The sequence below is a fragment of the Mucilaginibacter sp. genome, assembly GCF_036568825.1.
GTDB lineage: Bacteria > Bacteroidota > Bacteroidia > Sphingobacteriales > Sphingobacteriaceae > Mucilaginibacter.
Genome location: NZ_DATCRU010000107.1, coordinates 1 through 57671, shown reverse-complemented (window position 1 = coordinate 57671; position 57671 = coordinate 1). Strand labels below are relative to the sequence as shown.

The window sequence follows — 57671 nt, the reverse complement described above, 5'->3', positions numbered from 1 at the left end:
AGTTGAGATCAGTATAAATTTTGGGATAAAGCACCGGGATATTGGTTGATAATGCTGCATTATTAATGTTCTGCACCCCACCAGTTTGAGGGAAGCCTATTCCTTTTGTAGCCTGTTGCTGTATCTCCGTCTGCTGTTGCGAAAATCCGCCCAACAAATTCAGATGATTTTTACCAAAAGAGTGCTGGTAAGTAAACAGATTCTCATTCAGCCAGGTAGCATGTTTGTTTTCGCCGAGAAGCAATTTACCCCCGTCAGTCTGGGCATCCACAGTCAATGGTGAAAAGTATTGGTTGTCGTTTACATTATCGTAATCAATGGACCAGGTACTTCTGAATTTAAAATCCTTTGTGATCTTATATTCGCCATAAACTGATCCGATAAAACGGTCGGTATAAGTATGGGCATTGATCTCTTTGGCCGATTTTACCGGGTTATCCGACAGCCAGTAAGCCTGGTAATTGTTAAAGTCAGCATAAACACCCGGCGATGAATATACGGGCATCAACGGGGACGCGCCTAAAGCGTTCGTCACAACACCGGTATAGGTGTTATCATTAAAGCTGCGTTTATTATCAGAGTGCGAAGCGCTGATATTGGTACCGAAACTAATTCTATCCGTTGCCTGATTATCGATATTGGTTCGGAAATTATAGCGCTTGTAGTAGTTAGTGATAATGATACCGTCCTGGTCGAAGTAACCGCCGCCAACAAAAAATTTGGTCTTTTCATCACCGCCTCGCGCCGATAGCTCGTAGCTTACAACAGGCGCAGTCCTGAATATCTGGTTCTCCCAATTGGTATTAATGCCGCTTGCCAGGTCATAATATGGCGCAGCAGGATTTGGTATCGGGTTGCCGTCAGCATCAAGGATACCTACACTTTGCAGATCATCTAGCGAAAAATGCGGATTGGGGTTATTGTTAGCAATATCATTATGATAAACCCAGATATCATTTTTAATAGCCGTATTGGTTAGGTTATAAAACTGCTGGGAGTTCAGGAAAGGTATTTCTTTCTCAATAGATTGCGACCCATAATTTACATTGAAATCAAAAACTGTTTTGCCCGCTTTACCTCTTTTAGTGGTGATCAGTACTACGCCGTTAGCAGCGCGAGAACCGTAAATGGCTTTGGATGCATCCTTCAACACTTCAATAGATTCAATATCATCAGGATTGATATCAGAGATCGAACTGATATTCTGCCCGCTTCCTACGGATTGCCCCGAAAGATCATAGGAAGTTCCCAATGATGAATTGCTTTCACTTTCCATCGGCACACCATCCACCACATATAAAGGATTTTGCGCTCCGCGGATACTTACAAGCAAGCCTGCTCCCGGAGTTCCAGAGGGTTGCGTTACGTTGATTCCGGATAGTTTACCCTCTATGCTTGCAGCCAGGTTAGATACGGGCTGATCTTTAAAATCTTTGTTTTTAATGGAAGATATGGCCCCGGTAACTTCGCTTTTCTTTTGTGTGCCATAGCCTACTACCACTACTTCTTTCAATTCCGCTTTTGATTCTTCCAGAACGATTGTGATGCTGGTTTCTCCTTTGATCTCAATTTCCTTTTTTTCATACCCGGCTGATGATATCTGAAGCACATTTGCAGAGCCACTAAGTCTAAGAGAAAAAGTACCGTCGTTTGCAGTAGCGACTCCCTGGTTCGTGCCTTTGATAAGGATGGAAACCCCGGGAATTGGAAGCCCCTGATTGTCCTTAACAATACCTTTTAATAAATGATCCTGTGCGAAAGCCGGGAGAGATGATATGGAACAGAGCCCAATAGTTAAAAGCAGTAGTAAACGTAGAGTTTTCTTCATTTATGAGCTTTTACGGAAGTTTTAATTAAAAAATAAACCTAATGTTAACCATTTATTCCGAAAACCCCAAAGGCTTTGATAATCAGCACAAAAAAATGCATTATGAACTTTCGTCCATAATGCATTTTCGTTCAACATTTTTTGCCTCGATTATTTCACCCAACCTTCTTCAAAGCCTGATTCCTTTTCTGTTTTGCTTGCCCCCATATCGATATTCCATGCCGATGTCACAAAGTAAGGCTCAGCATGCGCAGCATCTTTATCAGCATATTTACAATGGATCACCCTGGTTTCACCGGGAGCCAATTCCAGGTAATTATCGCTGAAGATCACCGGCAGGATATCGTCCCCACCCTTACCTTTCAGGGCACGCAAATGTACCTGGAAGGCCACCGTTTTACCGGTATTAGTGATGGTAACTGCGTGCCTGGTGGTATCAGCGCCTTTTTCGGTTTGATAAGAAACTTTTAATGGGGTTTTGCCGATATTTTTCAGGGCAGAAAAATCAGTATATGATGTTTCAGGTGTCATATACCATTTTGATTTCTTCCAGTTCAATACATCCGGTTTGGTAGATAGCCAGTACCAGTTGATGTCTTTTATTTTCCCGGCAGCATCTTTTAACTCTAATTTCAGGAAATAGGTAGTTGATAAACCTGTAATAGCAGGTAAGGAAAAACATTTTTGTACGCCGTCAGCATCTACGCTGGTGGCAACTGTATTGGAATATTTTTTGGTTCCATCGAGGTTGTAGATTGTTGCTTCGGCTTTTAAACCATTGAATTTTTCTTGTAGCGAATTAATCAAATTCACAGAATTTGATGCATAGGAATACATAATATGCAGCGGCTCCATTGATTTCTTCATACCGAAATATGTACCCGCCGGATATAGGTAATAGTCATAAGTATGCCAGATCAGTCCCGGCCATGGGTTGCTGCCCATCCATTGTACCACGCCGGTGGCAGTATGGTATTTGTGTAGCCCATAGCCTTCCATCATCGCGCGGTGCGCTTCATAATTCTGCGCTTGTGCTTCGGCTATATATTGTTTGATGTTAGCAGGGTTGCCATATCGTCCAATCAACGCCGCATTGAATACTTTAGTGGTGCCGAAGGTCATGGTACCGCAGTGGTAGTTCCAGTCGGCTGAAGTATACCAAAGCGAATCCTTCGGGATAAATTTGATCAAACTCTCATAAGGCGGAATTGATGGGCCCGGAGAGATTTCTGTTGCAAAGCTCCAGGTACCACCGCCGTATTTCCCGGTCGAGTCAGTTTCCCAGTAGATCGGCGGCACCCATTCATACGGGCCTGCCATTTTCACACCACTAAAGCCGGATACTTTTGATTTACTTTCATTAGCGGTCGATATGGTAGGATTCGGCCACTTTAATGCTTTTTCTATTTTTAGATAATCGCGCTCAACGCTGGTATCGCGAGGTGGCATATCGCTACCGTTGAGCCAAACCATCAGGCTTGGTTTGTTACGCAACCAGTACATCACGCTGCTGTCAGATGCCATGGCGACTTCTCTTTTAGCCTTGTCCCAATTCTCAGGATATTGCCATGCACCGCAGCACATCCAGCCGGTCATTACCAGCATGCCGTATTTATCGCACATGGCGTAAAAATGATCGTCCTCCATCTTTCCTTCGGAGCGGACGATGTTCATATTCATATCACGATATAGACGAATCTCTTGCTCTTGTCTTTCTTTTGATCTGCGCTGAAATATATCCGGAGACCAAGCCGCACCGCGTATCATAATACGTTTCCCGTTAACTATAAACACACGCGAGTGGTCATCGATCAGTTTAGAGGTCATCTCCCTGATGCCAAAGTTCTCAGCTATAGAATTGCTTACAGCACCGCCACGTTCTACAGATAATTCGATATGATTCAACTCAGGTTTACCATATTGCCATGGCCACCAGATATGCGGATCTTTAATATTCAGTTGCTTGTATTCGGCAGGAGTAAAGGTTACATTCTTGATCTCATTTGGTCCTAAATGCACTTTCTTTTCAAAAGTAATATCGTTGTTGATCTTACCTTTTACGGTTACGTTCTGTTCATTTTTTGAGTAGTTAGTTACCAATGCGTCTACTGTCAGGTGCGCAATCGCCAGCGATGGCATATCAAAATGGGTGGTCACCAATGGGTATTGTATGCCTACTTTGTCATAAGTTTTTATTTCGACATCGTTTACGATACCACCATTGTAATCTGGCGGATAGTGTATCCAGTCTGCATAATCTATTGCAAGGTCGCCTTTCTCTTTATTTGGATTGAACGGACGGAGAATTTCCAATGCCAATACATTGTTCCCGCTTTTGATCTGTTTGGTAACATCCAACTCAATAATGCGGAACGGCCCTTTTATTTTAGTTGAGTCGGCTATTAATGTTCCATTCAGCCAAACATTAGCTTTATAATTGATGCCATGTAGTTTAAGCACCACGTTTTTATCCTTTTCGGATGCCGGTAACTCAAATTCTTTTCTAAACCACCAGGGCTTATCCAGTGCCGGATCATTAAGTTTCTCAAAATTCTTCCCGAAAAAAGGGTCGAAATCATACACATGATTGGCCAGCAAACCGGCAATGATTGTCGATGGCACACTGATCTGATACCATCCCTTCGGCTCGAATTGTGTTTGCGATACCGTTGCACCCGGTGTGGCATCTTTCGTAACCGACTGCATTTGCCAGCCATCTTTTAATATCATCCGGTGGGTTTCATTGTCTTGCGCAAAAGAATAATTGACAAGCAATGCCAATAGGAATAAGAAGTAAATCTTTTTCATGACAGATTATTTGAGTGTTATTTAATGTCTCAACTAATGGCTTCAGTTTGTAACTGAAACCAGAAAAAGGAATATTCTATTTTTCATAGCGATGGGTTTGAAACCCATCGCTATGAAAAATGACTTATTGCGCATCATAATACAAAGCAGCTGCGCCCAGTATGCCGCTGTTTTGCAATGCTGATACTTCGATCTTTATCCGCTCAGCTGATTTGGTATAAGCAAAGGTTTTGATCTGCTCCCACATCATTTCCTGGAAGAAATCATAGGCATGACGAACCGATCCGCCTAAAATAATCAGCTGCGGATCATAAGCATACATCACCATTTTGATAGCATGACCGATGTGCGTACCTAACTCCTTGTATAATTCCAATGCCCGGGCATCACCTTTTTGTGCATCTTCAAAAACCTTTACACCATCCAGCTGATAAACATTCTGAAAGAACGAGCCGCTGCAATAAAACTCCAGGATATTATCCAGGTAGCTGAATAAGCCGAATTCACCTGCGCCGCAATTATAACCCGCGTAGAGTTTACCATTGATGATGACACCCGCACCTAAACCTGTGCCCAATGTTAAACCGATCACTGAACCAAAACCCTTGCCTTTTCCAAAATGATATTCTCCCACCGCAAAGCAATTGGCATCATTGTTTACAAAAACAGGGATGTGATATTTCTCTTCCATCAACCGTTTCAAAGGCACCTCAACCCACGACGGGATATATTGTACATCATATACAATTCCGTTCAACACATCCACCACGCTGGGTACGCCTATTCCGATCGCTGTAATACTATCATCTATCAAAGCATCCACCACCTGGTAAATATCCTCCAGCACTTCCTCCACTGTGCCATCGCTGTGAATGCGTGCCGAAACAATATTTAACAATGTATCCCCAATAACAACAGCACCGCGAATATTGGTTGCACCCAAATCGATGCCTATAACTTTTATATCCATTTATATATTAATCCTTTTTATCAAAAACAGTTTGATTTGTAATGAGTGGTTTTGCCCAAAAACCGATGCTGAGCATGTAGCCGAAAGTGATGTACAGGAACATCATACCCCCTCGCAGACCGATAACATTGCCCAATGCACCAATCAGTATCTGTACAACCGCTCCGCCGATGATACCGGTAACCAGTATACCTGCAAATGAGCCATGATCTTCACTAACCGAGCTCAGTGCAAGCGAGAATATGATAGGATACATTACTGACATAAAGAAACCCACGATAGAGAATGAGTATAAGGAAACCTGCGCACTGCCAAATAATCCCAGCGACAGGCAGATCATAGCGGGTATAGTAAATAATATTAGTAGTTTACGGCTATCCATTACCTTGAGGAGCAGCAATCCAATTATCCCGCCGATCAGCATCAATCCCCAAAAATAGGCCACAGCATTAGCACCGGCCACCTGCGGGTCGAAGTGATGATATTCAAACAAAAACTGGGACATCCAGTAAGATACGCCCTGCTCAGTGCCCACGTAGCAGAACAGCGCGATGAAGTAAGCAATAACCACCGGTCTTTTGAAAAGCTTTACGTGGCTTTCCCACGGACCAGCTTTTTCATCACTCTGCAACTCCACTTTCGGGAACTTTGAAACAAGAAGGATCACAAACATGAAAAGGCAGATAACTGTAAAGAGCCAGTATAACGATATCCAGTTAAGCCCGTGCGGAACCAGGGGTTGTAGTATGGAAAAAACACCCGAATGATCTCCCGCATTTAAGTGGGCCACCATATAAGAATATACCAGCGGACTAACAAAGGAAGCTCCCCCGAATATCAATTGTGCCAGAACCGAAGTGAACGCATAATTCTCCGCCCCGCCAGCTGTCCTTAATAAGGGATTGATCACTACTTGCAGCATGGCCATACCACAACCGATCAGGAAAAGCGATACCATGGCTGTCAGATAATTTGGTACCGCTGCTAAGAGTAACGAACCTAAAAAAGCAACAACGAAAGCAGCCACCATGATGGTCTTCTCGTTATACTTTTGAACCAGCATGCTTGACGGAATAGACATTACACCATAGGCTATAAAAAATGCAAATGGAAGAGCCCCGGCAAGCAGATCGCTTAGTTTAAAATCTTTGATGAATTCGGGGGATAACGGACCGATAATATTGGTCAGGAATGATATGACAAAAAACGTGAGCATGATCAATGCCACGATGTAATAACTGCGTTTCATGTAGTTTAATTTAGGCTCAGAGAAAGCGTAACTAATATCAAGCAAAATTTTAGCATTACCTAACTTTTGCAAAATTTTTAAAAAGTTTCCGGGTGGTATCTCAACTTTGTTACAAAATATATCCCTTAGACCTGGCTGATCTAAGGGACATATGAGTTTTGTGAGAGAATAATCTGTTATTTCAGCTTATCTATCATTTCATAACGATCTACCGAAGTACTATACTTTGGAAATTCATTGAAGACATCATAGTAAACATATTTCTTGTTTTGATCGATGCCAGGGATGATCTTACCAATTACCTTTTTCAAATTGTCGTTTTCCTTTTGTAAACCTTTCACATCTTTCAATTTCACAGTCGACCTGTAATATACTGCAGGGTAAGTGCCCTCGGGAGTTTGCTGAGTGGTTACGCTAAATATTAGCGGACGACTAGGTATTTGGGTTACCGAAAATGGGAAAACATATTTTTTATTGATCTCGTCAAGAACTTTTGCTCCGAAATTATGGATATCAACCTCATCCGGGTAGCTCCAGCCATCGCAAGGCACAGTACATGACTGAGCCAGCTGAGCATCGGCCAATGCATCCAGGAGGTATTTTTTTGCATACATCTCTTTAGCCAGATCAAACAGTTCGGGGGCTGTCTTACCGTTAAATGTATATGGACTTACTTCCAGGTGGCTTACTTTCCATCCGTAGTTATACTTACTGTAAATAACAGATATGAGGTATTTATTAGGTATATCTTTTGGAACAAAGAAAGCAAAATACATCTCCCGATTCTCTGGCTGGTAGCCAAGGGAGTAATTTTTAATGCCCTCATTTAATGATTGAATTTTTGTTGCACTACGGTCTTTATTAACAACATAATATTCGTCCATCAGCTCATATGTCCCATCCTTTAAATGGTTGCTGCATAGTTCAATTAACCGCAACTTGCCGGTATTTTGCAGCAATTCCTGTGAAAACAATGCATCCATTTTAAGGTGATCGTTCGCCTTTAGTCCGGCCATTACCTGGTCGTTAAGCTTATGAAAATCATCCCTGGTTCCTGATTCAATTTTGTCGTTTTTCCAGGTACCGGGTTCGTGTGATTTACAGCTTACGAGAACAGATGCGATTAATAAAACGCTAAGAAGCTTAATTAATGTGGGGTGGGTATTCATGTGATAAATTAAGGTTGATTATTTAGTGCGATAATAAGAATTCAAAATGATATTCCAAAGAAATAGATAATGGTCAAATATATGTTCGCATACGCGATGTAAGTCAAAATTTTTCGGATAAATATTAACTAATTTGAAAATATACTTATAAAAACTCTTTTTATTCGCCTTTTTTACCCTTGATGGCTAAAATTTTATAACATGTGGATAAAAAATTCAAGTCATGGGTCTTATAGATTTAAGCATCTAAATATCAGTTGATTAATTCAACAATTTTTATGGCTTTTCTTATCATTTGTCAGCCATCAAATACAGTAATTCAGAAAAAAAGTACACTTGTGTACAATAATATCTACAATACCGCGTCTAAGAGGTCTAATTAATTTAACTATTATGAAATTACAGAACAGACAACTCCGTAAGGGGATTGCCATGTCCATGGCCGCGCTTAGCGCAACATTATTCATTGCTTCATGCTCGAAAGATGCAGAAGTTACTCCTCAAACCACGCAAACTACTTCTGTTGCAAACACTGCCGCTGCAGATTTTACCAGCAAATCGTTAGCTACAACTTACAAAGCTTCTTCGGCAATAAGCTATAGCGGTAAAAGCAATATTACTATCAGCGGTTTATCTATTACAGGCGGTACCTATTGTATATATCTCAATAATTGCAGCAACGTGACCATTACCAACTGCCATTTGGCAAACGCCAGCAAGTACGAAGTTTACCTGACCGGAAACTGCAAAAACATATATATGAACAATTGCTATGTTACCGGTGGTGTATCAGGCGTACACGTTGAAAATTCATCTGGTATCCGAATTAACACTAACCAGTTTAGAAACATCAACGGACCGTTCCCTGGTGGTAACTTCGTTCAGTTTGTAAATGTGAGCGGCGGTGGTAACCAGATCAACTATAACCGTTGTCAAGACGACCCGGGTGTTGGTAAACCTGAAGACGGGTTGAGCGTATACCAATCAAACGGTTTACCAGGCGACTCGATTCAGGTGATCGGCAACTGGATCCGTGGAGGCCAGTATTATAACACCAGCGGTGGCGGTGCAGGTATCGTTTTAGGTGACGTAGGCGGATCATACCAGGTGGCCAGAAACAACTATGTTGTTAACGGCGGTTTTGTTGGCATGCAGGTACAGGGTGGTACCCACATTAAAATGGACCACAATGTTATATATGGTGGCGTTACTCCTTATTCAAATTGCGGACTTTGTTATGGTAATTACTCCGGAAAGTCAAGCTCGGATATCAATATGAGCTATAACAAGGTGAAATACTTTAAAACTAATGGCCAGGAACAAGACCTTTGGACATCAGGACTGACACCAACCGGCTGGAGCACAAATACTCAGAAAGCTAATATTACTGCAAGTATCCTTCCAGCCACTATCATTACATTAAACTAAATATAAATTAAAGGGAAGCAGAGTGATCCGTTTCCCTTTATTATTAAACAGATGTATTTTAAAATTACTGTTTGAACTTAATTAATAAGACCAAATTCTATTTTGACGCTCTTACAAGTACAATAAAATTATAACTGGTTGTTAAATTATTTTACAGAATCCATAATAAAATGACATTTTATTACTGAATTGCCTCAAACAAATGAAATTAAATTAAGTTTTGAAAAATAAAATATACTTTGAAGAATTTTCGGATTGACTTTTTTCACAAAATGTGGAAATTAATTTTGAGAATTTTTAAATAAAAACAAGTTGACAAAAAACATTCTTAAATTATTAAAAATCAAATATTTATAAAATAAAAAGAAAAGAAAGCAATAGAAGCTCGCTGTCTGTTTCAACGTTCAGATGAAATTTATTTTCATCTGAGACACAATATTTTATTCAATTTGACGTCTAAGCTTCAAATTAATTTAACTATTATGAAAAGACAGTACACACTGGCTCTCGTTGTAATAATAGGATTATTTACAACATCACTAGTCACCTCATGCAGTAAGGATTCTCAAGTTCAACCCGCTGCAACATCCTCAACTGAAGTTCCAACTAATTCGATGAGCGGTTCTTTTACCAGTCATGCGTTGGCAACTACTTACAAATCTTCTTCTCCGGTTTCTTATTACAGTAAAAACAACATTACCATCAGTGGTCTCTCCATCAATGGCGGCACCAACGGTATTGCGCTTTACAACTGTAACAATGTTCACATTACTAATTGCAAAGTTTATAATACCTCTAGTTTTGGTATTATGCTCAACAACTGTACCAATATTACGGTTGACTATTGCTACGTAACAAATGCCAAGTCAGGCGTACATGTTTATAAAGGATCGGGTATAAAAGTGAACAATAACCAGTTCTATAATATGAACGGTCCGTTCCCTGACGGTTGTTTTGTTCAATATTGCAGTGTAAGCGGCGGCGGCAACCAGATCAATAATAACAAATGCCAAGATGATGCATGGCATGGCCACCCGCAGGATGGTATAAGCTTATACCAATCTAACGGTAAACTGGGTGACTCTATCCAGGTAATTGGCAACCAGATCAAAGGCGGCCAGGTTCAGTTTGACTCAGGCGGTGCTGCAGGTATTGTATTAGGCGACGTAGGCGGTTCATACCAAGTAGCCCGCTGGAACAAGATAGTTAACTCAGGATTCGTAGGTATGCAAGTTGTTGGTGGCAATAATATCAAAATGGACCACAATACAATATACAGTTCAAGCACTCCTGTGTCTAATACCGGAATTAATGTTGGCAATTACTCGGGCCAATCTATGTGGAACATCAATGTCTCATACAATTGGGTCAAGTGGATCCAGAAATCCGGGAAAGAGTGGGATCTATGGCTTGACAAAGTAGCTACGCCAACGGGTTGGAGCACCAACGTTCAAAAGGCAAATATCAGCTCAAGCGCGGTCGCTTCACCTTTGATAACCATGAACTAATTTAAATAGCAGAAAATATTCAATCATTTTAAATAAAAAAGAGAGCCTGCATAAATTGCATGCTCTCTTTTTCATTTAGGATGCAGTGTTAAATCAATTTAAACTCCGAAGAGTTATTTATGATTTTTTAAAGTATCATCCATACACCTAAATTACTTTAAATAATTCTTCTAAAATATTGGTAAATAATTCTTTGTAGCCTTTGTATTTTTTATAAAAGTCACGGTTTTGTTACACAAATAGCATGAAAATATCTTTAACTCCATAGCAAATAAATATTGTTTTAATTATTTCTGACAATTTTTATTCACAAACGGTGGAAATTTTATCGCTCTCGCAAAAAGAAAGAAGCAAATTGACACGCCTCGAGTTAATTAATTGAAAATCAATCAGTTCTATTTTTACAAATGATAAATAGTTTTCCTCTTTGGAAGAGAATTGTCGTTTAGATAAAATATTTTATTATTTGAAATCCAATATTTTATGCAACTTCGCTCCTGTAAATCTAATTAATTTAACTATTATGAAAACATCAAAACTGAACTGCAGAGCCAGTATTGCCACCCATTTTGCAGTACTGGCTCTTGTGTTATTTGGCGCTTCATGTAAACAAGATGCACAAGTTACACCGGCAACAAGTACCACCACCGTGTCGTCCAACTCCATGAGTGGTTCATTTACCAGTAATGCGCTGGCTACAATTTATACAACTTCCTCCCCTATTTCTTATTACAGCAAAAGCAACATCACTATCAGCGGTCTTTCTATTAAAGGAGGAACTAATGGTATTGCACTTTACAACTGTAACAATGTTCACATTACCAATTGCAAAATTTATAACACTTCCAGCTTTGGTATTATGCTGAATAACTGTACTAACGTCACTGTTGACTATTGCTATGTAACCAATGCCAAATCGGGAGTGCATGTTTACCAGGGATCGACCATCAAAGTAAACAATAACCAGTTTTACAATATGAATGGTCCGTTTCCCGACGGCTGCTTTGTTCAGTTTGCAAGTGTTACGGGCGGCGGCAACCAAATCAACAATAACAAATGCCAGGATGATGCTTACCACGGTCATCCGCAGGATGGCATTAACCTGTATCAATCCAGCGGAAAGCTAGGCGATTCGATCCAGGTAATAGGCAACTGGATCAGAGGCGGCCAGGTGCAGATGGATTCAGGCGGCGCCGCCGGTGTAGTGTTGGGCGACGTAGGTGGTTCATACCAGGTTGCAAGAAACAATATCGTAGTTAATTCAGGTTATGTAGGCATGCAGGTTGTTGGTGGTAACAGTATTAAAATGGATCATAATACCATCTATAGTTCCAGCACACCGGTTTCAAACACCGGTATCAACTGTGGGAATTATTCGGGTAAATCCAGCGGGAACATCAATATATCCTATAATAAAGTGAAATGGATCCAGAAATCCGGTAACGAGTGGGATTTATGGTTAGATCACGTAGCTACCCCAGCCGGTTGGAGTACCAATATTCAGAAAGCGAATATCAGTGCAAGTGTACTGCCGACAACCATTATCACGATGAACTAATTTAAATATTAGTAAAATATCTTATAATTCGTTACCAAAACAGCGGCCTATAGATTACTATAGGCCGCTGATTTTTAATAGTCCTGTCGTCAATTTAAATCTTTCATATTTTGATCCTCGCTACCAGGCATTTACCAAAAGGAGCGAACACTAAATTAACTTTAAATAATACCGTTAAAATTCTGGTAATTAGCAGTTTGTTAACACGCCATTTTAGCTCATTCTCCAAAAGAATTTACACGAAGCCAATTAAAACATCTTAATTACGTGGTAAAAAATTCTTCTTTAACGAATTTCCAACAATACTTCTTCACAAATTGTGGAAATTTTATTTTAAGCGCTCGGAAATTGTTTGAACATTTAATTATGTATTTGTAACTAATTGATAAACAATAACGTATAAGAGTGTCTAATTAAAATAATAATTTAATTTGTTGGATATAAGCGAGTTGAGGTAAGAATTTTTTTTCGTTGAAATCCAATAATTTATGCAAATTCACAACAACAGCTCTAATTAATTTAACTATTATGAAAAACCACAAATCAAGCCGTGCAGCCGGTATTGTAAAACTTCTTATGATACTGGCTCCACTGGCATTCATCACCTCATGTCAGCGAGACGCCGAAGTGTTACCCTCCACATCAACCAGTTCAGTCGGTAGCACATTTAACAGTAAATCTTTAGCAAGCGCTTACACAACGTCATCCCCGATCTCGTACACGAATAAAAACAATATTACTTTAAGCGGATTGTTGATCTCTGGCGGCACCAACGGTATAACGTTTATTAACTGCAACAATATAGTAATTCAAAACTGTGTGATAATGAATTCATCCGGATTCGGGATAATGCTGAACAATTGCAAGAATGTTTATGTTCAAAATTGCTTTATTACCAATGTAAAATCCGGCGTACACGTTTACCAGGGTTCCGGAATTGTGGTAAACAGTAATCAATTCTTAAATATGAACGGGCCGTTCCCTGATGGCTGCTTTGTACAATTTGCTTCGGTAACCGGCGGGGGAAACAGGATCATGTATAACAGATGCGAAAACGTTGTCGGCGTAGCACAGCATCCGCAGGATGGTATCAGCTTATATAAATCAAGCGGAATACAAGGCGACTCTATTATGGTATATGGTAACTGGCTCAGAGGCGGCCAGGTGCAGATGGATTCAGGTGGTGCTGCAGGTATTGTTTTAGGCGATGTTGGCGGATCATACCAGGTTGCCCGTCAAAATTATGTACTTAATTCTGGCTACGTAGGTATGCAGGTAGTAGGCGGATCGAACATTAAAATGGACCATAATTATATTTACAGCTCAAGCACGCCGGTTTCAAACACAGGTATCAACTGCGGAAATTATTCCGGCGCTTCCAGCTATAATATCAATATATCGTACAACCAGGTGAGATGGTATCAAAAGTCTGGCAACGAATGGGATCTGTGGCTGGATAATGTTGCAACCCCAACAGGTTGGAGCACCAATATTCAGAAAGCTAATCTTTCCTACAGCATACTTCCTGCTACTTTAATCACAATGACCAGCAAATAAGCTATTGTGTAGAGTATAAAGAAAGCCGATAGTAATCTATCGGCTTTCTTGTTTAGAAACCCTATGCAGGCTTTATCACCAAATCTTCAAAATTTTAATTTTTAATGAACAATTGATTTATACTATTGTATTATAATCGCATCAGAAATAAAGTTGTTTTTTTCTGGTAAAACAGAATTTGCTTTGCTGCGTAGAAAGGGTTGAGAATGAATGATATTACTTTAAAGATACACCAGTTTATCGAGGATAAACTTGGAGTTGACAAATCGGCTATAAAAGATTCCGCTTCATTTTATAATGATCTGGATGTAGACTCCCTGGATTTTTGCGAGTTGATTGTAGATGTGGAGAAAGAATTTAACATACAAATACCGGATGATGTATTCGACAAACTGAAGACCGTTGGTTCTCTGGTAAACTATGTTGCAAAGGCAACATATTCCGAACTGCCTAAAGTAGCAAGGATAGAAACGGTTAAGGAAGAGCGTTTGAGCGCGTAAGCATGTTTAGCAGCGTGCACTTACCTTTATTTGCTATCTCTATATCTTTCTTCAAGATGCTTTTCTTTATCAAATTGATTGTTTGATATTTTATTCAAGATTTCAATAAAAGAGGTTTTCATGCCTTTTGCCATCGGTCTTGCATCATGAACCAATGAATAGACTTTGAGATTTTTATCTACAGCAAGGAAATTACCATCTTCCAAATCATAGAAAGCATAGAACGTGCGGTTGTTAAAATCGATATCAAAAATATCGTCCGGCCCCAGAATATTTTTGATATCCTGGCCTAAAAAATCGTAGAAAATGTCGGTGTCATCCGGTGGAAAAGCAAATGGAGTCTTTTGAATGCCTTCAACATTTATTCTATTCAAATCAAATTCCTTTAATTGGTAATTTGAGTTTTCGATCTTCAATCCATGAATTAAGTTATTGCCGACAAGTATCTGAACGTCTTCAAATCGACCGGTGATTTTTGAAAATATTTTTAGTCCGGATATTTTAAAATTCTGTCCCCGTTTTTTATAAACGGAATAAGTTTCTCCTGGGTAGCTAAGCGTTACAAATTTGAAATCAGGATTACCCTTCCAATTCTCCAATCCAAAAAATCTGCATGCGATAGCCTGTTCTCTAAGTTCTTTATATTCAAAAGGCAAGCTCGATATAATAGCTTTAAATAATTCATTCTGCTCTTCTCGTCTAACTTTCCTCTTGTATGGCGGAAATACTGTTCCTAGTGCTTGTTGAAAAATATTCATAAATAAGGTTTAGTTGATCAAGATTGTTTCGTAAGGAAAAAGGACATCAACTCAATTCTTTCATCAGCTTATCAAAAGCTTCCTTCAACTCAGCAAGCTCCTGCTCAAGTTTGGCAACACGGGCTTCTAATCCACCTCCTGATGATGTTCTCACAGGTTCTTCAAAAGTGCTTTCGTCGCTCCAATCGGTTGAGCCGCCAAGCAGGTGAACATAGCGCTGCTCTTTTTGCCCGGGGCGACGAGGCAATTGTTTAATATAAGCGTGATCGCCGGATGAAAGCTCTGTTAACAGATCCTGCACTTCCTCTATCGATTCAAACTCATATAACCTGCCCGAATTGGTGTTTAGCTCACCGGGAGTCTGCGGTCCGCGAAGGATGAGCAGGCATATAATGGCTACCTGCGACGGGATAACCGGGTAAGCTATGGCAAAATTGTGCTTATATTTTACAACACGGTCGGTGCCACCGGTTGCAGTAGATACCAGGCCGCGCCTTTTTAATGTATTTAATGCCAGTACAACGGTCTCCTCAGTATATTGAACCACCGGGTTGCGGGATGTTTTCTGATTACATGCGGCTATGAGGCTGTTTACAGTCATGGGGTAATAATCGGGCGTGGTGCGGCTTTTTTCCATTAATGAGCCCAGCACGCGCAGTTCTGCGTCATCCAGTGCGGGTAAGGCTTGTTGTGAATCCATTGCTAAAGATAAAAACAGCCCGAACTTTTTTCAAATAAAAAAGCACCACCCCAACCGGATGATGCCTCATTGTAAACCTAAATAAACCCTAATATTAATTTTGATAGAAGAAGTATGATTTTGCATCACCATCTTCATATACGTGCATTTGTTTCTTTACACTCTGACCCTTTGAAACCACTTCTACAGTGTAATCACCGGTTTCAAGACTTGAGATAAGATAGCTTTTTTCGCCGCTTTGACCTTTTGACAACATGTCTTTAAAGATTACGTTGTTTGCATCGTCATAAACAATAACTACTGCTTTACCGGCTGATTCCTTATCGATCTTTACGCCGAAACCGTTATCTTTTTTCAACTGAACGAATGAAATTTCATCTGTTTTGTTATCTCCGTTTTTTACTGATGCTGTTGCTGCAAAAACGCTTGTACCTAATACTGCTAATATTGCTGCTAGTGCGATTGACTTTTTCATGATCTTTTTAATTTTTTATTGTAAACCCTAATATGTTCTGTTAATTGAATGACCAAAACAACAACATCTTTCGGCGCTAAAAAAATATATTAGACCAGCGGTTAAAAGGTATAGACCAACAGGCATTTTAGACGCAGAATTACATATAAATGACTAATTATTAGATAAATACACGACTTGTGGTGAAATTTTCAGTATTCGTAGAGCCAGACGGACGGTTCGTCGATGAATAAGGGGATAAATTGCCGGTTTGGATGATTTGTTGACTATGCAAACCGCCTATTGAACTCACCTGGTCATTGCTTCGTTGACCACCCTCCGCTTCGCGCAAAGAGGGGATTTTTATTCTTTTACTCCTTATCCCTCTTTACCGCTAGCGGTAGAGAGGGAAGAACAGCGCAGCGCTTTCGGGTGAGTCAACACGGAGCTATAAATTGACCAAACACAAAAAAAGCACCATCTTTCGATGATGCTTTTCTGCGAGCGGTTGATATCAGAACACTAATTAATGTCTTCAATTCGCCTTGAACCATTGTTGTAGATGTAGAACTTTGTTTTTACATCATGGTTCTTAGAATAAACTTCAACGGTGTACTGCCCGTCTTGTAATTGTGTGGTCAGATACTTGGTTTCATTGTTGAGACCGCTTTTCAATTGGTGTTTGAAAATACCGTCGCCATCACTGTCATAAATGATGACCATAGAATTTCCGGGCATATTCTTATCCACCATTAAGGCAAAACCGCGGCTGTGTTTCAATGGGACAAGACTTACCTGGCTGGTGGTGTGGTTGGCTTTGTGATAGGATTTAACATGAATTGATGCGAAAGCTCCTGTTCCTAAAAGTATCAGCATAAACAGGGCGATCCATTTAATCGACGTTTTCATGGCATTTAAGTTTTAGTAACTGTAATGAATGTTAAAGAGCAATTCCTTGTTAATAAAGGCTTAACAGGTGGTGACAAGAAAAGTTTTTTATTTTTTATTATAAATATCTCATAACCAGGCTAATGCGTGTATATTTTACGCTCTTGAACAAAAATAATTTTATAAAATACCAGACAAATCCGGTTAATTTGTAAATCCATGTCGCTTTTTATTGCATCACTTAATTCGGGCAGCAACGGCAACTGCTATTATATCGGTAATGAACGCGATGCCGTGCTGATTGACGCCGGAATTTCCTGCCGCGAAACAGAACGGAGGATGCTGCGGATCGGACTGTCAATGAAGAAAGTACGGGCCATTTTTGTATCGCATGAGCATAGCGATCATATTAACGGCATCACCGTTTTATCCAAAAAGTACGATCTACCGGTTTATATTACCCCTGCCACTTTACAAAGCAGCGGATTACATTTGGCACATCACCTGCCCATATCCTTTACCGCTTATCAGCCTGTAATGATCGGTGAAATAGCCGTTTCAGCTTTTCCCAAATTTCATGATGCTGCTCATGCTCATAGTTTTATACTGGAGTATCGGGGTGTAAAGGTGGGCGTACTAACAGATATAGGCGCAGCGTGCGAAAATGTGAGGAAGAATTTCAGCCAGTGTCACGCAGCATTCTTAGAGGCCAATTATGATGAAGAAATGCTTGAAAAAGGGCGTTACCCTTATCATCTTAAAAGGCGCATCCGCGGCGGGTTGGGCCATTTATCCAATAGCCAGGCGCTGGAAATTTTCATTAATTACCGTTCTCCCAATCTGAGCCACTTGCTGCTATCGCACCTTTCAAAAGATAATAACCGACCCGAACTGGTTCAGGAGCTATTCAGTCAGCATGCCAATGGTACTGAGATCATTGTTGCTTCACGTTACCAGGAATCAGCGGTGTATCATATCAGCGGGGCATCTTTAGCTGAACAAAAGCATGTTGTTGTTCAGAGTGGGCAGATGCAGTATAGTTTGTTTTGACCGCTGATTACGCTGATTAAATGATTACGCTGAATTGAAAAGTTGGTCTGTTAATCTCCTCACTGATTTAAGAGTTAATCGAAGCGTCTCTTGAATCTATTAATAAAAGCCAGACTGTGTCTGGAGCATGGCGCAAAATTATTTCGTTCTCCAAACATACTTTTCGTTGCATACCCGGACGAAGTCCTTCATTTCATCTATGATTTAAGTCAGAGACTTAAACCAGTGTTGGGTTGGGACTTAAACCAGTATTGGTGTTCACAAGCGTTCACCGTGTTCGTGAACACACATAAAACCTTTCTGCTTTTGCCTTTAAGCTTTCACCTTCTCACCCACTAATAATTTAACATACAACACTTCACATTTATTTTTATATTCATAGCAACCTTTGATGTGCAATTGATTTATGAAGATGCTACTTAAGAAGATACTATTTAAAACACTGAAAATAAGCGGGATTATCATCGGAAGTATTTTACTGCTGATGTTTTTACTGCCACTACTTTTCCCGACAACCATCACCAATAAGATAAAACAACTGGCCAATCAGAGCCTGAATGGTAAGGTGGAGTTCTCAGGAACAAGTCTTTCCTTCTTCAAACGCTTTCCTGAACTGACGCTGACCTTGGAGGATTTTTCATTGAAAGGCAGTGCGCCATTTCAGCAGGATACGCTGGTTTCGGCAAAGGATATTTCCTTCGCGCTTGATCTGACCTCACTGCTGAAAACCAAAATACAGGTGAGCAAAATATACCTGAGCAATGCGTTTATCAATATCGAGGTGGACAGTTCGGGCCGGGCAAATTACCTGGTATATAAAGCGCCTGCACAGAACGATAAGTCGAAGGCAGATACGGCAAGCGCATCGCTTGGCATAGAACAGATCATTATTGAAAAGAGCCACCTGGTTTATGATGATCTTTCCATTCCCACAATGATAGACGCACGCGACTTTAATTATAAAGGCAGTGGGGATTTTACCAAGAACGTTTTCGATTTGTCCTCGCATCTGGAGGTTGGGGCGACAGACTTTATTTATAATAATGAGACTTACGTTAGTAATAAGGTGATCAACGCCGACCTGGTGACGAGCATCAATACAAAATCGCTGGCCTTTGAGTTCCAGAAGAATGACCTGAAGATCAATAAGCTGCCTGTACAGTTCAAGGGGCGTTTTGCTTTCCTTAAAGATGGCTATGATATGGATTTCGAGTTTACCTCGCATCAAAGCGACCTGAGCGATATTTTTACGGCGCTTCCTCCGGGTTATAACAAATGGGTAGATCACCTGGATGTGAACGGTACCGGCGAAATACACGTGGGGCTGACCGGACAGTATATCGCTGCGAAAAACATTCATCCGGATTTTACCTTCAGCATGAAGGCAAGAAACGGTTATATCTCCAGCGAAAAAACGCCTTCACCTGTGCGCGATCTGTACCTGAACATAAACGCCAAAGTACCAAATCTTGATCCGAATAAGTTATCATTCAGCATTGATTCCCTGCATTTCAGAATAGATCAGGATCATTTTGATTCAAAGTTTAGTGTTAATGGTCTAAACTCGCCGAAGATATTTGCAAGGGTAAATACAGAAATCGACCTGGAAAAATGGAATAAGGCGTTTGGCGTAAAGACAGTTGACCTGAAAGGGCGTTATTCACTGCATTTGCTGGCTGATGGTGTATATTCAACCGGCCTGCAAAAAAATGGTTTGCGCCATGTAGATACTGTAGTGACCAGCATTCCAAAGTTCAGCCTGAAATCTTCTTTCAAAAATGGGTATGTGAAATATGCGAAGATGACCGGTGCTGTAAGCAATATCGGTTTTGATCTGGATGCCAATTGCCCGGATAATAATATCAAGCATGCAACAATGGCGCTCACTAATCTGAATGCATCTGCTTTAAATAACTTCATCAAAGGTTATTTTAAACTGAGCAATGCTGATGGCCTGGCAATGGACGGCGCTTTACAATCCAAATTCCGCTTAGATGACCTGAAACAACTTTATCCTATTGATGGAGCGGATGTACGCGGCGACCTGAGTTTCGACGTGAATACTAAGGGGCGCTATATCCCGGCCAAAAAGATATACCCGGTTACCAGGGCTGAGATCAACCTGAATAATGGCTATGTGCAAACCAAATATTACCCGGATCCGATCAAGGATTTGCAGATCAGTGCCAATATTATTAATACCACAGGTACGCTTAACGGAATGAAGGTGCTGATCAAGCCGGTGTCGTTAAATTTTGAAGGACAACCATTTGTATTAAAAGCCGATCTGAAAAACTTTGCCGATCTGCAATATAATATCAGTTCGCACGGCACATTGGATATAGGCAAGATTTACAAAGTATTTGCATTGAAAGGCTATAATGTAAATGGCCTTATCACCACCAACTTCACTTTAAAAGGCAAGCAAAGCGATGCAACTGCAGGACGGTATGATCAGCTATTTAACTCTGGTACGATGAAGGTAAAAGACCTGGCGCTTACCTCAGATTTGTTCCCCAAACCTTTCATCATCAAAAACGGCCTGTTCAGCTTTAAGCAAGATAAAATGAACTTTGACGCCTTTACTGCCAATTATGGCAAATCGGTTATTGTGATGGACGGAGCCTTATCTAATGTGATCGACTATGCCGTAAAACCTAACTCCACTTTGCAAGGCAATTTCAACCTAAAAAGTGGTTTAATTATAGCCGACGATTTTATGGCCTTTGCAGACGGACCATCTCCATCTACGACTGCTCCAGCCAACGCAACTGCTACTAAAGGCTCCGCTTCGGGCGTCATCCTCGTTCCAACCAACCTGAATCTGAATTTTACCGCCGATGTAAAAAAAGTGAAATACAGTGGCATGGACATCAATGATGTAAAAGGACAAATGATCATTAACAATGGCCAGATTCAACTCAAACAGGCTGGCTTTAACCTTATCGGCGCACCGGTGGTGATGGATGCTACTTATGGCAGCATAAATCCGCAAAAGGCTTATTTTGATTATCATATCAGTGCACAGGAGTTTGATATCAAAAAGGCCTATAACCAGATAAAACTGTTCCACGATATGGCTTCATCAGCCAAAAGCGCCGAAGGCATAGTAGGATTAGATTATAAACTGAGCGGCAAGCTGAACAGCAACATGAAACCAATATATCCATCGCTAAAAGGTGGTGGTGTGCTGACGTTGAAACAAATCAAACTAAAGGGCTTTAAACTATTCGGCGCCGTAGGAAAACAGACCGGCCACGATAGCCTTTCCAAACCATCCGACGTATCAAAAGTGGATATCAAAACCACTATCGCCAATAATATTATTACCATCGAGCGTACTAAGATGCGCATAGCAGGCTTCAGGCCAAGATTTGAAGGACAGGTAGATTTTAATGGCAACATGAACCTTCAATTCCGACTCGGATTGCCGCCATTTGGTATATTCGGTATCCCGATGACCATTACCGGTACGCAGGAGAATCCGAAGATCAAGCTTGGTCATGGCAAAAAAGAGGATGAGCTGAAAGAGGAAGCGGATGATGGGAAGTAAATCCAACATAATCGGATATTGACTCACCCGGTCATTGCTTCGCTCGACCACCCTCTCTATGCTTTGCATAAAGAGGGTTATTTTTAATTTTTCCTTTCCTTACTCTCTTTACCGCTTGCGGTAGAGAAGGTCGAACAGCGCAGCGCATTCGGGGTGAGTTGAAGCCTGAGCCGAATATTTTACGCACAGTTTTTGATTTGGTATTTCAGAATTAATGTACCGATGACTAAATTGCTGCAATGACCCTAACCGACCGGACGCGACTTGTACAAACGATATCCGACCTTGAAAAGGTATGGGATATTATTGTGGTTGGCGGCGGCGCAACTGGTTTGGGCACCGCCTTGGATGCAGCCTCTCGCGGTTATCAAACATTATTATTAGAGCAGGCTGATTTCGCCAAAGGTACTTCGAGCCGGAGCACAAAACTGGTGCATGGCGGTGTCCGGTACCTGGCACAAGGCAATATCGGGTTAGTTCGCGAAGCTTTGTATGAACGAGGCTTATTGTTAAAGAATGCACCTCATCTTGTAAAGAATCTTTCATTTGTTATACCGAATTATAGCTGGTGGGAAGGCATGTTTTATACTATCGGCTTAGGTATTTATGATTTGTTAGCAGGCAAGCTCAGCTTTGGACGGACTAAACATATTTCAAAAAAACAAATTCTTGCCGAATTGCCGGGCATCAATCCAAAAGGCTTGCATGGCGGTGTGGTTTATCATGATGGGCAATTTGATGATTCACGTTTAGCTGTTAATCTCGCTCAAACCTGTTTAGAACAAGGTGCGACTGTACTTAATTATTTTCGCGTTACAAGGTTAATCAAAAATGACCAGCATAAGATTACCGGTGTTAAAGCAATTGACAACGAAACGGGGGCAATATATCAGCTTAGAGCAAAAGTGGTCGTCAATGCTACCGGCGTGTTTGTAGATGATCTATTGCAAATGGACGAACCGGAGGATAAGCCGTTGGTACGTCCAAGCCAGGGCGTACATGTGGTGATCGAGCGCTCATTTATGCCATCGGACGAGGCATTGATGATCCCTAAAACACCAGACGGACGGGTATTATTTGTAGTTCCCTGGCACGATAAACTGGTGGTTGGCACTACTGATACACCGATCGATTCACACAGTCTTGAACCAGTGGCTCTGGAAACGGAAATCGATTTTATATTAAATACAGCAGCAAAATATCTTACTAAGGCCCCAACAAGGAAGGATGTATTAAGTGTGTTTGCAGGTTTGCGTCCACTAGCCGCCCCGCAGAACGACTCATCCAAAACCAAAGAAATATCACGCAGTCATAAGCTGATGGTTTCAACTTCCGGAATGATCACCATGATCGGAGGTAAATGGACCACTTACCGTAAAATGGGTCAGGATGCTGTGGATAAAGCTATTGTAGTCGGAGGTCTGAAGCCGGAAGTCAGCAAGACCAAAGATTTGCCTATTCACGGAAGTATAAATGGGCTTGATTGGAACGAGCATCTCTATTTCTATGGCAGTGACCGGGATGCCGTGTTAGATTTAGTCAATGAAAATCCTGATTGGGGTCAAAAAATTCATCCCAAATATGATTACTTACGGGCAGAAGTAATTTGGGCAGTCCGATATGAAATGGCACGAACTGTTGAGGATGTATTAGCCCGCCGGATACGTTTATTGTTTCTGGATGCTCAGGCAGCTATCGAAGCGGCACAAGTCGTTGCCGAACTGATGGCTAAAGAGTTAAAAAAGGACGCTACATGGCAAGAGGAGCAGATTGATTCTTTTACCAAATTAGCGCAGGCCTATTTGTTACATTGAATAGTACAACGTAGATTTATAAACCAATTATTCTACAGCCTAAATGGAACAATATATTCTGGCCCTTGATCAGGGTACCACCAGTTCGCGTGCAATCGTATTTGACCACCTTGGACAGATCAGGTCGGTCGCCCAAAAAGAGTTTACGCAGATATTTCCGCAACCAGGCTGGGTAGAACACGACCCAAACGAGATCTGGTCGACACAAGCCGGCGTAGCCGCTGAAGCGACGGTAAAAATGGGTATAAACGGTACCAATATCAAAGCCATAGGCATTACCAATCAGCGTGAAACCACTATTGTTTGGGACCGTATCACCGGTGAACCTATTTACAATGCCATTGTATGGCAGGACAGGCGTACAGCAGGTTTCTGTGACCAATTGAAGAATGATGGTCATGTCGACCTGATCCACTCAAGAACAGGTTTGGTAATTGATGCCTATTTTTCAGGGTCAAAGATCCGCTGGATATTGGATAATGTTCCTGGCGCTAGGGCAAAAGCAGAGGCTGGTGAGCTGGCCTTCGGAACAGTAGATAGCTGGCTGGTTTGGAAGTTTACCAGAGGCCGGATTCATGCCACAGATGTAACCAACGCCAGCCGTACCATGCTGTTCAATATTCGCACACTGGAATGGGATAAGGAATTGCTCGACCTGTTCAGAATTCCTATAAGCATGCTGCCCGAAGTAAAGCAAAGCAGCGAGATATATGGCGAAACGGCTACCACCATCTTCGCATCAAAAATTCCGATTGCAGGCATAGCCGGTGATCAGCATGCGGCACTATTCGGACAGATGTGTATTGATAATGCTATGGTAAAAAATACCTATGGCACAGGCTGTTTTATGCTGATGAACATTGGCAATCAATTTATCGAATCAAAAAATAACTTGCTCACTACCATTGCATGGAAGATCGACGGACAAACCCAATATGCCTTTGAGGGCAGTATATTTATCGGCGGTGCAGTAGTACAATGGCTGCGGGATGGTTTAGGGGTGATCAAAACGTCATCCGAGGTAGAAAACCTGGCCCTAAGTGTGCCAGATACTGGAGGAGTCTATTTTGTTCCGGCATTTGCAGGTTTAGGTGCGCCTTACTGGGATGCCGAAGCACGGGGAACGATTGTAGGATTAACACGTGGCTCAACATCGGGGCACATTGCACGGGCGTCATTACAGTCTATCGCCTACCAAACTATGGATGTGCTGAAAGCTATGGAAGCTGATGCAGGGATGCCGATAAGAGAATTACGTGTGGACGGTGGCGCTACAGCCAATAACTTATTGATGCAATTCCAGGCGAATTTGCTGAACTGCAAAGTAATAAGGCCGAATGTAATAGAAACTACTGCGCTTGGTGCTGCTTATTTAGCCGGATTGGCTGTAGGTTATTGGAAAAATCGCGAGGAAATCCAACAGTTATGGCAAGCGGAGAAAGAGTTTATTCCATCCGTCACACCTGAAATTGAAAAAGGAATTAAAGGCTGGAAAAGAGCGGTAAAAGCGGCACAGGCATGGAGCGAGGATAGTGAATAGTGAGTGGTGAATAGTGAATGATCTTTTATTGATATTCATATTCAATTACTGTTCTTTTTGCCGAAAAAAGGGGCTATACGACCTAATTCACTACTCACCGTTGACCATTCACTATTATTCTAGTATCTTGATTCTCAAAAATAAACCTATATACGATGTCACCATTCATGGCCGAGCTTATCGGCACAATGCTGCTCATACTGTTAGGCGACGGTGTAGTAGCCAATGTTTTATTAAATGATACCAAGGGCAACAACAGCGGCTGGATAGTGATCACTACCGCCTGGGGTCTGGCTGTTTTTGTAGGCGTAACTGTTGCCGGGCCAATCAGCGGGGCGCACTTGAACCCGGCAGTTACAGTCGGGCTGGCCATTGCAGGCAAATTTGCGTGGGCCAATGTGGGTTTCTATATCCTTGCTCAGATGTTGGGTGCAATGTTGGGCGCATTCCTGGTTTGGTTGATGTATTATGATCATTTTCAGAAAACAAACGACCCGGGTTCTGTCCTGGCAGTGTTTTGTACCGGTCCGGCTGTGCGCAATTATCTGTCTAATATCATAAGTGAAATTATTGGCGCTTTTGTGCTGATATTCGTTGTATTTTACATCACCGGAGCCGAAATAACACCTTCTAAAACTCCAATCGGTTTGGGTTCTGTCGGTGCTATCCCGGTGGCGTTTTTGGTTTGGGTGATCGGTTTATCATTGGGTGGAACAACCGGGTATGCCATTAACCCTGCCCGTGACTTGGGGCCACGCATTATGCATATGCTGCTGCCTATTAAAAGCAAAGGCAGCAGTGATTGGGCCTATTCGTGGATACCCATTGCCGGACCGATCATCGGAGCTGCAATAGCTGCCCTGTTGTATATGAATCTGCGTTAGTAATTTTTGCCGTTATGAAAAAGTATTGGGTTGGGTTGTTGGTATGCCTGTCTGCAATTATTTGCAAGGCACAGGAAAAACCTGTTATTATTGGTTATGTGGGTGGGTTTAAGGGACTCATCCACATCAATGTATCACCGCAAAAACTTTCAATCATTAATTACGCTTTTGTTGATGTAAAAGACAACCGAGCCTGGTTGCATCATGAAACGACCGATACGATCAATTTCCGAAGATTAAACGATCTGAAAAAACAGAATCCAGCACTAAAAGTAATTATTTCTATCGGTGGCTGGACCTGGAGCGGCAATTTCTCGGATGCTGTTCTGACTGATACTACCCGTGCTGCATTTGCCGCAAGCGCCGCTGATATTGTGCGGAAATATGACCTGGACGGCATCGATATCGACTGGGAATATCCCGCCAGGAAAGGGATGAAAGGAAATATCTACCGTCCGGAGGATAAAGTAAACTATACCCTCATGTTCCGCGATCTGCGTCGTGCCTTAGATAGTATCAAGATCCAAACCCATAAGTCGTACCTGCTTACTTGTGCTGTTGGTGGTTTTAAAGATTTCGTCGACAATACTGAAATGGGCAAGGCCTCACAGTACCTTAACTACATCAACCTGATGACGTACGATTTCAACGAAAAAGTAGCCGGTCATCATACCAATCTCTATAAGTCGAAAAAATACAAGGATAAAAACAGTGCCAAAAAAGCGGTAAAAGCCTTTATAGCCGCCGGTGTACCTACTGACAAGCTCGTGATGGGCCTGGCTTTTTACGGACGGGTATATAATCTGGCTTCGGATACCAAAAAAGGGATCGGTGATAGTATTCTTAACCGCGACAAGGGTTGGGGATATACTACAATAAGAGACAGCCTGATCAACCAAAACGGCTACATAGCCTATCGGGATAAAAAAGCCAAAGCATCTTACCTGTACAATGCCGCAAAACGACAATTTATCACCTATGACGATGAGTGGTCAGTAAGAAAAAAATGCAAATATGTGTTATCGCATAAAATGGGTGGGGTAATGTTTTGGGAATACAGCTCTGACCCAAAAGAGTATTTACTTAACGAAGCAGACGCTATACTATGGCGATGAAACCATCGGTTTAAGGCAAAACGAGGCAGTGCCAACACTGTTTCTGCTACGTAAAACTACGCGACATTTGGCACGTGTTAATCACATTTGTTTATAATAAATACTGTAAATGAGCGCTTTACGACAACCTATTGCTTAACTTTTTTTAAAAGCTATCGTATCACCCATATTGCAAGTAAGCAATAAATCCTATTTTTAGTCCGAAATCCCTAAAAACCCTACTATTTATTATGGAAACTCAAGAAAGAACACCGGTACTAACAGGAAGAGAAGGCGCGGAGATTGACATTAAACAGGCAAAAGATTGGACACAAAACCATCGCCAACGCAATCCAGGCGGCGTGGTATCACAATTTTTTGGCCGTGAGATTTTAGAAAAGATTCTTAGTCAGCCTGATTGCATAGGCCTGCGTTTTTATTATGCCAACGCCAAACCTGCAAGTAGCTGGCAACGTTTTACAGCTAAACTTTTTCCAAGATCGGAAGGAGAAGTACACCTGGTCTTTACGGGCGTAAATCATTTCGGCCAGGACCAGTTGCCATCATCTGGCACCCAGGTAGAGGCATTTGCTTTAAAAACCTCGGCAGCAGCCGGCGGCGCTTCTACCTCAGGTACTATTGGCGAACAGTCGGTACCATGCCCGGGCGGAGCAGGTTGCCCTCAAAATGGACTTTAGTAGCAACTCATAGTAAATGTCCATTGCTGTTTTATTAACTAATGTTACTGTCATATCGGACTTTCTTCCGGTTATTGCAGCATTATATAATTATCGCCGCCTTGATTCAACTTTAAGGTTAATGGCGCTATTTTGCCTGCTGTCAATTATTCCTGACCTGGTCGGATTAATTACCACTTATCTCAACATCGTGTATAATAGTCTTTTTTTAATACACCTTTTTGATATAATGGCGACAGTGTTTTTTACTTTAATTTATCAGCGCGCATTTTATAAACCGATATTCAAAAAAATGACATTGATTTTTGGCATCACGGCTCTTTTAGCTTTGATTTTCAATGTCATTTTTGTAGAAAGCATTTGGTCGTACCCCTCTGTTTCCAACACCATCTTATCTGTATTGCTTATTATCTTATCCCTGGTTTATTTCTACGAACTGCTAAGTCGGCAGGAATTTACTTATATAGAAAAGCAAGGCATGTTTTGGATCAACTCAGGGGTACTTTTTTATTATGCCATCACTATCTTCCTGTTTATGTTGTATAAGAAGATGAGCGACGCTGATAGACCGAACTACTACATGATGCAGTCGGTGATGAATATTATTGCTAACTTAATTTTTTCAGTAGGATTACTTTGCAAACCCCAGAGTCACAAAACACACTGATCTCGGTATTAATAACGGGCACTCTTGTTGTTATTATCCTGGTTGTGTTCTTATTTCTCTTCGTGATCATCTATCAACGAAGAATGATAAGGAACCAGGTGGTTTTGCGTCAACTGCATGATGAAAAGCAAACCGACCTGTTAAATGCTGTATTTGAAACGCAGGAAACCGAACGTAAGCGGCTTGCTGAAGACCTGCATGACAGTGTCGGTCAGGTTCTGTCAGCTATTAAACTTAATCTTCACCGTTTGGACAAGATCATCCAAAATGATGATCCAAAAAGTCTGCTGTCCGATACCCGCAAGCTGACGGATGAGTGTATACAGGAGATCCGCAACATTATTCATAATGTATTGCCTCCGGTTTTGACTGATTTTGGTTTGATAGATGCGCTGCAGGCATTGTGTGAGCGCCTGGAGCAAAACACCGATATCAAAATAACCTTTACAAAAGAATTGCCCAATGAACGTTTCTCTTCAGAAATTGAGGTAACGCTATATCGCATAGCCCAGGAGCTATTTGGCAATGCGGTAAAGCACTCAGGAGCCACAGCCATACAATTGCAATTGACAAGGGAGAATGGCACATTAATGATGGCCTTTAGTGATAATGGCGTTGGGTTTGACCCTGATAATATAAAACATGGTTTCGGGTTAAAAAACCTCGAGAGCCGAACGCAGTTTATAAACGGCAAAATACATACCTATACAAAACCCCACAGTGGTACCCTGACCACCATAAAAGTGCATTTGTCCTGATTATTAATTATATTCATTAATTTTAGCCTGTCTATGAAGCAGATAAATCTGGCAATCGCGGATGATCATAAAATTTTCAGGAACGGCTTAAAAGCTACGCTGGAAGATTGCCCCGACTTTAACCTCATGATCGAAGCATCAAACGGAAAAGAGCTGATCGGCTTACTGGCCGACCACAAACCCGATGTGATCCTGATGGATATAAAGATGCCCGAGATGGATGGCATGCAAACTACGGCCCACATTCATCAGCATTTTAAGGATATCAAGGTACTGGCCCTATCTATGCATAATGAAGATAAGTACATTGTGGATATGATGAAAGCCGGAGCATCAGGTTACCTGCTCAAAAATGCCGAGCCGGAAGAGATCATCGATGCCATATCAACAGTATACAACAAAGGTTTTTATTTTAATGAACATCTTTCTGTAACCCTTATCAAACAGTTGGTAGGTCCTGGCAGCCACAATGAAGGCAGCGGTCAATATGCCGTCGACCTGAATGACAGAGAGATAGAAGTACTAAGACTTGTTTGCCAGGAATGCTCCAACCAGGAGATTGCCGATAAAATATTCCTGAGTGTTCGAACTGTGGAAGGCTACCGTGCGCGCCTTTTCGAAAAAACAGGCTCGAAAAATCTGGTGGGGTTAGTGATCTTCGCCATCAAAAGAGGAATTATCACAGTTTAATTTAAGAAGGCGGAATGTCCAATGCGGAATCTTTCCTTTCTGCATAATTCCGAAATCAAACTTCCGAATTCCGCATTCTATAATACCTTTGCCCTATGGACACCATCACCTGGCACGATTTTGAGAAAGTAGAACTGCGCGTCGGCACGATCCTCGAAGCAATTGATTTTCCCGAGGCAAGAAAACCAGCATTTAAAGTGCGCGTAGATTTTGGACCTTTCGGCATCAAATGGTCGAGTGCTCAGATCACCAAACATTATACTAAGGAACAATTGGTCGGCCGTCAAATTGTTGGGGTGATCAATTTTCCTAAAAAGCAGATCGCTACATTTATGTCCGAGTTCCTGGTTACCGGCTTTGCCGACGACAACGGAGATATCGTTTTAACCGCTGTTGAGCACCCTGTGCCCAATGGCAGTAAATTAATATAATGCAGCCTCACCCTAAATCCCTCTCCAGGGGGAGAGGGACTTTTAAAAAATAAACTACTTATGCGATACTATACATTCGATAAGGAAGAGCCTGCGATATCGCCCGATGATTTTTTTATGAACGAGGCGCTGAAGGAGGCTAAACTGGCATTAGCTGAAGATGAGATTCCTATTGGCGCGGTCGTGGTTTGTAATGGGCAGATCATTGGCCGGGGGCATAATCTCACCGAACGGCTGAACGATGTTTCGGCCCATGCCGAAATGCAGGCTTTAACCGCAGCTGCCAATTTTTTAGGAGGGAAATATCTTCGCGATTGCACACTGTATGTAACCCTCGAACCCTGCGTGATGTGCGCCGGAGCTTGTTACTGGTTTCAGCTGAGCAGGATCGTTTTTGGAGCGTATGACACCAGAATGGGTTTTGGTCGATTGAATCAAAAAGTAACCCATCCCAAAACATTGATCACAGGAGGTATCCGCGAGAATGAGTGTGCCGAATTGGTGCGCTCGTTTTTTAAAAGTAAGCGGGCTAAGTAGTTGAACACGATTTATAGGATTAAAAGATCAACAAGATGAATCCTGTAAATCATAAGAATCCACCTAATCGTGTTCAGACAATAACTTGACAATATTTTAGAACAAAAGTCATCCTTATACCTTTATATTTGTACCTCAACGAAACGTTAACCTTTAAAATAAAACATTATGGCATTCACACTACCGGCATTAGCCTATGCAACTGATGCTTTGGAACCTCACATTGACAAAATGACAATGGAGATCCACCATGGAAAACACCACCAGGCTTATGTTACTAATTTGAATAAGGCCCTTGAAGGAAAGCCTGAAGCAAATAGCAGTATCGACGATATCATCAAAAACATTTCAAAATTTCCACCGGCGGTACGCAATAATGGCGGTGGTCACTACAACCACAGCTTATTCTGGACCTGGCTGTCACCAAGCGGTGGCGGCGAGCCAACAGGCGCATTGGGCGATGCAATAAAAAGCACTTTCGGTTCATTTGCCGATTTCAAAACCAAATTATCTGAAGCAGGCGCTACCCGTTTCGGTTCAGGCTGGGCATGGTTAATTGTAACTGCTGATAAAAAATTGGCTATCACTTCAACCCCTAACCAGGACAACCCGTTGATGGATATTGCAGAAGTAAAAGGTACCCCAATCTTAGGTATTGATGTTTGGGAGCATGCTTACTACCTGAAATATCAGAACCGCCGTCCTGATTACTTAGCTGCTATCTGGAACGTGGTGAACTGGAACCATGTATCTGAGTTGTACACTAAAGCTATCGGTTAATTCCGGGCATTAAATAAAATAAGAACGGCAGGATGATTATTCTGCCGTTTTTTGTTCACGCTAAATTCTTACTCCCATGAAAGCCGTAGTACTGGAAGCCGCTGATAAGCCGCTCGTATATAAAGAGGTCGACACCCCAACATTGGCAGCCGATGAGGTTTTGGTGCAGATAAAAGCCGCTGCGCTCAACCGACGCGATTACTGGATCACTGTAGGTAAATATGCCGGTATAAAATATCCGTCAATATTAGGTTCAGATGGATCGGGGATTGTAGCTCAGATTGGCGATAGCGTTGATAAATCCTGGCTGAACCAGGAAGTGATTATTAACCCTTGCCATAACTGGGGAAATCATCCGGATTATCAGAACCGCGATTTCAGTATATTAGGTCTTCCGGAAGACGGGACATTTGCTGAGTATGTAAAAGTAAAGGCCGAATATCTGTACCATAAACCCTCGCACCTAAGCTGGGAGCAGGCCGCGGCATTGCCACTTGCCGGATTAACCACCTACCGCGCCCTATTTACCAAAGGTCAAGCAAAAAAGGGCGATACCGTATTGATAACAGGCATTGGAGGCGGCACTGGCACATTCGCATTGCAATGGGCATTGGCGGCGGGATGCAAAGTTTTTGTTACTTCCGGCTCAGGTGAGAAAATACAACGGGCTAAAGAAATGGGAGCCTCAGCCGGAGTCTGTTACAAGGCGCAGGACTGGGCACAGGAGCTTCAGCATTTTTCAGGTGGTTTTGATGTCATTATCGACAGCGCTTTGGGCAATGGATTTGAGAAATTATTGGACTTAAGTAATCCCGGAGGCCGTATCGTGTTTTTCGGCGGGACAGCCGGGAATATTCCGCCGTTGAATGGACGCAAGATATTCTGGAAACAGCTACAAATTTTGGGCACCACGATGGGATCGCAGGATGATTTTAAAGGGATGGTGGATTTGGTGAACAAGCACAAGATCATACCTGTAATTGATGAGATATTTCCTTTGGCAAACGCTCAGAAGGCGATCGATAAGATGGAAAATTCATCACAGTTTGGTAAGCTGGTATTGACTACCTGACGTTTATAGGTGACTCCTACGGAGTCTAACTTTTGTTTTGTGGTGTGCTATAAACAGGTGGCTCCTATGGAGCCTTTTTTGAAGGCAAACAGAGGTATCTCATTTATTGAAATTGAACTTATACGTTTTACCGCCTCTCCAAACGCAAGAAATCCCGTAGGGATATCCTGTTTATAGAAAAAGAAAACAAAATATCAGCTCCATAGGAGCTTCCTATTCTGAATTTTGTCTAGAAAACCAAGATTAATTAGTGCCTGGATTACCCACAGGTATCAAATGCCTGCAGGGTAACCAGGACTTTAATTTGTTGCCAGTCTAGCATGCGTTTTATGATGAGCGATTTCTTTTAGCTTGGTATTCTTTTTTGGTTTCTTTCTTTTCCCAAGCCACACAATAAACCCTGTTATGGGTAAACTAGCGCATATCAAGCTCGCTAAAAAAGCGATGATCTTGCCCGGCAAGCCCAATATCTGCCCAACATGAATATCATAATTCATGTCGTTCATTTTCATCCCGTTGGTCTTTTGCATGTGGGGTAATTGTTTTAATAACTTGCCGCTATAACGATCAAAATAATATTGGTCACTTTTATAAAAATGCAGGCTCTGCGCATAGGCCGTCACCCCTACAGATTCTTTTTTCCCTGCCGGGTCATAGATCAAAAACATTTGTGCCTGCGGCGAACGCTGCTGCGCTTCATGGAAAGTTATATCGATTGTATTTATGGTCTTATTTGATAATATTTTCGTTGTGTCTGATAACGGGATAACTTTTTCTTCCGGATGCGATTTTCCCAGATTGGCTGTTTTATAAATGCCTTTTGTTACCCAGTCAAAAGCTATCGATAAGCCGGATATGGCTAATATTACTGCGATAGTCGTGGCGTAAAATCCTAACACATTATGCAGATCATAATTTACCCTCCGCCAGCGGCCATTCCATTTTATAGTAAAACTGCGTTTACGGTCGCTTTTGCGTTTGGGCCACCAGAGAATGATGCCGGTGATCATCAAGGCAAGGAATATCAAAACGGAAATACCGACTACCATCGCTCCAATTTTTGGCGGTAGCAGCAGGTACAAATGGATATACTCGACCACTACAAAGAAATTTGATTGCAGTGATTCTGAATGAAGTATCTTTCCATTATATGGATTGATATAAATGTATTTCAAGCCTTCCTTATCCAAGTTGGCAATTACAACCGATGGGCGGTCTTTTCCATAATAGTAAATGTAGTTGGCTGTTGCTTTGGGGTGTTCCTTTAATGCGATACCCTTTATTTCTGAAGGTGAAAGATAAGCCTGTTGCTGAACCTCTACCTTACGATAGCTATGAATAGCGTCCTGTATCTCGTCCTGGAAACAGAAAATACAGCCGGTGATACTCACAATAAACACCACCAGCCCGGATATAAACCCGAGCCAGCGATGGATGAACAATATTATTTTCTTAAAGCGTTTCACTAAAACTTGTAGGTTAAGCTAAGCACCAGTTGCCTTAACATTTGGGGATTAAGTGTTGAATATCCCACCCAATATTCCTTATTGGCAAGGTTGTTCACAGCAAAATTAATGCGGTATTTTGGCTGATCATAAAATGCCGAAGCATTGAATATAGTGTACGAAGGAATAGTAAATACCCCCTGCGAAATGCTGTTGATGATCTTGTTATCGCTGGCACAGTTACCGCCGAAACCAAAACCTAAGCCTTTTACAGCAGTTTCAGGCAGGCGATAGCTGGCGTAAAAATTTGCAGTGTAAGGTGAGGCGGCAGTACCTGGTCTTCTGCCTATAACATCTGCATCGGCCTGGGTATATTTTGAATCGTTGTAAGAAAAACCGGCTATGACATTCAATCCTTTAATCGGGTTAGCTATTACCTCGGCTTCAATACCACGGCTTAGTTGCGTACCGTCTTGAAGTTGAGCAAGATGTGTCGTGTCTCTGGTATCGCTGCGAAGTGCATTGGTCAATTTTATATCATAATAACTTATAGTGCTGCTCAGCTTGCCGTCAAACATATCTAATTTCACACCGCCTTCAATCTGGCGTGCATTCTGAACTTTTGCGATGTTAGTAGTATGGCTGCCGGTCACATTATCATAAGCAATGTATGTACCTGGGTTAATAAAACCATTCTGATAGTTGGCAAACAACGATACTTGTTTCTCAACCACCTGGTAAATCAAACCAAATTTTGGCGACCATGCCGTTTGAGAATAAGGCGCTGTTAAGCCGCCGCCGATGTTTGATCCTTGGTTTTCAAAGTGATCTACACGTAAGGCAGCCAGTGCCATCAACTGATCAGTGATATTCAGCTCATCGGCAGCATAGGCGCTATAGGTGTCCTTTTTGAATATTTCAGGATAATTAAATTGAATACCCCCTGCTGAGTTATAGATAGCCTGCAGGTTCTGATAATTAAAATTACCATAGGCATTTTGTCCAAGCGTAGTAGCAATCTTATCAAATGAACCTCCGAAAAATAACTGATTAGAGTTTTGATGAAGATAATCCAACCCGCCTACAAAACGGTTGCGCATGTTGCCGATCTTAAAGTCGCCATTAAAGTTCTGCTGTACTTCCAGTATGCTGTAGGTACTGTTCTTGGTGGATTGGTCATTTCTCGATATCGTATCATTCGCTAAAAGGTAGAAGTAGGGATAGAAGCCGTTTGAGAAGCTGGAGCTATAGCTAAAATCAGTTTGTGAAGTCCACTGATTGTTTATTTTGTAATTTACACGGGCATAATAGTTGTTGCTGTGGGTATTCTGATCGAGGTTATCGTTGGAGTAGGTCTGACGATAATCCAGGTTCAAGCCGTCAGCACGGTTGGTTCCTAATGCCGATACATTGCCCAGGAAGAAGAAAATTGGTTTTCCTGAGTTTTTGCCGTAGTTGAGTTCAGCATCAAATGAGATCGAAAGCTTGTCATTCACTTTATACAGTAAGCTTGGATCGATAACCGCATTCTGACTAAAGCCGTTATTCTGGAAACTTCCCTGGTAATTTACAGCGGTATTCAGGCGGAACATTAATTTCTTAGCCGGATCAAGGGGCGTGTTGATATCAGCGCTCAGGCGGTTAAGGTCATAGCTGCCAATCGTATACGTCACACTGCCACCAAAACTGTCATAAGGTTGTTTCGTGATACGATTGATCGCCCCGCCAAATGAAGTCAGCGTACTGCCAAATAAAGTAGCCGAAGGGCCTTTTAATACTTCGATACGATCAATATTTACAGCGTCAGTAGTGTTAGTTTGCAAACCGGCTAAACCGTTCCTGAGGGTGCTTTGCAATATAAATCCACGCGAATTATAGTAACTCCCACCATCACCGCTGCGACCGGTTGCATTCCACATAGTTTGTAAGCCGGGGGCATTTTTCAATGCGTCATCTACAGTAAGCACTTGTTGTTCGGTAAGCAAGCTGCTGGTTATCGTATTGTACACCTGTGGGTTTTCCAGGTTATCCAGTGGCATTTTTGCCACATCATTACTCCTTTTCTTTGAAAACTTGTTGGTTTTACTGCCGGTAATACTCACGCCGGAAAGCGCATTAGTGTTAGAATGAAGAACAATTGCCTGCACATCAACAGCCTTTCCCTCTTTAACAGTAATAGCAGATTCTTGCGTCTTAAACCCGGTAAAGGATACCACTAATGTATAATTCCCGCCAGGCGCCCTGAACAGGAACTCACCATCTTCATCGGTAACGGTACCGTATTTAGTCCCTTTTAAAGTAACGGATACATTCTCTGCAGGTTTATCGTCCCCGGTTAATACTTTACCGCGGATAGTACCACGCGGATTATCGGTATCTGTATCGGTAGCCTGGCTTACAATTGGCAGCAGGCAGATCAATAAAAGGATAAGATGTTTTGATAGGAGTTGCTTCATTTTTATTTAGACTAATTATAAATAATGTCGCAAAAGTAAGACTCTAAGATGAGCAATGCAACTTATTTAGAATAATTCTAAATAATATCTGTTAAATAAATGTCTCCCAGACAGATGGGGTTGTTTAGTGGATAAATAAATATTAAAGTAATTCCGCAATCGAAATTCCGACTTCCGAAATCATCAAATTTCCATCACTTCTTTCTTTTTCCTGGTCTTCATTCGTTTGGGTACGAATTCCAGTATTTCGTTTTTGAGCGCCTCGATCATCCGGCGTTTCAGGAAATTCTTTTGAATGACGATACTCACCTCGCGGGCAGGTTCAGGCGATTTGAAGTAGCGGACTTTATCTAATTGCTTATCGCTCAATTCGGCTAAAGCAAGTTCTGGCAAGATGGTGGCGCCATTGTTTTGATCTACCATACGTTTTAGAGTTTCTACGCTACCTGTGTTATACTCAAAATGAAGGAAACCTTTGGTCGATTTTCGGCGCTGGCAAATATTCAATACCTGCTCGCGCATGCAATGGCCCTCGTTCAGCACCCATATTTCTTCCATATCAATATCTTCCGGGGTAATGCTTTTCTTTTTGGATAGCTTACTATTCCGGGAAACGTAGGCTACAAAATTTTCATAAAATACGGGTATCTCCGTTAAGTATGACTCTCTTAACGGCGTAGAAAGTATGCCGCAATCCAACGTACCTAGCTTAAGCTGTTGTACAATCTCTTCTGTTGTTTGTTCCCATACCACCAGTTTTACCTGCGGATATTTTTGGATAAAACTGCTGATGATCTTTGGCAATATATAGGGAGAAACCGTTGGGATGATACCTACTTTCAATTCACCGGATAATTCCTTTTGCCTGTCAGTGATAATCTCTCTGATTTTTTCGCTTTCGGCGAGCAATACCCTGGCTTGTTCTATAATTTCAATTCCTATCTCTGTTGGACTTACCGGCTGCTTAGTTCGATCAAATATTTTTACACCAAGGGTGTCCTCCAGCTTTTGCACCTGCATACTGAGGGTAGGCTGTGTAACAAAGCATTTCTCAGCCGCTAACACAAAACTCCTGTAAGTGTCAACTGCTACAATATATTCAAGCTGCGTTATAGTCATATAGAGCAAATCTATTCAAATATAATAAATTAATTGATTTTCTCTATTTTAGTGAATAGTCAATAGTGAATGGTGAAGCTTAATGAATAAAATGTATCCATTCACAACTCACCATTCACTATTAACTATTCACCACTCACTATTCACCATTGACTATTGACTATTCACCACTCACTACTCCACCGTCACCGATTTAGCCAGGTTTCGTGGCTGATCCACATTACATCCACGCATTACGGCAATGTGGTAAGATATCAGTTGTAACGGTATAGTCGCCAGAAGCGGAACAAAAGCCTCGTCTGTTTGCGGTATTTCGATCACGTAATCAGCCATTGCTTTTACATCGGTATCCCCTTCGGTTACTATGGCAATTACTTTTCCTTTGCGGGCCTTTACTTCCTGTATGTTGCTGATCACCTTCTCGTAAGATGAATGTTTGGTTGCAATAAATACCACCGGCATCTCCTCGTCGATCAAAGCGATAGGCCCGTGTTTCATTTCGGCAGCAGGGTAACCCTCCGCATGTATGTATGATATTTCTTTAAGCTTTAATGCGCCTTCCAATGCTACAGGGAATGAGCTGCCGCGACCCAGGAACAGGCAGTTTCTTGAGTCTTTAAATTTCTCTGCGATTTCCTGTACACGTTCATTTGACCCAAGTGCTTTTTCTACCAATTCAGGTATTTCATTCAGCTCGGTCAGCAGCTCTATAAGTTTGCTTTGGGTGATTGTACCACGTTGCTGAGCGATATAGAAGGCGATCAATGTAAGTACCGTCACCTGCGCAGTAAATGCCTTGGTTGAGGCTACGCCAATTTCAGGCCCCGCGTGCGTATATACGCCTGCATGCGTTATACGTGGAATAGACGCACCGACCACATTGCATACACCAAAAATGGTTGCTCCTTTTTCTTTAGCCAGTTCGATAGCTGCCATGGTATCCGCTGTCTCACCGGATTGCGAAATGGCGATCACCAAATCCTTTTCAGTAATGATCGGGTTACGATATCTGAATTCTGAGGCATATTCTACCTCAACCGGCACGCGTGCATATTCCTCGATTAAATACTCTCCTACCAAGCCGGCATGCCAGGAAGTACCGCATGCAACAATAATAATACGATCAACATTTTTAAGTTTCTCCGTATACTCCTTTATACCACCCAATTGCACTTTGCCAATTTTAGGATAAATACGGCCTCTCATACAATCCCTGATGGAACGCGGCTGCTCGTATATCTCCTTCAGCATAAAGTGGTCGTAACCGCCTTTTTCCAGCATCTCCAGCTTCAGGTCAAGCTCATGGATGTATGGGGTTTGTACAGTATTGTCGATATTTTTTATCAGCAAGTCACTCCTGCGGGTGTAAGCAATCTCATTATCGTTCAGATAGATCACATTTTTGGTATATTCTACAATCGGTGTTGCATCCGAAGCAACAAAATATTCGCTCTCTCCTACACCAATTACCAGCGGACTACCTTTGCGTGCCGCGATCAACTGATCCGGATCATCTGAACTCATGATCACTATGGCATAAGCGCCGACTACTTTATTTAAAGCCACACGCACAGCTTCCCGAAGCTCAAGCCCGGTTTCCTTTTGAATATCCTCCACCAGGTGAACCAATACCTCGGTATCGGTATCACTCAAAAAAACATGCCCCTTAGCTAATAATGTTTCTTTAATAACGGCATAGTTTTCAATAATGCCATTATGTATGATGGTGAGCCTACGGTCGCCGGAAGAGTGCGGGTGAGAGTTGCGGTCGCTTGGTGCACCATGCGTTGCCCACCGGGTATGCCCCATACCGATAGTGCCATGCAAATTAACGCCTTTGGTAAACTCCTCAAGGTCGCTTACCTTGCCGGCCTTTTTATAAACTTTAATATCTTTATCAATTAACGCAACGCCCGCGCTATCATATCCACGGTATTCCAAACGATGTAAACCCTTGATTACTATAGGGTATGCGTCTCTATAACCAATATAACCAACAATGCCACACATAAGTAGAAGTTTTTAAATTTAAAAAGAAGCAAAAATAATCAGCTATCTGACATAATCAACACCCGGCGGTAATATTAGTTGTGTTAAATAAAAAAAGGCCTCTCTCGAGGCCTTTTTTTATTTTATCTTGGTGTAGATAATATTTAGCTTTATCCTATTATGATACCTGGGAGAGCTCTTAGCCGGAGTTCCAACTCCGATCACTCTTCCTGCCACCTGTGTAGTTGGTGCGATATCGACAGACGATTTATTTATAGTATCAACCGGTGCAATGAAAGCACCATAGTCCGTTATCCTGCCATCTATAAGGTCCTGGATATAACCGGTTATTACAAAATGATAACTGTTGGTTGCTCTTGAATAATAGCCGCCGAATACAGAAGGACTTATGTATCGTACATCGTTCGGATTGGCATCTTCAAGTGCTATTATTTGTTTCGCAATATCATACCTGTACATCGTTAGTTTAGGCAATGGTCTGAATGGTATTGTTGTTCCCGAGTCTGGTGTGATCACCAACTCAGCGCGGTTCACAACGATTTTCCCGACGGTGTTATTGATATTTTTGAGGTATGGAAATTTGATCTTCACCTTTGTTGCTGCCAGGCCCTGAAGATACATCAGATCCCTTGAGCCGGTACTGTCTGCAAACTCAGTCGTAAGCGTATTTGATGATACGTGTTTTATCTGTGATATTTGTGTACTAACCGGCAATGTTACCATTGTTGTATCTATTGTAGTACCGTTTATAGTACGATAGTAGACATTTAGTGAATCAGCTGTGCCGAACATGAAAGTGCCCCCAACTCCGCTTGATCCTGCTTTGTCTAAAGTAAGATATAAGCCATGAACATTATTCAGGAACGTAGAATTGGAAGCCAGTTGCGCACTGGGAGCATTAAACAGGATGCTGTTAATAAAATTCTTATCAATAGGTATTCTTAGCTGCGCAGGTACTTTGATAAGCGAATCCGGTTGCCCCGTAATGATATTATTTCGCTGTGTACTATCATGTGTGTGGGCTAAAAAGGTATGTGTACCTAAAATGCCGCCTTGTGTAGCCCAACTATCCAGATTGAAATAGGGTGTGCTTTTTATACGGCTTTTAAGCTGGTATACATTAACTTTATACTTTGAGGTCAATGAGTCTCCATAAAAACCATCGGCAAAAGGCATCACCAATACAGCGGAATCGATTGCAATAGTACCTGTTGGCAAGGAATACGCAGTGCTGTTAGGTAAATTTAATGCCAATGCTATATTTGATTCCACTGTCCCGAACACGGGATCATTCAGATAGCCAAAAGGTAATTTTGTCAATCCTGATGTTTGGATGGAATCCTTTGATAAGGGATTACCTATATCAGGCACGGTATTAACTACTACCGTAGACGTATCGATCAGGGATCCATTGAGTTGTACAGATGAATCTGCACCCAGCCCAATCGAGTCCTTGTTTTTACAACTATTTAAAATAAAAAGACTTATTAACAGGGTCAATAAGTCTAATCGGAAAAATTTCATATTATGATCTCAAAACTTATGCAACATGTACCAATTCTTCATTGGTAATTTCGTCGTAAAAATTGTAATAATTTTCGAAATCAGAAGTGGAATTAAATTCTAAAACCGATTTATTGCTGTTTTTAACATTATTTAACACTTCATCGTCAATATTTTCGCTGCCCAAAACTATTCCGTCAGAATAATGAATGGCACCTGCATACAACGCTGAATTGGTACCTGGTTTATAAACCTCGGTGTGTTCTTCAGTCATATCAGCCATAACCGCTTTGTGTGTAAAATCAGAATTCATCTGACCTGCAAAATCATTTTCATAAATAGAGTAAACTACTTTTGAATTTTTAAAGGTCGGATCGTCCTTATAAGTTGTTTTTAAATAGGCCGGCACTAACGAGCTCATCCAGCCGTGGCAGTGGATGATGTCAGGGGCCCAGCCTAATTTTTTTACCGTTTCTAATGCACCTTTGCAAAAGAAAATTGTCCTCTCATCATTGTCAGCATAAAACTTCCCATCCTTATCAGCAAACACGTGTTTACGCTGAAAATATTCTTCGTTATCTAAAAAATATACCTGCATACGCGCTGCCGGGATAGATGCAACCTTGATGATCAAAGGATTATCATTATCGTTAATAATGATATTCATACCCGATAAACGGATCACCTCATGAAGCCTGTTCCTGCGCTCATTAATATTTCCGAAACGCGGCATCAGGATACGGATTTCGTAACCTTTTTCCTGCATAGCCTGCGGAAGCTGGCGGGTTATTTCAGAAATTTTAGAGAGTTCGAGGAAAGGTGACATTTCATGTGTGATGAACAGAAGCTTAGATTTACCCATCTCTAATCAGTATTAAAATTATGTAAAGAAGTCAAAAAATTTGAGTCTGCAAATATAAGCATTATCTTATGAATTATCAATCTATTATGCAAGTAAGTTTTGGTTATTTTTAATCTATTACACAACTTTGCCCGATTTTTACTAAATCCCAGCCAGTTGAAAATTTTCACCACCAAGCAAAACCTGTCCAATTACCTGGATGAATTGCGCAGTAATGGTAAAAGCATAGGTTTTGTTCCAACCATGGGTGCTTTGCACCAGGGACACCTGTCGCTACTTGCTCAATCTCAGCAACAAACCGATGTGTCTGTTTGCAGCATTTTTGTGAATCCAACCCAATTTAATGACCCTAAGGACCTGGAAAAATACCCGCGCCCCATTGAGTCAGATATTCAAAAATTAGAGCAGGCAGGCTGCGATGTCTTGTTTAATCCGGAAGTAAATGAGATGTATGCCGGGAATGAGCAATGGCATTTGGATTTGGGCGAACTGGAGCATTTACTGGAAGGCAAATTCCGTCCGGGACATTACCAGGGGGTAACGCAGGTGGTATTTAAATTATTTGATATAGTAAAGCCCGACCTGGCGTTTTTTGGACAAAAGGATTATCAGCAGGTATTAGTGATACAAAAAATGGTCGATCTGTTGCATCTGCCTGTAAAACTGGTGATGTGCCCTATTCTGCGAGAAACTGATGGGCTGGCTATGAGTTCAAGAAACATTCATCTCTCAGCTGATGACCGGAAGCATGCACTCATTTTATCCAGAACCTTAAACTGGCTGAAACAAAACTTTGATGCCGACCAAATAGTTTCCTTAACAAGTCAATGCGAAGATCAGATCAAAGCTGAACCCGGCGTACAACTGGAGTATTTTGAAATTGCCAATGGCGAAAATCTCCACAGTGCCGATCAGAACAGCAAACAAATTGTTGCACTGGTTGCTGCTAAAGTAGGGAATACGCGGTTGATAGATAATATGATCTTAGTTAACCGGTAGCCAGTAATCGGTTATCAGGCAACGGTGAATAAAAGATGGGAAAAGCACCTGATTAACTGGTTAACCGATCACTGATTAACTGCTAACAGGTCATTTGAATGCAACTAATCACTGGTTAACTGATAACCGATTAACTAAAACACTAACTTTGCACCATGATTATAGAGGTATTAAAATCCAAGCTGCACCGCGCTAAGGTAACTCAGGCCGAACTGAATTACGTTGGCAGCATAACTATAGACGAGGATTTGATGGATGCGGCTAATATAATAGCCAACGAGAAGGTACAGATCGTAAATAATAATAACGGCGCCCGTTTTGAAACCTATGTAATAAAAGGCGAGCGCGGAACCGGTACAATTTGTCTGAATGGCGCAACTGCACGACTGGCACAAGTAGGCGATATCGTGATCATTATGTCATATGCTTATATGGAAATGGATGAGGCACGTAATTACAAGCCATTATTGGTATTTCCTGATGCGGATAATAAACTGATTAAGTAAATTAGCGTCTTGATTGACCCTATTTTATGCGCCTCCTTACCTTCACAATTATTCTTATTTGCTATTTAGGTGTGGCTTTTGCTCAGCAAAATCAAACATCTAAAATACTGGCTGTATCCTTTATAAAAAAGGATGGGGGCTACACGAGTTCCCGTGACAGTGCCGAGTATATAAGAATAATAAGCGAGCCAGATTCAGGTTCAACACTCTTCAATGCCAGCGAGATTTATAAAAATGGCAAACAAAAATTCCTCGGCAAATCATCAAAAAGAAATTACATAAGTTCCGAAGGCCAGTGCATTACCTATTATCCAAGCGGGATAAAGAAATCAGTTGAGAATTATAAAGATGGCAAGCCGATTGGCCTTTGCTATTTTTTTTATCCTAACGGGAAAATTTACCATTCAAAGGAATTTCAAGAAAGTGCACCAGTCGGTGAATCTATTCAAGGCGATCTAAACTTTACCTACCTGATCAAAGATTGCCGGGATTCAACAGGGAAGGTTTTAGTGCAAAATGGTAATGGCCATTTTGTAGGATATGATGACGCTTTTAAAACTATTGAAGAAGAGGGAACTGTAAAAGCCGGTAATAGAGATAGCATCTGGACGGGACAGGATAAGGGTTTAAAAATACAGTTCACTGAACAATATAATGCCGGTAAATTAATATCCGGCACGTCAACTGATTCGGCAGGTGTCAAACATACGTATGATGTACGTATGATCGAGCCGCAGTATAAAGGGGGAATTTCTGCTTTATATAAATATCTGGGCAATAATATTATATATCCAGAGAATGCCCGGAAAAATGATATAGAAGGCACGGTAATGCTGCTATTTGTTGTAAAGAAAGACGGATCATTGAAGGATATCAAAGTGGTCAGATCTGCCGATAAGGAACTTGATACCGAGGCTGTACGCGTACTAAGCCGATCCCGCGGATGGAAGCCCGGCATGTATTACGGGATTCCTGTTAACGTTAAATACCAATTGCCGATAACTTTCGCTTTGAAATGATCTATTTTGGTGCCGGATAGGCTGCAAGCCCTAATACCACGTGTACACTGGCATCTCTTTTTATTGACTTGCGTAACTTATAGGCCATACGCACACGTATCTGCGGCTCGCGGACCAGCTCATCGAGCATGTTTGAATTGTCGATATCCAGCACCACGTTATTGCCTACATTAGCGCCTATATCACTTCGGGATGCTACCATGACCTCGTCCTGGCCATCATTGTCTGAAAGATATATCCTGACTTCGGAGAGATTTCCGAGATTATAGTCTGAAGGTTCGGTCGACATTAACTTGGCTGAAACTATCCGAACCATTTTAACACGGTCGGCATTATTCCTCCCAAAATTCTGATCGAAGCTGGTAGCCGTGCTTATTGCAGAGCCGGTGCTCCCAACTTTGGATGATGCCGGTACTATAAGCGTTGAAGTATAAGGAAATGACGATTTAACGGCAGACTGGTACATGGCACAGCTGCTAAATGAAATAACCATCCAGGCCAAAATCAGCTTTCGTTTATTCGTCAAATGCATGGCGTTGGTTTATCGTAAAGCAATTTAATAAATTTTATTGTTAGTTACTACTATTTATACCACTACAAGGCAGCCATATTAAAGTTTTTCTGCGCCAAAAAATACCAAATATTCGCAATGCAAAAACTGCTGAAACCCATCGAAATTCTGCCTCTTAAAGCTGTCCACAAGGGTTAATTATTATTTTAAAATAAATCGAAAAAAAATCCTTCATAAATTCTATCTTTGCACCCCGACACTGAAGCCGGGATTTCCACTTTCAGTGCATAGTTTTCAAGTCCTTAGTCGACAGTCAGAAACAGGCTCAAGATACCGGACACAACATTTAAGATTCAAAAAAGACTATGCCCAAAGACACCTCCATCAAATCCGTTTTAATTATTGGTTCAGGCCCCATTATTATTGGCCAGGCATGTGAATTTGATTACTCTGGTTCGCAAGCCGCCCTGTCTCTGAAAGAGGAAGGGATTACCGTTTCGATCATCAACAGCAATCCGGCTACCATCATGACGGATAAAGTGATCGCTGACCATGTATACCTGTGGCCGCTCGATTGCAACAGTATCGAGAAAATATTACAGGAACAGAAAATCGATGCCGTATTGCCTACTATGGGTGGCCAGACTGCATTGAACCTGGCTAAAGAAGCGGAAGAACGCGGAATTTGGGAAAAATACAATGTGCGCGTGATAGGTGTGGATACTGCAGCTATCGAGAAAACCGAAAATCGCGAGGCTTTCCGTCAATTGATGGTAGATATTGGTGTTGATGTAGCAAAATCTAAGATCGCTAACTCTTTCCTTGAAGGTAAAGAGGCTGCCCAGGAGATCGGTTTCCCATTGGTTATCCGCCCAAGCTATACCTTAGGCGGTAAGGGTGCTGCCTTTGTACATAAAAAAGAAGATTTCGACCAGGCATTAAGCCGCGGTTTGCAGGCTTCACCAACACATGAGGTGTTAGTAGAACAGGCTGTGTTAGGCTGGAAGGAATATGAGTTGGAGTTACTGCGTGATGGCAGGGATAACGTGATCATCATTTGCTCGATAGAGAACTTCGACCCGATGGGTATCCATACCGGCGACTCGATCACAGTAGCGCCCATGATGACGCTGAGCGACCGCTGCTACCAGAACATGCGTAACCAGGCCATCAAAATGATGCGCGCTATCGGCAACTTTGCCGGCGGCTGTAACGTGCAGTTTGCTGTAAACCCGGCAGATGAGCAGATCATCGCTATCGAGATCAACCCTCGTGTATCGCGCTCATCAGCACTGGCATCAAAAGCAACAGGTTACCCTATTGCGAAAATCGCTGCCAAATTGGCAATCGGCTATAACCTTGACGAAATTGAAAACCAGATCACCAAAACCACTTCGGCTTATTTTGAGCCAACGCTGGATTACGTGATCGTTAAAGTGCCCCGCTGGAACTTTGATAAGTTCAAAGGCGCTAATAAATACCTTGGCCTGCAGATGAAATCTGTTGGTGAAGTAATGGCCATCGGCCGCAGCTTTATCGAAGCTTTACAGAAAGCCTGCCAGAGTTTGGAAATTGGTCGCGCCGGCTTAGGCGCCGACGGTCGCCAGAGCCGTAACCTTGACGAGATTATGGCCAGCCTGGAAAATCCAAGCTGGGACAGGTTATTCCACATCTATGACGCGTTAAGCTTAGGTGTGCCAATCGAATCGGTAAGAAAAGCTACCAAGATCGATCGTTGGTTCCTGAACCAGATCCAGGAAATAGTGAACATGGAGACTGAGTTGCGCCGTTACTCATTAAATAATGTTCCTGAGGAATTCTTGTTCAATCTTAAGCAAAAAGGTTTCTCTGATGTGCAAATCGCTAATGTATTGGGTAATGTAACTGAAGAAGACGTTTACCAGCGCCGCAAGGCTTTGGGCATCCGCCGTGTTTACAAGATGGTAGATACCTGTGCAGCGGAATTCCCTGCAAAAACACCTTATTACTATTCTACTTACGAAGGCGAGAACGAATCGAAAGTTTCTGATAAAAAGAAAATCATCGTATTAGGCTCGGGCCCTAACCGTATCGGACAGGGTATTGAGTTCGACTATAGTTGTGTACATGGTTTGCTGGCAGCAAAAGAAGCAGGTTTTGAAGCAATCATGGTTAACTGTAACCCCGAAACGGTATCGACCGACTTCAATATGGCCGATAAGCTTTACTTTGAGCCGGTATTCTGGGAGCATGTACGCGAGATCATCGAGTTGGAGAAACCTGAAGGCGTTATCGTTCAGCTTGGTGGTCAGACAGCGTTGAAAATGGCTGAGAAACTGCATGAGCATGGTATCAAGATCATCGGTACATCATTCAACGACATGGATATTGCCGAAGATCGCGGCCGCTTCTCTGATCTGCTGAAAGACCTTGATATCCCATATCCAAAATATGGTGTTGCTGAAAATGCTGAAGAAGCCATCGAAGTAGCACATAAAGTAGGTTACCCGGTGCTGGTTCGCCCAAGCTATGTATTAGGCGGACAGGGTATGAGCATCGTGATCAACGATGAGGACCTGGAAAAAGCGGTAGTAAGCCTGCTGCGCAACCTGCCAGGCAACCGCGTGCTGATCGACCACTTCCTTGACCGCGCTGAAGAAGCGGAATCAGATTCGATCCATGATGGTGAGGATGTACATGTCATTGGTTTGATGGAGCACATCGAGCCTGCCGGTATCCACTCAGGCGACTCAAGTGCGGTATTACCTCCGTTCAACCTGTCAGCCAACGTGATCAAGCAAATGGAAGAGCATACGGAAAAGATCGCCCGCGCTTTAAATGTTCGCGGTTTGCTGAATATCCAGTTTGCTATCAAGGATGAGAAAGTTTATGTGATCGAGGCTAACCCGCGTGCATCTCGCACAGTGCCGTTCATCGCTAAAGCTTACGATGTGCCTTACATCAACATAGCTGCTAAAGTAATGTTGGGCGTAAATAAACTGAAAGACTTTAACATCGAGCGCAAGCTATCAGGATATGCTATTAAAGAACCTGTATTCTCATTCGATAAATTCCCTGAGGTAAACAAGGAGCTTGGCCCTGAGATGAAATCAACCGGCGAAGCCATCCGCTTTATACCGAACCTGGAAGATCCGTACTTCAGGCACCTGTATAAAGAGAAATCAATGTATTTGAGCAAGTAAATTAAGAATTGGCATAGAAAGTGCCTTATCAAAGGCACTAAAGTGTATGAGAGAAAAAATTTATCAGCTTAATAGCGTTGGTCCCGACGATATAAGCGACGTTTTAGTAAAAATCCAGCGTTCTTTTAATATTACGCTGGACTACGAAGGTCTTAAGAATATAACCACATTTGGCCATCTTTGCGACCTGGTTATCAGCAAGATCGATTCTGAACACGAAGAATGCACTACTCAGCATGCCTTTTATATGCTGCGTAATGCTATAGCTAGTGTAAACAGTATTAATAAATGTGATATTTCAACCCATACAAAGCTTTGTAAGCTATTCCCCAAAGAAGATCGTTTAGAGGCTATTGCTAAAGTTGAGGACGAACTGGGTTTCAGAATTAACTTGCTTAAGCCTAAACAGTGGATCGTAAGCATTTTTGCATTTACCCTTGTTGCATCAGGTATCTTTTGTTTCTATAACCTGGTTGCCGGTGTGGCAGGGCTTTTGTTATCGGCCATTACCCTTAAACTGGCGGGGAAATTTGGGAAAGAAATGCACCTGAAAACTGTTGGCGACCTGGCCTGCAAAATTTCACGTGAAAGCCATGCAAAAATACGCCGCGGCCATTCTATCAACAAAACTGAGGTAGAACAAAAACTACGCGAGCTATTTGTGAATGATCTGGACCTGGAGCCCGTATTGCTAACCCGCAGGGCGACGTTTTAATCCGGCCACTACTCTACCATTACGCCGGTTACTTCCATGCTAAGCTGGTCGGTAGTTTTGTTGCTGCTTTGCTTTTTACCTGCCAGATGTTGTTCGGTAGGTAATGCCGATTGCTTTTGTACTATGCCTTCAACAACGACTGTCTGGCCCTTAAGATCAGCCGGGATACTTACATCATATTTTTTGAAATGTGCTGCTATGGTTTTTCCGTTCCCTGCATCGATGGTAAACCATCCGCCTTTCTCCTTTACCACATTTAGCACTTTACCCCTGATCGTCGTTTGCATACGTGGCCTGGCTGCTATGTAGGATTCCAGCTTGTCGGCAGTTACAACAACGGCGCCGGGCTTGCTTCCGAATACTTTCCCGTGCAAAGGTTTATCCTGCGCAAACAGGGAAAAAGAAAATAATGATAGTACCAGTAATAAATAGATTGTTTTCATCGTATTGGCTATTAAATCTATAACAACCTGTTTTTTATAAAGGTTTTAACTATAGCGGGTTTGTTAATATATGTTAAATCAGTTTAGAAAGTAACTTTTTTGAATTACTATTGAAATCTGTTGAGACATTAGGCTGATTTAAACTAAGTTTGCAGAAAATATAAAAATCGGAATCCGTGAATAGTAAACAGATTTTGATGAATTGAAAATTAAAATTAATAAATGAAAACACCCCTACTTGCTGTCGTTCTGTTTATATCTGTTGCTGTTTTAAATACGGGATGCAAAAAGACCAGTACTACCAATTCACCCCCATCGCTTACTACAAATGATGTAATATTGGATGTAACCGCCACAACTGCACAAAGCGGCGGTACAATAACCTCAATTGGTTCATCGGCACTAACAGAAAATGGCGTATGTTATAGCACATCTAATCAAGCTCCAACTATAAACGATATAAAAGTTACGGCGCCAATTATCAGCACTTCTTACTCATATACTGCTAATTTAACCGGCTTAACTCCAAGTACTACTTACTATGTAAGAGCGTATGCTACCAATGCATACGGCACCAGCTACGGAAGTATGGTTACATTTACAACGATCTCAAACGTAACTGCAGTATCAGGTGCGGTTACCACATTTGCAGGTAGTGCCACCGCCGGTTATAATGACGGCGTTGGTACAGCAGCCTTGTTCAGTAATCCGGCAGGAATGGCTTCTGACGCAAGTGGTAACCTTTATGTGTGTGACATGTTCAATAACCGCATCAGGAAAATTGCGCCTGACGGTACAGTTACAACCATTGCTGGCAATGGCACTGCAGGCAATGGCGATGGCCCTGCCCTGAATGCACAATTTTATGCACCGCAGGGGCTGGCAGTAGATGCACAGGGAAATGTGTTTATAGCTGACTACGGCAATAATCTCATCCGCGAAATTGTGGCTGCAACCAATACCGTTAAAACGATCGCCGGAAATGGCATACCAGGCTATGTGGATGGTGCAGCTATTAAGACAGCCGAGTTTAACGGTCCAAGCAGTATAGCTGTTGATGCCAGTGGAAACCTGTTTATTGCCGATCGTGGTAATAATACAATACGCAAGATGACCCCAGCGGGAACGGTAAGTACAGTTGCAGGCACAAAAACTCCGGGTTATGTAAATGGAACTGTAAATACAACTACCGGCACCTATGCATCATTCAGGGATCCAAGCAGCCTGGTTTTAGATTCGCAGGGTAATATTTATGTTGCCGATTTGGGCAATAGCGCCATCAGGAAGATCACTCCTGCGGCTGTGGTTACTACTATAGCAGGTGGTCCTGGTCAAACATCTTTATTGGGTAGTCCGATAGCCTTAGCAATGGACGCATCAGGCAATTTCTTTATTACCGACGAATCGGGCAGGGTGATTGAACTGACTTCAACCAAGATTTTATATGACCTGGCTGGCGCGGCAAATGTGGCTGGTTTTGCTGATGGGACTGGAACCGCAGCGCAATTCAACAATCCGCAAGGGATTTGCATAACGCCATCAGGCGGCATTTTTGTTTCTGATTTCAATAACAACAGGATACGGAAAATAGTAGTGGTTACCACAGACTGATATAAATCACGTACCAAAAAAAGCCCCCGAAAAGTTTCGAGGGCTTTTTTTATCCGAACAGCATACTAAATACTTCTTCGATACTTCCGACGGTCTTAATCTCGATTTTATAGCGGGAAAGATCAATCCTCTTTTTATCTTTTCCACCTGATGCCAGATTATATTTTGAGATAAATATCTGTTCAAAGCCAAGCTTTTGAGCTTCAGCTATACGCTGTTCGATACGATTTACAGCACGCACCTCGCCAGAGAGTCCTAACTCCCCCGCAAAACAGGTTTTAAACGGAATAGGCATATCCTCATGTGAGGAAATAATAGCAGCAGCAAGGCCAAGATCAATTGCCGGGTCTTCTACGCGGATACCACCGGTAATATTCAAGAACACATCTTTTGCTCCTAATCTGAATCCACAGCGCTTTTCAAGCACAGCCAACAACATATTCATCCTGCGGGTATCAAAGCCCGTAGCGGTGCGCTGAGGCGTTCCGTAGGCTGATGTGCTCACCAAAGCCTGTGTTTCGATCAGCATGGGCCGCATGCCTTCCAGCGTAGCCGAGATAGTAACGCCGCTCAATGGTTCATCCCGTTGAGAAAGCAATATTTCTGACGGGTTGGATACTTCCCTCAGGCCTTCTCCCATCATTTCATAGATACCTAATTCAGATGCCGAGCCAAAGCGGTTCTTAACGGCCCTTAAAATGCGGTAAACGTGGTGCCTGTCGCCTTCAAACTGCAAAACGGTATCAACCATATGCTCCAATATTTTCGGACCTGCAATCATGCCGTCTTTGGTGATATGGCCGATCAGGAATACCGGTGTAGATGATTCCTTGGCAAATCGCAACAATTCCGCCGTGCATTCTCTCACCTGCGATACACTCCCTGGCGTAGACTCAATATGCGAGGAATAAAGCGTTTGTATCGAATCGATCACAACCAGGTTAGGCTCCAGTTGCTCGATCTGCTTGAATATATTTTGGGTTGAAGTTTCCGTCAAAATAAAACAACCTGAACCGATGTCGGATGTCGGATGTCGGATGTCGGATTTAGAGATTCCGACTCCGTCCTTCCGACTTCCGACTTCCGTCAATCGCTCCGCCCTCATTTTGATCTGCCGCTCGCTTTCCTCACCCGACACATACAGCACTTTCATCTGGGGCATATTTAAGGCCAGTTGCAGCATTAAAGTCGATTTCCCTATGCCTGGCTCCCCACCGATCAATACAAGCGATCCTGCTACAATACCACCACCCAGAACACGGTTAAATTCCTTATCAGGTGTGAGCATGCGCTGCTCTTCATCAAAAGTAATCTCAGAAACCTGTACGGGTTTGTTAGAACGCTGTGTTGAAGTTGAATTACTTTTCCAGGTCGGAACGGCGACATTTACCTTTTCGATTACCTCTTCAACAAAAGTGTTCCATTGCTGGCACGATGGACATTTACCCAGCCACTTAGGTGATTCGAAGCCACAGCTCTGGCAGAAATATGCAACTTTAGATTTAGCCATGTTTTTTGATGTGCAAATATGCGGATGTGCAAATGTGCAGATTAATTTGTAATCACAATGCACGAATTGCTAAAAATATTAGGATTTATTTTTGACCCCATACAGTATCTGGAATGGGCTCTGCTATAGAATGATGAAGGGTCTCAAATTTTATAATGCCATTCGCCTTATGCAACTTAACTTTCTTATAAGAAGTATCTATCCATTCACATAAAGAAAGAACCGGGTCAGGCTCTTTACTCCATACCCTTAGTAAACGTCTTTTCCCATTTGTCCAATAAACAATTAGCTCATAGTATTCTTCACTTTCATCTAAAGGGTCAATTGTGGCTTTAACAGTTTTAAATTTAATCGCATGGAGTTTCCGGGTTAACGTATCCCAAAATTGAGAACTAACTTTTCCAACGAGATACTTCTGATGTTGGCTCTCATAGTTCCCGAAATATTTATAATCCAGCGTTTCATCAATACCGATTGTAACACCAGGAGTAATTGAAAGGCCATCTCTTGCAAACTCAATTTTCGTAATCTCACCCTTTCGGTGAACTCGCTTGTTGCATCCAAAACATAATAATGAAATAAATAGAAGTAGGAAGACTTTCATGCTCAGGTTTTGGGTAATTCAATAACAAGATACGGATTTCAATTATCCCCTAAAAACAAAAATGCAGATGCCCTATCCAAGACATCTGCACATTTGCACATTCGCATATCTGCAAATCTATAACTTAATTTCTTCGTCCTTAGATGAGAAGAAGTGGAATTCGGTAATCTGGTAGGCCGGGTTGCTTTTCACTTTTATCCGCTGGCCGTATTTGAAATACCATTTCCATTGACGGTTAACTAACCCTTTTTTGATATACGCCTCGAGGTAAGGGTGCACCGCGAGTGTAATGTTCTTTTCGTTCTGTTCAACCAGGATATAGTTGAAGTTGTTTTCGATATCATCCAGCAAAAGGATAGTTGGCCTTACTGTTCCTGTACCGTGGCAGGTAGGGCACACTTCGCTGGTTACTATATTCATCTCAGGGCGCACACGCTGGCGGGTGATCTGCACCAACCCAAACTTACTTGGAGGTAAGATGGTGTGCTTCGCCCTGTCGTGCGACATCTCGTTCCGCAAAAAGTCGAACAGGTCCTTGCGGTTCTGCGGCTTATGCATATCTATAAAATCGATCACTACAATACCGCCCATATCGCGTAAGCGCAATTGTCTCGCTATCTCGCGTGCAGCCTCTTTATTTACCTGGAAGGCGTTTTCTTCCTGGTTCTCTTTGTTGGCTGTACGGTTACCGCTATTTACGTCGATCACGTGCAGTGCTTCGGTATGTTCAATTACCAGGTAAGCGCCACCGGCAAGGTTTACCGTTTTTCCGAAGGCCCCTTTTATCTGCTTATCTACACCATAATGTTCGAAAATAGGGTCCTTGTGCTTATGAAGGCGGACTATATTTTCCAACTCAGGTGATATCTGGTGTACATAACTGCGTATCTCCTCGTAAATAGAATTGTCATTTACATAGATATGCTGAAAATCAGGGTTAAGGATGTCGCGCAGCAATGTCGAGGTACGGTCGATCTCTCCTAAAGCCTTTTTTGACGGCTCGATAGAAGGTAAACGGGTAATAAAAGTTTCCCATTTCGAGATCAGGTCGAGCAGGTCCTGCTGCATTTCGGTAACGCCCTTACCTTCTGAAACGGTACGGATAATTACTCCGAAATGCTTTGGTTTAATACTCTCAACAATTTTGCGGAGACGGTTGCGCTCGGTATTGCTCTTGATCTTTTTAGATATCGAGATGGCCTCTGAGAAGGGCACTAAAACAACATACCGCCCTGCTATTGACAGGTCGGAGCTGAGGCGTGGCCCTTTGGTTGATATCGGTTCTTTGGCAATTTGAACCGGGATCAGCTGATTTTTGGTTAATACTTCCGATATCTTACCGGACTTATTAATATCAGCCTCCAGTTTAAAATTGTCCAGCAACTTCGACTGGTAGCCACCGCTGCGTACTTGCTTGGTCAGCTTCAGCAGGCTCTGCACCTGCGGACCAAGGTCCAGGTAATGCAAAAAAGCATCCTTCTCGTAGCCCACATCAACAAACGCAGCATTTAAACCAGGCATGATCTTTTTGATCCGGCCCAAATAAATGTCACCAACAGTGTAATTGTTAGTCGCCTGCTCTTTATGAAGTTCTACAAGTTGTTTATCCTGTAATAACGCAATGGTAGCCCCGTTCGGGGTTGAATCGATAATTAATTCTTTTATCAACTGCTACTCCATTTCTTAAAGCGGCATAAAAAGCCACTTATTATAAGAGGTAAAACAATAACTAAGTAATGTTAAAAGGTTGATTACGTTAGAATAAGCCGATTGGTTATCGAAAAAATAACTCAATCAACCACTCACATAATCAACCATCAACTTACTTCTTCTTATGTCTGTTTTTTCTTAAACGTTTTTTACGTTTGTGGGTAGCCATTTTGTGTCTTTTACGTTTCTTACCGCTTGGCATAATGATAATTTTTTAAATGAGCGTTTACTTAATTTTGTAATTCCTTAATATATTGGTCGATCTTCTGTCTTACGACAGGTTCAGCAACCATGTTTTTGCATTTTTGATAAGCTGCAATTGCTTCCTTTTTCATACCCAATTGACGGTAGCACTCGGCCAGGTAAAAGTTTGGCTCAAGCTCGTCCTTTTGGGCTATCATGTTTTTAAACCTGGTAACCGCCTTCTCAAACTGTCCGGATTTCATCGCGAACATGCCGAGATTCAGGTTTGCATTCCAGTTTTTGGGGTCTTGTTTAACCACGTCCAGTAACAGCATAATACCCTGCATCGGCGATCCGCCGTTAGGGTCAGTAATACCCAGACTTGTCTGGTTAACGTAAGCTATACCCAAACCTGTTTTTGCGTCCAGATCCTCTGGTTTCAGTTTAACCGCATTTTTGTACGCATCAATCGCATTCTCAACAAAAGCCGGCTGCACCGCAGTGTCAGTGGTGGCTTTATATGCATCATTGAAATGATTGCCTGCATTCATCCAGTTTTCAAAGGTATTCTCTTTTTGAGCTACCGACTGGTAATAGAATGCTGATGGTGCGGGTTGATTGTCGTCGTCCCATTGTTTTGCCAGCTGCTTTTGCAGGCCTAATTTGGCTGCATCTGTGCCGGCGGTTTTTAGTTGGCCTTCCAGATCGTTTATTCTGGCAGCAAGCGCTGCGCCGATAGCTGTTTTAGCCGGGACGGATACATCTTCAACTGTTACTTTAGTAACCGATGCAGACTGCGATCCTGAAACAACACCCGAGGTAGCTTTCGCCACCTTGGGCTTTATTAAACCTTTAACAGGCAAGGAATACAAATAACCGGAAATAGCCAGAACTATTAAAATAACGATTATCTGCTTCCCCTTCATGTTATAAAATTATTTTGCTGCTTTTGTAGCCTTGTTGCCAGTTTTAACTTTCTCAACAAAAGTTTTAGCCGGTTTAAAGCTTGGTACAAAATGCTCAGGGATAATTATAGCGGTATTTTTAGAAATGTTACGCGCTGTTTTTTTCGCTCTCTTTTTAACCACGAAGCTGCCGAAGCCTCTTACATACACATTCTCGCCACCAACCATTGAGGTTTTAACAACCTTGAAGAATGCCTCTACAGTTTCTTGAACGTCAACTTTCTCGATACCTGTTTTAGATGAGATCTCAGCTATAATTTCTGCCTTAGTCATATCAGATTTTCTTTATTTTAATATGTAAATACTTAACTGTTTTGGGGTTGCAAAAGTATTTGTTTATAACCAAAGATTAAAATAATTGGCCGATTTTTTTTTGTTAACCCATAATTAATACATAAACGTTACAAATCTCGCCTAATTGCATGCCTTTACAACTACATTTGGGGTGCATGAATTTATCTGACGAACTGATACAGTGGTATCTCAAAAATAAACGCGATCTGCCCTGGCGCGACACCACCAACGCTTACGTTATCTGGCTTTCAGAAATCATTCTTCAACAAACACGGGTGGAGCAAGGCATGCCCTATTTTCACCGGTTTCTTGAAAAGTATCCGGACATAAAAGCCTTTGCTGCCGCTGATGAAGGCGAAATATTAAAATTATGGCAGGGATTGGGCTATTATTCCCGTGGGAGGAACATGCTAAAGACCGCCCGGCAAATAGTGACTGAATATGGAGGAGAATTTCCAACTGATTATGAAAAACTAATCCATCTGAAAGGTATCGGCGAGTATACAGCTTCAGCTATTTCCTCCTTTTCAGCTAACCAGCCAAAGGCTGTTGTTGACGGTAACGTTTTCCGCGTTCTGGCGCGATATTTTGGCATCAGCGAGCCCATCAATAGCACCAGGGGTAAAAAGTTGTTCCAGGCCGTTGCTAATGACGTTCTGAACAAAGAAAACCCCGGTCTGCACAACCAGGCGATGATGGAATTTGGCGCGATGCTTTGCAAACCCAAAAATCCCGACTGTGCAATTTGTCCTGTAAGATCAGATTGCTATGGTTATAACAATAACGCAATAGCCGGGCTACCTCAAAAGTTAAAGAAGACTAAAATAAGAGAGCGTTTTTTTAACTATATTGTGGTAACGGATGGTGATACTGTCCTGATGAATAAGCGGGATGAAAAAGATATCTGGGCCAATATGTATGATTTCCCATTAATTGAAAGCTCGCAACGTTTACCCGCAGAAAATGTTGTTTTACTACCGGAATTTAAAACTTATTTTGGAGAAAACAGTTTGATAATCAATGACTACCAGATAAAAAAACATGTATTAACCCACCAGCATTTACATGCCCGATTTATCCA

Annotated in this window: 48 protein-coding genes (1 of these 48 running past the window's edge); 26 read left to right on the top strand and 22 right to left on the bottom strand. The window is 42.0% G+C overall.

Translation table 11 applies throughout. The annotated features are described in order from the left end of the window. The 5 genes from VIM89_RS23395 to VIM89_RS23375 all read right to left on the bottom strand — a co-directional run. Window positions 1-1828, bottom strand: the 5' portion of a protein-coding gene (locus tag VIM89_RS23395; RefSeq protein WP_488158613.1) for a SusC/RagA family TonB-linked outer membrane protein. 1346 nt of this gene lie to the left of the window's left edge; 1828 of the gene's 3174 nt are visible here — the first part of the coding sequence; it begins with the start codon at window positions 1826-1828; the stop codon falls past the left edge of the window. A 150-nt stretch (window positions 1829-1978) separates the two neighbouring features. Beyond that, window positions 1979-4636 carry a glycoside hydrolase family 2 protein gene (locus VIM89_RS23390; RefSeq protein ID WP_488158612.1) on the bottom strand — a complete coding sequence of 886 codons (2658 nt, stop codon included), beginning with the start codon at window positions 4634-4636 and terminating at the stop codon, window positions 1979-1981. A gap of 124 nt (window positions 4637-4760) precedes the next feature. Next, the gene (locus tag VIM89_RS23385) at window positions 4761-5606 is read right to left on the bottom strand and encodes an ROK family protein (protein WP_488158611.1); all 846 of its coding nucleotides are present in this window, start codon (window positions 5604-5606) and stop codon (window positions 4761-4763) included. A 7-nt stretch (window positions 5607-5613) separates the two neighbouring features. Continuing rightward, window positions 5614-6855, bottom strand: a complete 1242-nt coding sequence (locus tag VIM89_RS23380; protein ID WP_488158610.1) for an MFS transporter — start codon at window positions 6853-6855, stop codon at window positions 5614-5616. A 176-nt stretch (window positions 6856-7031) separates the two neighbouring features. Further along, entirely contained in the window at window positions 7032-8024 is a 993-nt protein-coding gene (locus VIM89_RS23375) for a hypothetical protein (protein ID WP_488158609.1), read from the bottom strand. A 393-nt stretch (window positions 8025-8417) separates the two neighbouring features. Between VIM89_RS23375 and VIM89_RS23370 the strand changes: the two genes are divergently transcribed. The 5 genes from VIM89_RS23370 to acpP all read left to right on the top strand — a co-directional run bounded on the left by VIM89_RS23370 (window position 8418) and on the right by acpP (window position 14575). Beyond that, a complete protein-coding gene (locus VIM89_RS23370; RefSeq protein ID WP_488158608.1) occupies window positions 8418-9452 on the top strand; it encodes a right-handed parallel beta-helix repeat-containing protein in 1035 nt (344 codons plus the stop codon). A 482-nt stretch (window positions 9453-9934) separates the two neighbouring features. After that, a complete protein-coding gene (locus tag VIM89_RS23365) occupies window positions 9935-10960 on the top strand; it encodes a right-handed parallel beta-helix repeat-containing protein (protein ID WP_488158607.1) in 1026 nt (341 codons plus the stop codon). Window positions 10961-11483: 523 nt separating this feature from the next. Beyond that, on the top strand, window positions 11484-12518 hold the full coding sequence (locus tag VIM89_RS23360; RefSeq protein ID WP_488158606.1) for a right-handed parallel beta-helix repeat-containing protein: 1035 nt from the start codon (window positions 11484-11486) through the stop codon (window positions 12516-12518). Between the two features lie 528 nt (window positions 12519-13046). Further along, window positions 13047-14075 carry a right-handed parallel beta-helix repeat-containing protein gene (locus tag VIM89_RS23355; RefSeq protein ID WP_488158605.1) on the top strand — a complete coding sequence of 343 codons (1029 nt, stop codon included), beginning with the start codon at window positions 13047-13049 and terminating at the stop codon, window positions 14073-14075. 206 nt (window positions 14076-14281) lie between these two features. Then, the gene (acpP, locus tag VIM89_RS23350; RefSeq protein WP_488158604.1) at window positions 14282-14575 is read left to right on the top strand and encodes an acyl carrier protein; all 294 of its coding nucleotides are present in this window, start codon (window positions 14282-14284) and stop codon (window positions 14573-14575) included. A gap of 26 nt (window positions 14576-14601) precedes the next feature. On the opposite strand, the gene VIM89_RS23345 is transcribed toward acpP, so the two are convergent. From VIM89_RS23345 to VIM89_RS23330, 4 genes are all read right to left on the bottom strand, one after another. Further along, on the bottom strand, window positions 14602-15333 hold the full coding sequence (locus VIM89_RS23345; protein WP_488158603.1) for a hypothetical protein: 732 nt from the start codon (window positions 15331-15333) through the stop codon (window positions 14602-14604). Window positions 15334-15379: 46 nt separating this feature from the next. Continuing rightward, window positions 15380-16033, bottom strand: coding sequence for a YceH family protein (locus VIM89_RS23340; RefSeq protein ID WP_488158602.1), 654 nt, complete (start codon window positions 16031-16033; stop codon window positions 15380-15382). A gap of 94 nt (window positions 16034-16127) precedes the next feature. Continuing rightward, window positions 16128-16508: a hypothetical protein gene (locus VIM89_RS23335; RefSeq protein WP_488158601.1), complete on the bottom strand. Its 381-nt coding sequence runs from the start codon at window positions 16506-16508 to the stop codon at window positions 16128-16130. A 501-nt stretch (window positions 16509-17009) separates the two neighbouring features. Continuing rightward, window positions 17010-17396 (bottom strand): T9SS type A sorting domain-containing protein, encoded by a 387-nt coding sequence (locus tag VIM89_RS23330; RefSeq protein WP_488158600.1) that lies wholly within the window; start codon window positions 17394-17396, stop codon window positions 17010-17012. A 198-nt stretch (window positions 17397-17594) separates the two neighbouring features. On the opposite strand from VIM89_RS23330, the gene VIM89_RS23325 reads away from it, so the two are divergent. The 14 genes from VIM89_RS23325 to VIM89_RS23260 all read left to right on the top strand — a co-directional run bounded on the left by VIM89_RS23325 (window position 17595) and on the right by VIM89_RS23260 (window position 32943). Next, window positions 17595-18425: an MBL fold metallo-hydrolase gene (locus tag VIM89_RS23325; RefSeq protein ID WP_488158599.1), complete on the top strand. Its 831-nt coding sequence runs from the start codon at window positions 17595-17597 to the stop codon at window positions 18423-18425. A gap of 406 nt (window positions 18426-18831) precedes the next feature. Beyond that, complete coding sequence (locus VIM89_RS23320; protein WP_488158598.1) at window positions 18832-21978, top strand: AsmA family protein; 3147 nt, start codon at window positions 18832-18834, stop codon at window positions 21976-21978. A gap of 239 nt (window positions 21979-22217) precedes the next feature. Beyond that, the gene (locus tag VIM89_RS23315) at window positions 22218-23792 is read left to right on the top strand and encodes a glycerol-3-phosphate dehydrogenase/oxidase (RefSeq protein ID WP_488158597.1); all 1575 of its coding nucleotides are present in this window, start codon (window positions 22218-22220) and stop codon (window positions 23790-23792) included. A gap of 43 nt (window positions 23793-23835) precedes the next feature. Beyond that, complete coding sequence (gene glpK, locus VIM89_RS23310) at window positions 23836-25332, top strand: glycerol kinase GlpK (RefSeq protein ID WP_488158596.1); 1497 nt, start codon at window positions 23836-23838, stop codon at window positions 25330-25332. Between the two features lie 155 nt (window positions 25333-25487). Further along, window positions 25488-26216: an MIP/aquaporin family protein gene (locus tag VIM89_RS23305; protein ID WP_488158595.1), complete on the top strand. Its 729-nt coding sequence runs from the start codon at window positions 25488-25490 to the stop codon at window positions 26214-26216. Window positions 26217-26230: 14 nt separating this feature from the next. Then, window positions 26231-27331 carry a glycoside hydrolase family 18 protein gene (locus VIM89_RS23300; RefSeq protein WP_488158594.1) on the top strand — a complete coding sequence of 367 codons (1101 nt, stop codon included), beginning with the start codon at window positions 26231-26233 and terminating at the stop codon, window positions 27329-27331. A 230-nt stretch (window positions 27332-27561) separates the two neighbouring features. Next, the gene (locus VIM89_RS23295; protein ID WP_488158593.1) at window positions 27562-28008 is read left to right on the top strand and encodes a hypothetical protein; all 447 of its coding nucleotides are present in this window, start codon (window positions 27562-27564) and stop codon (window positions 28006-28008) included. Between the two features lie 292 nt (window positions 28009-28300). After that, window positions 28301-28675, top strand: coding sequence for a hypothetical protein (locus VIM89_RS23290; RefSeq protein ID WP_488158592.1), 375 nt, complete (start codon window positions 28301-28303; stop codon window positions 28673-28675). A gap of 83 nt (window positions 28676-28758) precedes the next feature. Further along, window positions 28759-29433 carry a sensor histidine kinase gene (locus tag VIM89_RS23285; RefSeq protein WP_488158591.1) on the top strand — a complete coding sequence of 225 codons (675 nt, stop codon included), beginning with the start codon at window positions 28759-28761 and terminating at the stop codon, window positions 29431-29433. A 33-nt stretch (window positions 29434-29466) separates the two neighbouring features. Then, window positions 29467-30123, top strand: a complete 657-nt coding sequence (locus VIM89_RS23280) for a response regulator transcription factor (RefSeq protein ID WP_488158590.1) — start codon at window positions 29467-29469, stop codon at window positions 30121-30123. Between the two features lie 95 nt (window positions 30124-30218). Beyond that, the gene (locus VIM89_RS23275; protein WP_488158589.1) at window positions 30219-30554 is read left to right on the top strand and encodes a tRNA-binding protein; all 336 of its coding nucleotides are present in this window, start codon (window positions 30219-30221) and stop codon (window positions 30552-30554) included. A gap of 60 nt (window positions 30555-30614) precedes the next feature. Beyond that, window positions 30615-31091: a nucleoside deaminase gene (locus VIM89_RS23270; RefSeq protein WP_488158588.1), complete on the top strand. Its 477-nt coding sequence runs from the start codon at window positions 30615-30617 to the stop codon at window positions 31089-31091. A 168-nt stretch (window positions 31092-31259) separates the two neighbouring features. After that, window positions 31260-31871, top strand: a complete 612-nt coding sequence (locus VIM89_RS23265; RefSeq protein WP_488158587.1) for a superoxide dismutase — start codon at window positions 31260-31262, stop codon at window positions 31869-31871. Window positions 31872-31947: 76 nt separating this feature from the next. Further along, on the top strand, window positions 31948-32943 hold the full coding sequence (locus VIM89_RS23260) for a zinc-binding dehydrogenase (protein WP_488158586.1): 996 nt from the start codon (window positions 31948-31950) through the stop codon (window positions 32941-32943). 299 nt (window positions 32944-33242) lie between these two features. Here the strand turns inward: VIM89_RS23260 and VIM89_RS23255 are convergent, their stop codons facing one another. The 6 genes from VIM89_RS23255 to VIM89_RS23230 form a co-directional block, all read right to left on the bottom strand. Next, window positions 33243-34409, bottom strand: a complete 1167-nt coding sequence (locus VIM89_RS23255) for a PepSY-associated TM helix domain-containing protein (RefSeq protein ID WP_488158585.1) — start codon at window positions 34407-34409, stop codon at window positions 33243-33245. Beyond that, complete coding sequence (locus tag VIM89_RS23250) at window positions 34409-36844, bottom strand: TonB-dependent receptor domain-containing protein (RefSeq protein ID WP_488158584.1); 2436 nt, start codon at window positions 36842-36844, stop codon at window positions 34409-34411. The genes VIM89_RS23255 and VIM89_RS23250 overlap by 1 nt, the downstream gene beginning before the upstream one ends. 183 nt (window positions 36845-37027) lie before the next feature. Continuing rightward, window positions 37028-37963 carry a LysR substrate-binding domain-containing protein gene (locus VIM89_RS23245; protein ID WP_488158583.1) on the bottom strand — a complete coding sequence of 312 codons (936 nt, stop codon included), beginning with the start codon at window positions 37961-37963 and terminating at the stop codon, window positions 37028-37030. Between the two features lie 174 nt (window positions 37964-38137). Further along, entirely contained in the window at window positions 38138-39973 is a 1836-nt protein-coding gene (gene glmS, locus VIM89_RS23240; protein WP_488158582.1) for a glutamine--fructose-6-phosphate transaminase (isomerizing), read from the bottom strand. A 117-nt stretch (window positions 39974-40090) separates the two neighbouring features. Then, entirely contained in the window at window positions 40091-41497 is a 1407-nt protein-coding gene (locus tag VIM89_RS23235) for a DUF4270 family protein (RefSeq protein ID WP_488158581.1), read from the bottom strand. 16 nt (window positions 41498-41513) lie between these two features. Further along, window positions 41514-42338: a glycogen/starch synthase gene (locus VIM89_RS23230; RefSeq protein ID WP_488158580.1), complete on the bottom strand. Its 825-nt coding sequence runs from the start codon at window positions 42336-42338 to the stop codon at window positions 41514-41516. 156 nt (window positions 42339-42494) lie between these two features. Between VIM89_RS23230 and panC the strand changes: the two genes are divergently transcribed. The 3 genes from panC (at window position 42495) to VIM89_RS23215 (ending at window position 44862) form a co-directional block, all read left to right on the top strand. Further along, window positions 42495-43337, top strand: a complete 843-nt coding sequence (panC, locus tag VIM89_RS23225; protein WP_488158579.1) for a pantoate--beta-alanine ligase — start codon at window positions 42495-42497, stop codon at window positions 43335-43337. Window positions 43338-43492: 155 nt separating this feature from the next. Further along, on the top strand, window positions 43493-43843 hold the full coding sequence (gene panD / locus VIM89_RS23220) for an aspartate 1-decarboxylase (protein ID WP_488158578.1): 351 nt from the start codon (window positions 43493-43495) through the stop codon (window positions 43841-43843). A 26-nt stretch (window positions 43844-43869) separates the two neighbouring features. Further along, a complete protein-coding gene (locus tag VIM89_RS23215; RefSeq protein WP_488158577.1) occupies window positions 43870-44862 on the top strand; it encodes a TonB family protein in 993 nt (330 codons plus the stop codon). A gap of 1 nt (window position 44863) precedes the next feature. On the opposite strand, the gene VIM89_RS23210 is transcribed toward VIM89_RS23215, so the two are convergent. After that, entirely contained in the window at window positions 44864-45394 is a 531-nt protein-coding gene (locus tag VIM89_RS23210) for a hypothetical protein (protein WP_488158576.1), read from the bottom strand. Window positions 45395-45738: 344 nt separating this feature from the next. Between VIM89_RS23210 and carB the strand changes: the two genes are divergently transcribed. Both carB and VIM89_RS23200 read left to right on the top strand, forming a co-directional pair. Continuing rightward, entirely contained in the window at window positions 45739-48555 is a 2817-nt protein-coding gene (carB, locus tag VIM89_RS23205; RefSeq protein ID WP_488158575.1) for a carbamoyl-phosphate synthase large subunit, read from the top strand. 46 nt (window positions 48556-48601) lie between these two features. Further along, on the top strand, window positions 48602-49270 hold the full coding sequence (locus tag VIM89_RS23200; protein ID WP_488158574.1) for a hypothetical protein: 669 nt from the start codon (window positions 48602-48604) through the stop codon (window positions 49268-49270). Window positions 49271-49278: 8 nt separating this feature from the next. On the opposite strand, the gene VIM89_RS23195 is transcribed toward VIM89_RS23200, so the two are convergent. Beyond that, window positions 49279-49713 (bottom strand): DUF4920 domain-containing protein, encoded by a 435-nt coding sequence (locus VIM89_RS23195; protein ID WP_488158573.1) that lies wholly within the window; start codon window positions 49711-49713, stop codon window positions 49279-49281. Between the two features lie 222 nt (window positions 49714-49935). Here VIM89_RS23195 and VIM89_RS23190 point away from each other — a divergent pair, with 222 nt between their 5' ends. Further along, window positions 49936-51324 carry an NHL domain-containing protein gene (locus VIM89_RS23190; protein ID WP_488158572.1) on the top strand — a complete coding sequence of 463 codons (1389 nt, stop codon included), beginning with the start codon at window positions 49936-49938 and terminating at the stop codon, window positions 51322-51324. Between the two features lie 49 nt (window positions 51325-51373). Here VIM89_RS23190 and radA read toward each other — a convergent pair whose 3' ends face one another. The 5 genes from radA to VIM89_RS23165 all read right to left on the bottom strand — a co-directional run bounded on the left by radA (window position 51374) and on the right by VIM89_RS23165 (window position 56569). Next, complete coding sequence (gene radA / locus VIM89_RS23185) at window positions 51374-52834, bottom strand: DNA repair protein RadA (protein WP_488158571.1); 1461 nt, start codon at window positions 52832-52834, stop codon at window positions 51374-51376. Window positions 52835-52919: 85 nt separating this feature from the next. After that, entirely contained in the window at window positions 52920-53438 is a 519-nt protein-coding gene (locus tag VIM89_RS23180; protein ID WP_488158570.1) for a hypothetical protein, read from the bottom strand. 117 nt (window positions 53439-53555) lie between these two features. Continuing rightward, the gene (locus tag VIM89_RS23175) at window positions 53556-55106 is read right to left on the bottom strand and encodes an Rne/Rng family ribonuclease (protein ID WP_488158569.1); all 1551 of its coding nucleotides are present in this window, start codon (window positions 55104-55106) and stop codon (window positions 53556-53558) included. Window positions 55107-55378: 272 nt separating this feature from the next. After that, a complete protein-coding gene (locus tag VIM89_RS23170) occupies window positions 55379-56257 on the bottom strand; it encodes a tetratricopeptide repeat protein (protein WP_488158568.1) in 879 nt (292 codons plus the stop codon). Window positions 56258-56266: 9 nt separating this feature from the next. Continuing rightward, window positions 56267-56569 (bottom strand): HU family DNA-binding protein, encoded by a 303-nt coding sequence (locus VIM89_RS23165; RefSeq protein WP_488158567.1) that lies wholly within the window; start codon window positions 56567-56569, stop codon window positions 56267-56269. A 176-nt stretch (window positions 56570-56745) separates the two neighbouring features. On the opposite strand from VIM89_RS23165, the gene mutY reads away from it, so the two are divergent. Continuing rightward, window positions 56746-57671: A/G-specific adenine glycosylase (gene mutY, locus VIM89_RS23160; protein ID WP_488158566.1), on the top strand; the 926-nt coding region annotated here is incomplete at its 3' end.

Bases quoted from the DNA above. Each gene is read 5' to 3' on its own strand.
- VIM89_RS23315 (WP_488158597.1), top strand. From the start codon at position 22,218: ATGACCCTAACCGACCGGACGCGACTTGTACAAACGATATCCGACCTT.
- VIM89_RS23325 (WP_488158599.1), top strand. From the start codon at position 17,595: ATGTCGCTTTTTATTGCATCACTTAATTCGGGCAGCAACGGCAACTGC.
- VIM89_RS23280 (WP_488158590.1), top strand. From the start codon at position 29,467: ATGAAGCAGATAAATCTGGCAATCGCGGATGATCATAAAATTTTCAGG.
- VIM89_RS23215 (WP_488158577.1), top strand. From the start codon at position 43,870: ATGCGCCTCCTTACCTTCACAATTATTCTTATTTGCTATTTAGGTGTG.
- VIM89_RS23235 (WP_488158581.1), bottom strand. From the start codon at position 41,497: ATGAAATTTTTCCGATTAGACTTATTGACCCTGTTAATAAGTCTTTTT.
- VIM89_RS23190 (WP_488158572.1), top strand. From the start codon at position 49,936: ATGAAAACACCCCTACTTGCTGTCGTTCTGTTTATATCTGTTGCTGTT.
- acpP (WP_488158604.1), top strand. From the start codon at position 14,282: ATGAATGATATTACTTTAAAGATACACCAGTTTATCGAGGATAAACTT.
- VIM89_RS23390 (WP_488158612.1), bottom strand. From the start codon at position 4,636: ATGAAAAAGATTTACTTCTTATTCCTATTGGCATTGCTTGTCAATTAT.
- VIM89_RS23335 (WP_488158601.1), bottom strand. From the start codon at position 16,508: ATGAAAAAGTCAATCGCACTAGCAGCAATATTAGCAGTATTAGGTACA.
- VIM89_RS23355 (WP_488158605.1), top strand. From the start codon at position 13,047: ATGAAAAACCACAAATCAAGCCGTGCAGCCGGTATTGTAAAACTTCTT.
- glpK (WP_488158596.1), top strand. From the start codon at position 23,836: ATGGAACAATATATTCTGGCCCTTGATCAGGGTACCACCAGTTCGCGT.
- panD (WP_488158578.1), top strand. From the start codon at position 43,493: ATGATTATAGAGGTATTAAAATCCAAGCTGCACCGCGCTAAGGTAACT.
- carB (WP_488158575.1), top strand. From the start codon at position 45,739: ATGCCCAAAGACACCTCCATCAAATCCGTTTTAATTATTGGTTCAGGC.
- VIM89_RS23340 (WP_488158602.1), bottom strand. From the start codon at position 16,033: ATGGATTCACAACAAGCCTTACCCGCACTGGATGACGCAGAACTGCGC.
- VIM89_RS23375 (WP_488158609.1), bottom strand. From the start codon at position 8,024: ATGAATACCCACCCCACATTAATTAAGCTTCTTAGCGTTTTATTAATC.
- VIM89_RS23195 (WP_488158573.1), bottom strand. From the start codon at position 49,713: ATGAAAACAATCTATTTATTACTGGTACTATCATTATTTTCTTTTTCC.
- VIM89_RS23290 (WP_488158592.1), top strand. From the start codon at position 28,301: ATGACATTGATTTTTGGCATCACGGCTCTTTTAGCTTTGATTTTCAAT.
- VIM89_RS23200 (WP_488158574.1), top strand. From the start codon at position 48,602: ATGAGAGAAAAAATTTATCAGCTTAATAGCGTTGGTCCCGACGATATA.
- VIM89_RS23285 (WP_488158591.1), top strand. From the start codon at position 28,759: ATGATAAGGAACCAGGTGGTTTTGCGTCAACTGCATGATGAAAAGCAA.
- VIM89_RS23385 (WP_488158611.1), bottom strand. From the start codon at position 5,606: ATGGATATAAAAGTTATAGGCATCGATTTGGGTGCAACCAATATTCGC.
- VIM89_RS23305 (WP_488158595.1), top strand. From the start codon at position 25,488: ATGTCACCATTCATGGCCGAGCTTATCGGCACAATGCTGCTCATACTG.
- VIM89_RS23380 (WP_488158610.1), bottom strand. From the start codon at position 6,855: ATGAAACGCAGTTATTACATCGTGGCATTGATCATGCTCACGTTTTTT.
- VIM89_RS23180 (WP_488158570.1), bottom strand. From the start codon at position 53,438: ATGAAAGTCTTCCTACTTCTATTTATTTCATTATTATGTTTTGGATGC.
- VIM89_RS23275 (WP_488158589.1), top strand. From the start codon at position 30,219: ATGGACACCATCACCTGGCACGATTTTGAGAAAGTAGAACTGCGCGTC.
- VIM89_RS23245 (WP_488158583.1), bottom strand. From the start codon at position 37,963: ATGACTATAACGCAGCTTGAATATATTGTAGCAGTTGACACTTACAGG.
- VIM89_RS23210 (WP_488158576.1), bottom strand. From the start codon at position 45,394: ATGCATTTGACGAATAAACGAAAGCTGATTTTGGCCTGGATGGTTATT.
- VIM89_RS23320 (WP_488158598.1), top strand. From the start codon at position 18,832: ATGAAGATGCTACTTAAGAAGATACTATTTAAAACACTGAAAATAAGC.
- radA (WP_488158571.1), bottom strand. From the start codon at position 52,834: ATGGCTAAATCTAAAGTTGCATATTTCTGCCAGAGCTGTGGCTTCGAA.
- VIM89_RS23295 (WP_488158593.1), top strand. From the start codon at position 27,562: ATGGAAACTCAAGAAAGAACACCGGTACTAACAGGAAGAGAAGGCGCG.
- glmS (WP_488158582.1), bottom strand. From the start codon at position 39,973: ATGTGTGGCATTGTTGGTTATATTGGTTATAGAGACGCATACCCTATA.
- VIM89_RS23250 (WP_488158584.1), bottom strand. From the start codon at position 36,844: ATGAAGCAACTCCTATCAAAACATCTTATCCTTTTATTGATCTGCCTG.
- VIM89_RS23330 (WP_488158600.1), bottom strand. From the start codon at position 17,396: ATGAAAACGTCGATTAAATGGATCGCCCTGTTTATGCTGATACTTTTA.
- VIM89_RS23370 (WP_488158608.1), top strand. From the start codon at position 8,418: ATGAAATTACAGAACAGACAACTCCGTAAGGGGATTGCCATGTCCATG.
- VIM89_RS23365 (WP_488158607.1), top strand. From the start codon at position 9,935: ATGAAAAGACAGTACACACTGGCTCTCGTTGTAATAATAGGATTATTT.
- VIM89_RS23265 (WP_488158587.1), top strand. From the start codon at position 31,260: ATGGCATTCACACTACCGGCATTAGCCTATGCAACTGATGCTTTGGAA.
- VIM89_RS23230 (WP_488158580.1), bottom strand. From the start codon at position 42,338: ATGGGTAAATCTAAGCTTCTGTTCATCACACATGAAATGTCACCTTTC.
- VIM89_RS23300 (WP_488158594.1), top strand. From the start codon at position 26,231: ATGAAAAAGTATTGGGTTGGGTTGTTGGTATGCCTGTCTGCAATTATT.
- VIM89_RS23360 (WP_488158606.1), top strand. From the start codon at position 11,484: ATGAAAACATCAAAACTGAACTGCAGAGCCAGTATTGCCACCCATTTT.
- VIM89_RS23170 (WP_488158568.1), bottom strand. From the start codon at position 56,257: ATGAAGGGGAAGCAGATAATCGTTATTTTAATAGTTCTGGCTATTTCC.
- VIM89_RS23345 (WP_488158603.1), bottom strand. From the start codon at position 15,333: ATGAATATTTTTCAACAAGCACTAGGAACAGTATTTCCGCCATACAAG.
- VIM89_RS23270 (WP_488158588.1), top strand. From the start codon at position 30,615: ATGCGATACTATACATTCGATAAGGAAGAGCCTGCGATATCGCCCGAT.
- VIM89_RS23165 (WP_488158567.1), bottom strand. From the start codon at position 56,569: ATGACTAAGGCAGAAATTATAGCTGAGATCTCATCTAAAACAGGTATC.
- VIM89_RS23260 (WP_488158586.1), top strand. From the start codon at position 31,948: ATGAAAGCCGTAGTACTGGAAGCCGCTGATAAGCCGCTCGTATATAAA.